The organism is Paenibacillus sp. B2(2019) (assembly GCF_008370385.1).
GTDB lineage: Bacteria > Bacillota > Bacilli > Paenibacillales > Paenibacillaceae > Paenibacillus_AQ.
Map to the genome: position 1 here is coordinate 173,014 of NZ_VTZR01000019.1, position 57,671 is coordinate 230,684.

Sequence of the window (57,671 nt, forward strand, 5' to 3'; positions counted from 1 at the left end):
GTACAACTTCCACTTGCATATGAGTGGATTCTCCCAGTTTCATGATCGAACCTTTACCAAATTGTTTTTCTATTTGACGAAGCGCCATATCAAGCGCTGCACGACGATCTGACAATCAGACCACTTCCTTCACTGTTTATAATAATATAATAACGTGTTTTTGAGGTCTTGCCAAGCTTTTTTTCGAACATACATTCGTTTTTTTTGTCTCAAGCGTTAATTATCCCTTTTATTGTAAGCCTCCCTCCGGACATAGAAGTTAACTGATTTCTCTACTTCACCGGACATCAACGACTTATGATCAAAATCAAAACAGCGATCAAAATCTCCGCAGATATACAAAAAACCGCAGCAAAGAAATCTCAGTGCCACGGTTCTTCCGTATGTCTCAATTATAACTGGGCTAATCTCCCATTACAAGTCTGAGCCTTCAAGAGGTGTCTCCACCTTCCGTTCCTCAAGTCTGCGCCATAGACGATACAACAGAGCTTTAACAGTACGCAGTCGTATATTTTCACGTGTACCTTTAAGATTAAGCTCATACACCTCTGTCTTACGCCCGCGTTCAGCTAAACCAATAAATACAAGTCCGACTGGCTTACGTTCAGAATAGCCTGGTCCTGCTACACCAGTTACAGATAAACCGAAATCACTATCTGCGATCATTCTCACCTGATCAGCTAACACCTCGGCAACTTCACGACTAACTGCCCCTGGAGCATCTGGCCCCTCCAAATAAGCACTTGGCACATTCAGAAGTTTTTTCTTCAGGTCGTTGGAATAACAGACGATTCCTCCCGCAAACATCGAAGCACTGCCTGGAATGTTAGTTATACTCTCCATCAGCAAGCCTCCAGTGCAACTCTCTGCCGCACTTAAAGTCAGACCTGCATCCGCCATCCAATCCACAATCAATTGCTCCAGTGGCACGTCAATATTTGCATATAAATGTTCTGGCAAAATCTCTTTGATCTGTTTCTCCAGAATCTCCAGCTTCTTGTAAGCTTCATGCTCGGAAGGCGCCTTTGTCGAAATACGAACGGTTACCTCTCCCTCTTTAGCGTAAGGAGCTATGGTTGGGTCTGTCTGGCTGTGAATAAGATCAATGAGCTTATCCTCAAGCAGTGATTCTCCGATACCGGCAAATTTAAGCATTTTAGAATAAAGTGGCATTTCTGTCGTTAGAGCGTGCTGCTGGAGCCACGGTACAGCTTTATCTACGAACATCGGCTTCATCTCGCGAGGCGGACCAGGAAGCACAATATAATATTTCTTTTCATGCTCAAAAGCAATGCCAACAGCAAGACCAATCTCATTTGGCAACGGTGTAGTTCCTTCAATTATAAGTGCCTGTTTACGATTATTCTCCGTCATTACAATCTTTCGATCATCAAAGAAACGTTGTACATGATCCATTGCCAAGCGATCTATATGAAGTGTGCGACCTAAGGAAGCAGCCAGCGCGTCTTTCGTTAGATCATCTTCTGTAGGACCAATACCACCGGTAAATATGATAACATCCGCTCTGCTTTGAGCGATCTCAATGGCTTGCTGCAAGCGACTGCTGTTATCCCCAACTACGGTTTGAAAATATACATCAATCCCAATAGCAGCTAGCTCAATAGACAAAAACTGGGCATTACTATTTACGATTTGACCGAGCAAAAGCTCCGTGCCTACTGCAATAATCTCCGCTTTCATACCTGGCTTTCGCCTCCTCGTTATAATGTAGATACACTGCTTTTAGGGTTTAAAAAAGGTAATAGGTGCTTTACCTATTACCTCTCCTATATGTAGCTGCCTAAAATGCTTAAGCATTATGCAGCTGTAATAGATCCTTATTCTTCACAAAATAATCAATTCCAGAGTAAATAGTGATCAAGGCTGCAGCCCAGATGGCAATATCATCTACAGGAATGCTGACGAATTGAAATGGGAAATTATTTAACAACAGCAGTGAGATCGCTACAATTTGTACAACCGTCTTTATCTTACCCCATTTGCTGGCGGCAACCACTTTTCCCTCTAACAATGCTATCTGGCGAAGCCCGGTTACTGCGAACTCACGACTAATGATAACAATTGCGATCCATGAATCACATCTGCCCAATTCCACAAGTGAAATCAGAACTGCAGAAACTAACAGCTTGTCCGCTAACGGATCAAGGAGCTTACCGAGATTGGTGACCATATTATATTTCCTTGCTATGTAGCCATCTATTCCATCTGTGCTCGCTGCAAGCAAAAAGATTACAGCTGCCACCAAATGATTAACAGATAGCTGAAAAGAGCCCCAATGTATCGGTTCTGGATAAAAACTGAAATCCACCAGTAAGAAAAACATCATAATCGGGATCAGGCAAATACGTGCTAGCGTGATGCGGTTGGGCAAATTCACTGAAGTTCCTCCCCTAAATCGTTCATACAAATTGCCTGAGTCAGGCTCATCTATTTCTACTTAAGCAAGTATATTATAGCTATAAATAGGTGTCAAAAAAAATACAAAGCACCCCGCATAATGGCGCTGATAAGCACTGCGGGGTACAAAATGCTATTTTAAGTTGTTGAACTGCAGGTCCAGCGGCAAATCAGCTTTACGCAAAATCTGGATAATTTGTTGTAAATCATCGCGACTCTTACCAGTTACGCGGATCTGATCTCCTTGAATCTGGCTTTTCACCTTTAATTTCGAATCACGAATCAGGATGTTAATTTTTTTTGCGTTCTCCTGATCAATCCCTTGCTTAAGACCTAAACGCTGACGAACACTACCCAGAGAAGCGGGCTCCACTTTGCCGAAATCCAAGTTTTTCAGCGTGATACCTCTCTTCACCATCTTCGATTGTAAAATATCAATAACAGCGTTTAACTTATATTCGTCCTCAGAGGCGATAATAAGTGCGTCTTTCTCCAGCTTCAGACTACTCTTGCTGTTCTTAAAGTCAAAGCGGTTGTCAATTTCTTTCTCTGTTTGGTGGATCGCATTGGTTAATTCCTGCATATCCATTTTAGATACGATATCAAATGAACTTTCTGAACTCATAACTACACGTCCTTTGTACTTTTTAGTCTGCTACTATTATAAAAGAATGATACCCTTAAGTCTAATATTGGATAATATGTACCTCACCCGACACAGAAAACAGCCCCACATAGTGGAGCTTTTCCTTCGAAATGAGTTGTGTTTCAGGTAGAAATACGTCTCCAAAGGAAAATATCCTCGGAGACGCACATTCTAAATTCTCTATCTGCTTCGAAGCGGGCTTCGAAACATATCCAGAATTCCAAGCACGATATGTGCAAGACCGAACCCGAGAATTCCATAACCCCAAGCACTTGGTGTCATATAGTATCCGATAAGACTGACAATAACCCCAAGTCCAGCTACAACCCAGCTAACAATCATGAATGTACACCCCACTTTGGCTAAGAACTAGAAACAGTCTTATGTTCCCCGCAAAGCCAAAGTCTATGCATCATTTTTCTTATTGGCCTGTTTCATTAGTCTGGTCAGTAGTATCGGTGGTACCTTCATTCTGGGTCGTTTCACTTCCAGTACCATCATCCAGATTAAGTAGCAGACGAGATGAGGTCTTTTCATCCGTAATCACTTGTCCATTGACAGTAATCTCAGTAGCTGGTGAATAACCAGATTTAATATACATTCCTTCACTTCCAAGTACAAAGCTCATACGATCTCCTGCCGCTGTGTTACCAAATGAGAGCTTTTCACCTTTAGAGTTCTCACCTTTATACACCTCAAGCCAGCTTACCCCAGTAGCAGAAATCTCAACCTTCACTTCACTTCCAGCCGGAGCTGAAACCTTGAATTTTGTTGTTTTTCCTGCTTTCCCATCCGGTGTAACTGTAATGGATTGCGGGGAAGGCGTAGGTGTTGGTAATGGCGTTGGCTCTGCAGTAGGTTCAGTTGTTGCTTCTGTTCCTGCCGAAGAAGTTGGCGCCACAACTCCACCTCCTGAAGCCGGTGGAGATGTTTGAGCAGTCGTAGGATCCTGCTGTTCATTCGTCAGATTCGTCTGATCAATCTGATCAGGGTCCGGTTTGTTCAAACTAGATGCATAAATGTAAATCACAACAATAATTAATATTGGAAATGTCCACATTAGCACTGTTGGCAGCCATTTTGCATTCCGTTCGGTTTCAGGTCTACGGCTGCGTTTTTGAATGACCGTTTCCATGGCTGTGTCTTCGGGAGGGGCAGGTACATTCCCATGCTCCTCTAGCAGTTCGTCAGGACTCATCCCTACTGCCTCTGCGTACGTTTTGATAAACGCCCTAACATAAAAACTTCCTGGAAGCACCTTATAGTCTCCAGACTCGATGGCTTCCAAATACTTTTTGCGAATTTTCGTTACTTCCTGGACATCGTCAAGACTCATCCCTTTTTGCAGACGCGCCTCTTTCAATTGCCGGCCCAGTTCCGACATACCATCACCTCCTGTAAATTTCAATGAATATCATTGTTCATTCTTGTTCTATAAATCATCACTGTAGCTAGTCGTAAACGACTCGTACAATATTTCTTCATTTGGATTATTGCGAAGCTCGATAATAATATCAAAATCATCAAAGGTGTACTCAGATTCCCGCACAAAAATATCTGGATGCTCGATCACTTTCGTACTTGGCATACTCATAACATTTTGTAATAAATTATAATGCTTCTCATTAGAGCGGATCGTACTAACAATACCATCAATAATAAATACATTATGTGGGTTCATCTCATCTTCTGCTAATTGACTTCGAACCGTTTGACGTAAAAGTGTCGAGGAGACAAATGTCCAACGCTTCATCGCGCAGACACTGCCAGCAATGATTGATTCCGTCTTTCCTACACGGGGCATACCTCGAAGTCCTATTACCTGATTTCCATCTTTTTTAAACAGTTCCCCGAGAAAATCGACCAATAGACCAAGCTCATCCCGAGTAAAACGAAACGTCTTCCGATCATCTGAATCCCGTTCAATATATCGCCCATGGCGCACAGCCAGCTTGTCTACGAGTCTTGGAGACCGCAGAGCTGAAACTGTAATATTATCAACTTTCTTGAGCATTTCGCCCATCAGCATTATTTTGTCATCGTCATTGGTCTCCAGCAACATTCCTCGAGTCTTTCCTTCAACGCCATTAATCGTCAGAATGTTGACTTCTAGCATCCCTAACATTGAAGCGATATCACCAAGCAGACCGGGTCTGTTCTTGTGAATCTTGTATTCCATATACCATTGTTTATATTCCACTTGTACACCTCATAGATTCCTTTTCCCGCACTTTGATATACATCAAAAAAATGCCGTTCAGACAAAGCGATCTGAAACACGGGTCATGTTAATGATATATAAAATAAAAATGAAAGGCAAGGTCAGTCCTGTAATAATTGCAGAAAAGCTCCCACAAGGGGAGCTTTTCCGCAAGCTTAGGCGTGATTTTTCGCCAACTTGACCATGAGTTTAGCAATCGTCTGCTTTTCTTCATCGTTGCCGACGTCCCATAGCTCTTTGATTGCACGGTTTTGAGTGTTTGCTGGATCCACTTTTTCATCGAGGAATTCCCCAATTTCAAAAGCCAGCTTTGAGATTGTGTCTTCACTCATCCCAAGTTTCTCCGCCTGTACAACTCGTTTTCCCAGAAATTTCTTCCAGGTGTCAAAATTTTTGATTACGCTATCTTCTTGTGTCATCTTAAATCCTCCTTCATGTTTACGGTCAAACACCTGCATACAGGCTGTAAGCCGCCTTACGTGAGATTTAAAAACAACACTTATAATATGTCTTAGAAGCTAAGTTATTATGCTGGAGCTTTTCTCCAACTGAAGATCAGGTAATCCATCCACCATTTGGACTAATAATCTGACCAGTGATATACCCGGACTCAGGCAAAGCCAAAAAATAAATTAGTGAAGATATTTCATTAGGCGTAGCCAAACGCCCTACTGGAATCTCATCCTCCAGCATACGGACTTCATCCTCCTGTAAATTGGACAGCATGTTCGTATTAACCGCTCCTGGAGCTACCGCGTTAACCGTTACACCAGATGGAGCCAGTTCTTTAGCTAAAGCCTTTGTAAAGGCATTCACTCCACCTTTGCTAGCCGAATAAGCTACTTCGCAAGAAGCTCCAGTGATTCCCCATACGGAAGAAACGTTGATAATACGACCATAACGTTGCGACACCATGTACGGCATAAAGATCTGACTGCACATAAAGGTTCCCTTCAAGTTAATGGACATAATGTCATCCCATTCCTCTTCGGTCACATCAGCTAGCATTCCGTAATGCGATTTACCGGCATTATTGACGAGAATATCCGGCTGCATCCCATTACTCTCAAGCTTTTCAGCCATACGTACAATCTGACTACGATCCTTCATATCCGCGTTTACTGTCATTACCTTTGCGCCAAGGGCCATACAACGCCGAGCGACATCATTCGCAGCTTCATGTGAGTGTTTGTAATGAATAACTATATTCATCCCCACAGAAGCAAATCGTTCCGCAATGGCGCCGCCGATCCCTCCGCTTCCCCCTGTAATGAGCACTGTCATTTCCCCTAGTGGTTTGCTGCTCTCTCCCAAAACGCTCACCTAAGGACTCACCACCAATGAAACGGCAAGCTGTTCCCAGTTTACATGGGCTTGCAGACGCTCATTTACTTCTGCCAAAGTAATCGATTCATACATAGGCAGAACTTCAAACAGGTCACCACCACGGAACTGGTAGCGTGTAAATTCATGTGCGATACTTTCAGGGGAGTTCAGCATGCGCAAATAACCACCAATTTTCTTTTTCCGTGCCCGCTCGAAATCCTTCTCCGCAAAGCCAGACTTTAAGATTAGATCTACTTCTTCTTTAATTCGTTTTAAAAGCAAATCCGGATCCTTTGTATCCCCACCCATTGCAGAAAAAGCATACTGCGGAGAACTATTAAATTCATGTCCAAAGCTGTCCGAGATCAATTCCTCATCATAAAGCTTTTGATACAATGCTGTGCTACTACCTACCAACAAATCGAGCATTAGCTTCGTTATCAGGTCGCGTTTCAGAGAAGCTTCACCTGTTAGATCTTCTACTTTTTCCTTGAAACCAAACATGATTTTCGGCATCGAAACAGCAAGCTTGCTTTCTAGCCGTTTTGTAGCGACTTGTTCGGGTTCATCTTCAAAAATACGCTTGATTTCACCCTGCTTGCCGTAGGTTTTACCCTTTTGGTTAGCGCGAATCAAGGAAAATACTTTCTCCGGGTCCACACCCCCAACCACGAACAACAACATATTGCTAGGGTGATAAAAAGCGTTATAACATGTGTACAGCGTTTCTTTCGTGATCGTACTAATCGATTCTACCGTACCTGCAATGTCAATCCGAACCGGATGCTTCGAATACATCGCTTCAATAAGGCCAAAATACACGCGCCAGTCCGGATTATCAGCATACATATTGATTTCTTGACCAATAATTCCCTTTTCCTTTTCTACATTCTCATCTGTAAAATAAGGTCGCTGAACAAAATCAACGAGCGTACTAAGATTGGTCTCTATATTTTCTGTTGCTGAGAAAAGATAAACTGTCTGATCAAAGCTTGTAAAAGCATTGGCCGAGGCTCCATTTGAAGCAAAGGTAGCAAAAATATCGCCTTCTGGCTCTTCGAACATTTTGTGCTCTAAAAAGTGAGCTATACCATCAGGAACAGTGGTCTCTTCTCCACCTGCGACATGAAAATGATTGTCAACGGAACCGTATTTAGTTGCAAATGTAGCATAGGTCTTTTTGAAGGTTGGTTTCGGCAACACATATACCTGAAGTCCGTTTTCCATGACCTCATGATAAATGGTCTCTTGAAGTCTGTCGTAATGAATTTGTTCCATCGTTATTCCTCCTTTCCTGTCAAGAAATATATCGTATCCAGCTGAAAGGTTTCGGCGGCAGCTTTTACATCTTCAGCACCGATTTGTTCCACCTGCTCCAATAGCTGATCCGCTGTCCGTTCTTTTCCTGACAGCTGGCGGTTGAAGTCGTAAGAGATCATTTCAAAAGCAGAATCCGGAATCTCGGAAAGCTGATTGCGGATCATAGCTTTGGTCTGACTCAGTTCTAGATCACTGATATTGCCTGCTTTCATCTCTTCCAATTGCTTCTCTATAATGTCCACGGCTTTGCCGTAATTTTGCGTTTCGATACCTGATTGAATCGTTCCAATGCCCTTGTGGCCGTCATAACGAGACGAAGCATAATATGCAAGGCTTGCCTTCTCACGTACGTTAACGAAGAGTTTAGAGTGGGGATACCCTCCTAATATTCCGTTGTACATAAGTGCGGACGCGTAATTATCATCCTTATAAGTAATAGAGGTGCGTAGACCCAGGTTCAACTTGCCCTGACTGACATCCAGCTTCTCTTCTACAGTCCGCACCTCATTAACTGATACAGGTACGAACTTAGAGCTATATAAGCCCACCTCGGACTGAACCCGACCGAAATGACGCTGTACAAGCTTTTCTACTTCCTCAGCTGTAGTGTCACCCACTACATAGAGATCAAGGATGGCATCATCCAGCCAGGAATTATACGATTCATACAAACTTTTCGGAGTGATTTGATCCAGATCCGCTCTTTGCCCCAGAGGGTGAAGACGATATGGCTCGTTACGGCACATTTCCTCAATACAGCGCTCAGCAGCGTAACGTATCTTGTCATTTACGATGGACTCCAGCTTCTTGCGAACGGTTTCACGCTCCGTTGCAACATACGAAGGTCGGAAGCTGCCGTCTTCAACTAATGGACGAGTCAGTACTTCACCTAAGAAAGCGAAGGATTGTTCAAGTAAGCTCTCCTGGCTTTGCACAAAAGAGTCATTAATAGTATCCATGCGGAACTGAACGATTTGATAATCGCCTCTTTTATAAATATCAAACCCGAATCCAGCGCCATACAGTTCCTCCAAACGCTCGCGGAATTGTGTGGTCTCCGGATAAGTCGCGGTACCTCTGCGAAGCACGAATGGAGCTAGTGCAGTAGAGGTTACTGTATTCTCATCAAGTGGGATCCCAGCATAAAGTGAGATCGCGTAGGTCTTAAATGCCTTGGTTGGCATAACGTGAATGCGCAAGCCTCCTACGGTGCCATGCTGAAATACATTATTAGTCAAGTCCAAAACTCCTTTACGGCGTGGATAGTTGCTCTACATCATGTTTATGAATTATTAACCATTCTAAACCATTCCAAAGTAAGGAAGCAACCGGAAGCCTCTTCCCGGTTGCTCTCTGAATTCTCTATCCTTCTTTTTACATACAGAAAATATGCTGACCAATCGTCTTCACCTGAGGACGGGTCCAAATCCATTTAGAGGTCGCTGTTTTAGGGTTGAAGTAATACAAACATCCACCTGAAGGGTCCCAACCATTGAGTGCTTGCTGCACTGCTTTACGTGCTTGCTCATTGGGCTCCAAATAGATCTGACCATCGGCCACAGCTGTAAATGCTCCCGGTTGAAAAATAACGCCAGACGGCGTATTCGGGAAACTAGGTGAGTTCACACGGTTTAAAATGACCGCAGCAACAGCAACCTGACCTTCGAAAGGCTCACCTCTGGCTTCTCCATACACGGCATTAGCCATGATTTTCAGATCATTCTCCGATAAGCCCAAAGAATTACCTGAAGACAATCCTGGAGAATTCGTTTTATTGGACGTATTTGTTTTATTGCCAGTGTTATTCTGAGCTGTCTTATTTCCCGTTGCCGTAGAAGGCTCAGTCGGCTTCCAGTTCTTCGTGGCGTTATACAGCTTCAGCTTAGTTTTGGCACCTACAATGCCGTCAGACTTCATTCCGAATTTCCATTGAAACCAAGTTACTGCATTCTTCGTTTTTGGCCCAAAATGACTGTCTATTTTTCCGGCATAATAACCTAAGTGCTTTAATCTTCCCTGCAATTCATAGACATCCTGACCCGTGGACCCAAGTTTAATGGGTGTTGTACTGAAAGCCGGCAAGGCTTCTTCGTCAGGATTATTTAACTCGTGGACAAATGACGCAGCAGCACTTTGCTTGGTCTGAACAATGCCATTCCCCTTGAAAAACGTTCCTGCAAACGGCGCGGCAGCAAGTGCAAGAGTTAAAGCAGCAAATATCCACATCTTTTGTTTCTTCATAGGGTTCGCTCTACCTTTCTTTTGTAAGTTCTGCATGGATGGCTAAAGTTATTATGACGACTGTCAGCGCATCCTATGCATTACTAAAAAAGAAGAAATAGCTTTTCATTATAATTGAGAATAATTATCAACTATAATACGAAATAAGAAAAACATGAAGTTGATATGAATCCTGAATTTAAAGGACCACATTTTACTGTGGAACCACGCATTAATTGAAATTATAGATATACGTCATACTTTTCAACATTTTAGTGATATGAATTCACAATAGTCCAAGTAACAGGTTCGCACTTTTAGGGAATTCCTCCCTGAAAATAGTGGATATTCTCTGATAATGAATGGAATTAGGGAATTCCTCCCTAAAAACCAGGCCAATTCCTTTATTTCTTACCAAAATTAATAAATTATAGGGAGCTTTTCCCTAATTATAAGTCTGAGAACCAATAATCTCAGAATTTCAGGGAGAAATTCCCTAATTATTTTAATGAAGCTTCACTCGGAGCCTCATTCGTAGCTTCACTAAAGCCATTATTTGAAGTGTCATTTACACTTCTTCAATGAGTAAGGGGCCGTCCCCAAGTAGTACAAACTACTTGGGGACGGCCCCTTTTTACTGTCTATTTAAGGTTTAAACTGACTTGTTCAGCTTAAGAACTGATCTTGTTATGCTGATACTGCTCAAGTGATACAAGCACCTCACGCGGCTTGCTGCCCTCATAAGGCCCTATTACCCCACGAGCCTCCATAGAGTCAATCAAACGGGCTGCACGGGTGTAACCAACCCTCATCCGGCGCTGTAGTAGCGAGACTGAAGCCTGCTTCGCTTCAAGCACGATCGTTACGGCCTGCTCATATAACTCATCCTGTGGCTCCTGGTCTTCAGCGATTGTGTCATCAACCTCTGGAACAATTGACTCGTCATATTCTGCTTCACCTTGACTGCTGACATATTGAACGATCGTCTCAACCTCTTGATCGCTCATAAAGGCACCCTGCACACGAATCGGTTTAGAAGCCCCCATCGGTAAGAACAGCATGTCTCCTCGACCTAACAGCTTCTCCGCACCTGGCATATCCAGAATGGTACGTGAGTCTACATTGGAAGATACGCCGAAAGCGATACGAGATGGAATATTCGCCTTAATCAAACCTGTAATGACATCCACGGAAGGACGCTGAGTGGCGATAATTAGATGTATACCAGCTGCACGCGCCATCTGTGCAAGCCGACAGATAGCATCCTCTACATCGTTAGCGGCAACCATCATCAAATCCGCAAGCTCGTCCACAATAACAACGATATACGGAAGTATAGCAGCTGGGTTCTCAGCCATCAGCTTATTATAGCCTTCCATGTTGCGTGTACCTGATTTGGAGAAGAGTTCATACCTTTTCTCCATTTCCACAACAATCTTCTTTAAAGCTAAGCTCGCCCGCTTCGGATCAGTAACGACTGGAGCCAGAAGATGCGGAATCCCATTATAGACATTCAGCTCTACCATCTTCGGGTCCACCATCAGGAATTTGACTTCATCGGGTTTAGCTTTGTATAAAATACTCGTAATAATCCCGTTAATACAAACCGATTTACCAGAACCCGTTGCACCAGCCACCAATAAATGGGGCATCTTCGCTAAATTACCGATAATCGTCTGACCCGAAATATCACGTCCAAAAGCAATCGATAATCTGGATTCAGCTTCCTGAAAGATCTGTGTCTCCATAACTTCACGCATGGTCACAATAGACACTTCGGAATTCGGTACCTCTATCCCAATGGCTGATTTACCCGGAATTGGCGCCTCCATACGTATATCTTTGGCTGCAAGAGCAAGCGCAATGTCATCCGTCAGATTAACAATGCGGCTAACTTTGACACCGATATCCGGCTGAATCTCATACCGTGTAACCGCTGGACCTCTAACTACTTCGAGAACCTTTGCTCTAACACCGAAACTCTCTAGGGTAGCTTCTAGCTTACGGGCGGTCTGCATATAATCATTCTGATCTCCCGCTTTGCCGCTGTTGTTAGGTTTGGCTAGAAGTCGGAAAGATGGCAGCTTATAAGGTTTTGGTGGAGGTGGTGCCGGTGGAGCAGGAATAATCTGTCCATCAGGAGTAGCGCTTAACAATCCATCCAAGTCTATAGTCACATTCTCCTCAGGCTCATCTGAAGGCTGTTGACTAACTGGATTAACCCCGGCAACAGGAGCTTTGACGGTAACACCACGAGCTGCTGGAGAGAATTCACTCCATTCCTCCCGATCTTCCTCATTCAGCCCTTCTGAGCGGATATGCTCAAAGAAGTCGCGAATAATTGGAGTCACAGGTTCCATATCCATATCTGCATCATCAAAATCATGATGGATATCCTCAAGTGGAGTCACACGACTATCTACTGAAAGCCCAGAAATGATCGGACCGTGCGAAGCACTTGTTACAATTGGACCTTGATCATCATCCTCAGAATCGGCTTCCGCCTCTGAACGGGTGGAGCCTGTGAACCAACCGGATATTTTTTTCAATAGAACAGGTTGCTTACGATTAGGTAAATATCGATCGTCTTCTTCCTCTTCGTCATCTTCGTCATAGACAGGCTGCTTCACCGGCCGAGTCTTTGCGGGTGCGGCTGCTTTGGAAGGTCTAGTAGCTACTGGGACTGCCTTCGGACGGTTTGCCGCATGGAGACGAATCCCCTCCACAAACTTAACCGTACGAACTCGCAAAAGAGTAATAATCTCTACATAGGAGAGATTTGTAATTAACATAAAGCTGATGGCAAGCATAACGATCATGAGCAACTTAGCTCCCAGACTACCAAAGAGCCACAGCAGTGCAGCATACTCCAATCCGCCGATATATCCACCACTTATATCCTTACCCAGCATATAGACATTACTATTGTTAACACCGGGCGAAAGAGATCCCGAAAGATCATTATGTATTTGTGTCATCACGTTGCCAGGATGGAGCAAGGACAACGGGCCAAGCTTCTGCTCCATTGCAGAAATAGTGCTCATAAGGCACATGGATAGCAGAAGCATAAGCACGCCTGTATGTCGACTGTTCCAAGAAGAAGGCCATCTTCGATGGATCATAACCATAAGCCCATAAAAAATACCAATAAGCGGCAACACAAAATAAAATCTCCCTAATAAATAACCCGCCATACTTGAAAGTGACCGTCCTACCGCCGCTTCACCAGACAGAGCAATAACGGATATCGTTATTAGTAAAATTCCGTAAATTTCATATTTTAAAACGCTGCCGAGCAGCGCTTTTTTCTTTTTCTTTTTTCGTTTAGCCACGCCAGCCACCCCCGGAACAACATTATACCATATAATGGCGTGGCGTACCTATGTTCTCTTTTGTCAAAAAATGAATCTTTATGTTAACGTAATTATAGCTCCAGGAGAGAACGACGGATCTAAATATCGCTCCAAAGGACAATCCAGCAATCTTACTATGCGCGCGCGTCCTTCCTCCATCGGCTCAACCTGCATGAGCATCCCCTGAACGCTTACTTCTCGCGTTGTAGCGTAATTATTAAATGCCCCCTCCCACACCTGTTCCATCGACATTATCGTATAGAGTGTCATTGCGTAAGCCCTCCCGAAATCGCTGCTGTAGGCGCTGCAGAGAAATCTCCACCAATCATGCGATTAAGATGCGCTAAGGCAGCTCCGATCCCGCCCACCTCATCCATGAGACCATATTTAACAGCGTCCAACCCCCCAACGGCTGTTCCAATATCACGATTGAGCTCACCTGTCTTAAACATGAGGTCACGGAACTGTTCTTCAGAAATCCGAGAATGGGAAGTAACGAATTTCACTACACGCTCCTGCATTTTTTCCATGTATTCGAACGTCTGTGGCACTCCAATTACTAAGCCATTCATACGAATCGGATGTATCGTCATTGTTGCACTTTCCGCAATAATTGAATACGTAGAGGATACAGCGATCGGAACGCCAATACTATGGCCCCCTCCAATGACTACTGTTACCGTTGGTTTAGAGAGCGAAGAAATCATTTCGGCAATCGCTAGACCAGCTTCTACATCTCCACCAACAGTATTTAAAATAATAAGCAGACCTTTAATATTCTTATTCTGTTCAGCTGCCACCAGCTGGGGAATGATATGTTCGTATTTCGTCGTTTTGTTCTGAGGAGGCATTACAATATGGCCTTCAATCTGACCGATGATCGTTATGCAAAAGATATCCGGTTCACCCGTAGGAACCGCTGTTTGTCCAAGCTCTTTAAGTGCACCCATTGTAGTGGGCGGCATGTTTTCATTTGTACTTGGATTTCCCTCTTGTGGTATAACTTCCTCATTCTTTGCTCCATTTGATCCATTCATGTAGTTCATTTTCGCAGCTCTCCCTTTTCTTATGCAGCTCTGGTCTGCTATAGCCTTACTAACTTTCATTAGTATGACATTTCAGGGCCCCGCATTATGCAAACCTCTCCTCATGATGTGAATATAAACAATACAAAAACCCCTTTTCCCGTAGAAACCGTCCAATATTTCCGGGGAAAAGGGGCCAATGCCCAAGCTATATATTTATTTAAGGAGAATTCTCCTTACACTTCCATGATAATTGGCAAAATCATCGGTCTACGACGCGTTTGCTCGTATAAGAAACGACCGAGTGAATCTTTTACGCTTGTTTTAAGCGATGCCCACTCATTTACTTTCTCACTCATCAGGCGCTGCAGTGTACTGGAAACAATTCTGTTCGCTTCGTCAAGCAGTCCTTCGGACTCACGAACATAAACGAAACCACGAGAAATGATGTCAGGTCCGGAGACAATTGCACCATTCTGTTTGCTTAGTGTAACCACGACAACCAAAATACCATCTTGAGACAGCAACTTACGGTCACGCAATACAATATTACCTACATCACCTACACCCAGACCGTCAATCAATACGTTACCAGCCGTTACTTTACCAGCTTTACGAGCGGCACCGCCTTGAATTTCCACAATCTCACCGATTTCAGTGATGAAAATGTTCTGAGACTCTACGCCAACGGATTCTGCCAAAAGCGCATGTTTGCGTTGCATACGGTATTCACCGTGAATTGGAATGAAATATTTTGGTTTCATCAGGTTGAGCATAAGCTTAAGCTCTTCCTGGCTACCGTGACCGGATACGTGAACGCCAGAATTGGAACCGCTATAAATTACGTTAGCGCCAAGACGGAACAATTCATCAATGGTACGACCTACATATTTCTCGTTACCTGGTACCGGTGTTGCTGCAATAATAACAGTATCACCTGGCAAGATATCTACTTTACGATGACTGGAACGTGCCATACGGGTCAATGCGGACATTGGCTCGCCTTGGGATCCTGTGCAAAGAACAACGACACGGTTCGCTGCCATTCTGTTCATTTCTTCAGGCTCGATCAGCATACCGTCAGGTACGTTCAGATATCCAAGCTCAGAAGCGATGGATACAACGTTTACCATACTGCGGCCAATAACTGTAATCTTACGACCTGTGGATTCTGCTGCATTAACCACTTGTTGAATGCGGTGCACATTGGAAGCAAAAGTTGCTACAACGACACGTTGTTCAGCTTTGCGGAAAATGTCTTCCAGAACGATACCGACATTTTTCTCAGATGGGGTAAAGCCTGGTTTCTCAGCATTTGTACTATCCGACAAAAGAGCAAGCACGCCCTTCTGACCAATTTCAGCCATCCGATGCAGATTTGCAAATTGACCGTTGACTGGAGTGTGGTCAAATTTGAAATCTCCCGTATGAACTACGTTACCTTCCGGTGTTTCTATGCATACACCGACGGAATCAGGAATACTGTGATTGGTTCTGAAGAAAGTAACTTTGAGCGAGCTTCCCAGTTGAATTTCTGAATCTTCATTGATCAGAATTCGTTTGGTGTCACCCAACAAGTTTGCTTCCTTCAATTTGTTTTCTACAAGGCCTAATGTAAGTCTTGTTCCGTAAACCGGAACATTCAAATTCTTCAGGACATATGGGAGACCACCGATGTGATCCTCGTGTCCGTGGGTAAGTACAATTCCTCTTACCTTGTCACGGTTCTCTGTCAAATAAGATATATCAGGAATTACAATATCAATACCGAGCATATCTTCTTCCGGGAACTTAAGTCCCGAATCCACGACTACAATGTCAGCTCCATATTGAATGACATACATGTTTTTCCCGATTTCTCCGACTCCGCCCAATGCGAAAATCATCAATTTATCGTTGTTGTTTTTTTTGGACAAATGAATCTAACCCTCCTATGATGTTGGACGTCATACTTTTATTGGTAAATATTGAACTTCGATTATTTCAGCGGCGCTGAACACATTCTTCAAACAGCTGATAGCTTCCTTAATTAACAAGGATATTCCTGATATCTGTAAAATGCGCAATGCGAAAGCTCCCGATTCCGGGCAGTAAAGTTCATATTGAAGCGGACAAATGCCGTCAAAATTCACCGTCGCGCCCCTCGCGCGAAGACATTTCAATCATTTACACAGACTCATCTTGGGACCTATCCTGTCTCACAATGTATACCATTGACGGAAGATTACCGCATATTTAATTTTAACCGCACCCAGTCACTTAAGATCATTATACATGATTTTTTTGGCAAAAGACAAGTCACCCTATCTCGTATCCAAATTCTTTCCTTAAATGTGACCCATTATTTTAGCAAAATATAATAAATATAAAAACCGGCTCTCCACAGGAGAAGCCGGTTTAAAGACTAGAATATCATTGTTCAGCACTTAGTGAAATAGTGCCTCGATAAAGGCCGCCTCAGCTTCAGTAGGTGAAATAAGCGGCAATCTGACGCCTCCAACAGGCAGACCTTTCAGACTTAAAGCGTATTTGACAGCTGAAGGATTCGGTAACGGTTGTGGACATTCGAACAACCCCTTGAAAATAGGGAACAATTGCCGATGGATCTCTCCCGCTCGCTGAACATTTCCTGAGGTGTATGCATAGATCATTTCTGACATCTGTGCACCAACCACATGACTAGCTACACTGATAATTCCGTATCCTCCTACGGCTAGACTAGCTAAGCCCGCAGAATCATCACCAGTATATACACGGAAGTCATCGGAACACGCAGAAGCGATAAGTGTTACTTGATCGACAGATGCACATTCTTTTGTCGCAACAATATTCGATATTTCAGCAAGTCGAAGGGTTGTGTCCACGCTCATACTTACACCCGTGCGACCGGGAACATTATACAGCATGACTGGCAATGAAGTCTCCGTAGCAATCGCAGAAAAATGCTGATAGAGCCCTTCCTGATTAGGCTTATTGTAATAAGGAACGACCAAAAGTACGCCATCCACACCTATTTTCTCCGCTTCCTTCGTGAGGTGAATAGAGTGCTTCGTGTTATTACTGCCTGTTCCAGCAATAATTTTACAACGACCATTCGCCTTCTCTAGTACAAAAGAAAACAGCTGCAGTTTCTCCTCATCACTTAACGTTGGGGATTCCCCAGTTGTACCACAGACAACCAATGCCTCTGATTTCTGTTCCTCAATTAAATAATCGACAAGCTGTGAAGTTACATCCCAGTTGATTTCTCCATCCCCGTCAAAGGGGGTTACCATGGCTGTTATTAATCTTCCGAAATCCACTTTGAATTCCTCCTTAGCGGTGCAATTCAAACATAGCGTGCAGCGAACGCAGGGACTGCACCATATCCTCTTTCTTCACCAGCACCCAAATCGTTGTATTCGAATCTGCAGATTGGAGAATCTGAATATTTTGTGAGCTAAGTGCCTCAACGATACGCGCCATAATACCAGGTACACCATTAATTCCGCCCCCGATAACGGAAACTTTTGCACAACCTGATAAACTCTTAGGACGCAAGCCCAATTGCTGAAGAACTGAGATGGCCTTTTCTGATTTGTCATCGAACACAGTATAAAGAGCTTCAGTAGGTGTTACATTAATAAAATCAACGCTTATTCCGTTGTCGGCCATACTTTTAAAAATTTGCAGTTGAACGCCCGTACCATTTCCATCTGGACACTCCACAGAAATCTGTGTGACGTTGCTGACATAAGCAATCCCTGTTACGAAGCGATCTACAATGCCGCCAGACTGAATGTCGTTGAATCCTTCAGGATTCGTAACCAGCGTACCTTCATTCTCAGAAAATGTTGAACGAACGCGTACTGGAATTTGTGCCTGCATAGCAATCTCAACCGCACGTGGATGGATCACTTTTGCTCCTTGATGAGCCATATTACAAATTTCTGTATAACTAACATACGTTAGCGGTTTTGCATCTTCAACGATCCGCGGATCTGCTGTAAGAATCCCGTTAACATCTGTATAGATATCAACCATATCTGCATGAAGGGCAGCACCCAGTGCAGTCGCAGAGGTGTCACTTCCTCCACGGCCCAAAGTCGTCAAATCACCAGCTTCAGTCTGTCCTTGGAACCCGGTCACTATAACTACTTTATCTTCACGCAGTTCGCGAAGAATACGTTCAGGACGTACATCTAGAATTCTTGCATTGCCATAGTTGCTATCTGTCATAAAACCAGCCTGAGCTCCCGTTAGTACCGTAGAAGCAATCCCTTCATTCTCCAGCAGGCCACAAAGTGTAGTAGCAGAGATAATCTCACCACAGCACATCAAGAGATCCTTCTCACGCTCTGGGAGTGAATCTCCATTCTGAACAGCCCAATCCAGCAGAGTATCTGTTGCATAAGGTTCTCCGCGTCTGCCCATTGCCGAAACGACAATGACCAAACTATAGCCGCTAGCGAGCTCCCGTTTGACATTACGAATGACGTGCTCTCTAGCTTGTGGTGTTGAAAGTGATGTTCCTCCGAATTTTTGTACCAGAATACCCATGTATAATTCCTCCATTATTGTCAAAGCAAACACACTAATCGTTCGTAAATAGAACTCATTTCGTCTCTAATGAGAAATTCCTTTACAGTACGTAAGCTTATTTCTTAAGTAATTTTCTTTTATTTTGAAAAATGGTTGTACCGCCCTCGAAATGAGGACGGTAGCAGTAAAGCTTATATTTTTTGGTGGCAATGATCTCAGCAATGGGTTTAGCAGATCTTGGCTTTGAATGTTTACGACCGTATCTATTGATTAAGAAGTAACTCCGACCAAGGCGGCATTTAACTTCTCATTGCTCATTTAGTGCATCTCCCCTTTTTATGTCCGCAACTAGCTCCACCGATTCCGCCCTATTCTAGACGGAATGAAACTTTTCAATAATCATCGGCTGTAGTTGTTTACCTTGCAAAGCGGCATAGCAAGCTTCTGGGATAAGATCCATACGCGCTACTAACGAATTAGGTTTGCCCTCAGGGTTATCCTGTCCGAATGGCACAAAATAAATATGTTTAGCCACTAGAAGCTTTGCAATATTTGCGGCATTAAGACCTAAGCCATCATTGGTAGATATCGCGAGAACAAGTGGACGTCCATTGCGCATCTGCGATTTTGCAGCCATGAGCACTGGACTATCGGTCATAGCATTTGCCAATTTACTCGTTGTATTTCCAGTGCAAGGTGCTATCGTCAGCACATCCAGCAGCTTGGAAGGACCCAGCGGTTCCGCTTCAACAATTGTAGAAATGATATCATTACCTGTTATATCTTTCAACTGTTTTAGCCAATTTTGCGATGTTCCAAAGCGGGTGTCGGTGCCTAGTACGGATGCTGAAACTATGGGCACAACGTTTGCTCCTCCATCTACGAAGCGTTGAATTTGCGGCATTACCTCCGCAAATGTGCAGTGAGATCCGGTAATCGCATACCCTACTGTTTTTCCGTGCCAATCCATTTTATTCGTCCCCCTTGATTAAAGCCTCGTCCGATATCGACTGAACCAGCGCATTTGCCATAATAATCCCAGCGCTTTTAGGAGCTACAATGCCAGGGAGTCCAGGTGCCAGCATCGCTTTAATTCCTCTTTTCTCAGCATAACGAAAGTCACATCCACCTGGAGCGGAAGCCAGGTCGACAATTAAGCAATGCGGTGAGATACGTGAGAGTACTTGTGCGGTGATGATCATACTTGGAATCGTATTAAATATCAGATCAACATCCGGCACATGAAGCAACAGTTCACTGGTCATAAACGGCTTCCAGCCCATTTCCTCAGCACGTGCATAATGTTCCTGTTTTCTAACACCGGCTTTGACACTAGCACCCAATCCTTGTAGACTTCTTGCCATTGTAAAACCCGTTCTGCCCAAACCGAGTACCATCGATTTGGAACTGTGAATGGTAAAATCCGTGTTCTGTATGGCCATAACCAGTGCCCCTTCCGCTGTTGGGATGGAGTTGTAGATGGCTACATCGTCACGATTAAGCAATTCAATTAACTTTAACGAATGCTTGGCGCACATGCCGCGTAAGTAGCTTTTAGCCATACCGCTATACACCAAACAATGGGGTGGCAGAGCAGCAAAATGTTCCTCCAAGAGCATTAAGCGTTCAGAAGAAAATAGAGCACTGATATTCCCTTCATCATCACAACCAACCGTAGGCAACACTAATACATCTGCATTACTAAGCAGCTCTACCGTCATCTGTTCCAGGCTCACCCCTGGGCAAGGGGCATCCCACTTATCGAACCCGGCAGCGCTTACCGTCGCATCCAATTCCACACATTTCCGAATCACTTCAAGCTGTCTCGCGTCCCCGCCCAGGAACACGATCCTGACGCCAGTAAGCATAGGGATGACGCTCCTTTCAACATACACTATCGACTATAGAGCATCTTATGCTGGGCATTCTTAATGGGTGAAAAGCGGAGAAGAATTACCATGCAGCTTAAATGTGAAACTTATAAATCGCCATATTTAAACGAAAAAAAAGCTCGCGAATCACGCCGACTAGGCATAAATTCGCAAGCTTTTTAATAAGTCATATTATTTGCCAGTGTGACCGAAGCCTCCGGCTCCACGTTCTGTTTCGGATAAAGCATCTACTTCAACCAAAGTGACCACTGGAACCGCTTGAAATACCATTTGGGCAATGCGCTCATTACGAGCGATAGCAAACGGCTCTTGCCCTAGATTGATCAACAACACTTTGATCTCTCCACGATAATCAGCATCAATCGTTCCAGGTGTGTTCAAACACGTAATCCCATGCTTCAAGGCTAGTCCACTTCGTGGACGAATCTGAGCTTCTAATCCGTCTGGCATAGCTAATGATATGCCTGTTGGAATTAATGCACGTTCTCCAGGTGCAAGCACGACTTCGCTATCAACTGCGGCATATAGATCATACCCGGAAGCCTGTTCTGACATTTTACAAGGAAGATTAACATCCTCGTTTCCAGCTAGTTTATTGATTTGTACGTAATAAGACAAGATCATCTCTCCTAACATTTGCAATAGCTTTATCTGTTGAACCTACCATCGCTAAAGAAAGCGGCTCAGCAAACATATTATCAAGCACACTGTTGATATTGTCCATCGTTACTAACTGAATCTTGGCGATCATATCGTCTAATGTGTTATGTTTTCCGAGCATAAGTTCATTTTTTCCGATTCGATTCATCCGGCTACTAGTACTCTCCAGGCTAAGAATAAGGCTACCTTTAAGCTGCTCCTTGCCTTTTCTCAGTTCATCTTCACTAAGACCCTCAGTAGCAAGTTCGTACATCATTTCCTTAATTAGCTCCGTTACATCCTTAGTTTGCTTCGGTGCTGTTCCAGCATAGACCGTGAACAAACCAGAATCCGCTTGAGAACTGTGGTATGAATATACAGAATAGGCTAGACCACGTTTTTCGCGAATCTCTTGGAACATCCGTGAGCTCATACCGCCGCCAATGGCATTATTAATAAGCACCATAGCATATTGCAATGGGTCGCCAGAGCGGACCCCTGGTAGGGAAAGACAGATATGATTCTGTTCTGTTTTTTTGCGGTGAAACAACAAGTCCCCATAATAATCCGGTGGAGTCAACGGCGCAGATGTGCCATGATTAGCAAAAGAACCAAAATGCTGCTCCAGCAGCTCAATCAATCCATCGCTGATGTTCCCAGCTACACTAATTACCGTATTCTCAATCGTATACTGCTCCTTCATGTAGGCACGAAGATCATCCGGCTTCATCTCCATCAGCCGTTCCTTTAAGCCAAGGATAGAATACGCAAGCGGATGATCCTTGTAAGCAGCAGCACACATCAAATCATGCACAAGATCGTCTGGTGTATCTTCGCACATAGAAATTTCCTCAAGGATGACGTTCTTTTCTTTCTCCAGCTCTTCAGCATCCATACGTGAACGGAAGAACATATCTGCTAACACATCTACTGCGATAGGCAGATGTTCATCCAGTACTTTTGCATAATAGCAAGTATATTCCTTAGAAGTAAACGCATTTACATTGCCGCCAATAGCATCGAACTGTTCGGCAATATCTTTAGCACTATATCGGTCCGTACCTTTAAAAAGCATATGCTCTACAAAATGGGATATCCCGTTGTTTCCAGGGTGTTCATTCCGCGAACCTGTCTTCACCCATATTCCAAATGAAACGGACCGGCCGGTCGGAATTTTTTCCATCACTACTCGTAATCCATTGGATAATACTATTTTTTCCACTTCATGTCCTCCTGGCAATAGCCATGTTCTATCTAAATTAATACACGTGCCTATAATCCTACCAGAAATAGATCACTCACTCAACATCAGAGGGGATTAGACGCTCCGCTGACAGCGTTTGGCTAACTGTTCCTAGCTGTAACCCTTTTGCCTTTATCCCGCGTATCATGGCCTTCAGCGCCTTGGAGGATGAGGCAGTAGGATGCATTAGAACAAGCGTGCCGGGTTCAGCTTTGCTTGTGATTTTAGCAACTATAGATTCAGGAGAAGGATTGCGCCAATCCACCGTATCTACAGTCCAGAGTACAGTCTTTAAGCCCAAGCTGCTAGCGATTTCTACTGTCTCTTGATCGAAATCACCAGATGGAGGCGCGAACCATTTATTAGTGACTCCAAGCGATTCCTTTAGCAGCTTTTGCGTCTTCTCAATCTCAACGGTAGCCCGCGCTCGACTTAAAGTACTCATATTGGGGTGGGTATAGGCGTGATTCTCCATCTCATGACCACGCTTTAACATTTCTGTAGCAAGCTCTGGATTCTTACTCAGCCAGCTTCCATCCAGAAAAAACGTAACTTTCACGTTCTCTTCATCCAAAATATCCAGCATTGGCACGATATACTGATTCCCCCAAGCCACATTAATCATCAGTGATACCATCGGTTTCGCCGGATTTCCTCGATATATAGGTTCTGCTCCCAGTTCATTTAACGATACTTTTGGTTCGATCTGCCGATACACTAACTTTATGGGTTCTTTTGGTGCCAAAAGAGCATTCCGATAGGTACTCTCTACATCAATCTCAAGTCCGTTATAACCCGGAATGGCTTTCCACACCCGGTCAACCACTGCATCCACTGGAGGTGCATTTAGCTTGGCCGCGGCGGTCTCAATCCTCAGACGAAGATCGTTGTTCGCCGCCTTAGGGATATCCATCCACACCGCAAGATCATCCTGCGGCTTCAATTGCGCAAGCATGTCCTTGACTGGTCCCTGTGTGCTACCAATTCCTATCACGATTGCTACACAAGCAACCACTAATGCCACTTTTTCCGTCTTCATGACGACTTCCTCCCCGGTAGAGACGAATTTCAGGTTCGTTCCACACGATTACAAAGACACTTTGTCCCAATCTATGAGACAAGGAAGGAATTTATGTCATGAACAGATACAAGACTAATATACAGTTTTCCAGCTTCGTTCATATAAAAAAAGAGCCAGAACGCAAATCGCTTCTGTCTCTTTTAATAATGAAATTAGATCCCTTTAGTAAAGGTTATTACTAAGATCAATCTTACGCTTTAGCTCCAGTTTCCGAAGTCAACACTGCTTTACGAGACAGGTTAACCCGGCCTTGTGGATCGATCTCGGTAACTTTAACGGTAATGGTGTCACCAATAGCAACAACATCTTCTACCTTAGCCACACGCTCAGTAGACAATTGGGAAATGTGTACCAATCCGTCTTTGCCCGGAATAAGTTCAACAAATGCACCAAATTTCTCAATACGTCTAACTGTACCCACATAGATTTCTCCGACTTGTACTTCACGCACAAGACCTTCGATAATCGAACGAGCCTTTTGGATCATTTCTTCATCTGAAGAACCGATAAAGACACGGCCATCTTGTTCGATGTCGATTTTCACGCCGGTTTCTTCAATAATTTTATTGATAATCTTACCACCAGCACCGATAACATCACGGATTTTGTCCGGATTGATGTTGATAATAATGATTTTTGGAGCATATTTGGACAGATTAGGTCTTGGCGCAGAGATCGCTTCATTCATTTTGTCCAAGATGAACAGACGGCCTTCTTTAGCCTGTTGAAGTGCATCTTGAAGAATGTTGCGGTCGATACCTGCAATCTTAATGTCCATTTGAATAGCTGTAACACCTTCTGCTGTACCAGCTACCTTGAAGTCCATATCTCCGAGATGATCTTCCATACCTTGAATATCCGTCAGGATGGAGACATGATCTCCGTCTTTGATCAGACCCATTGCTACTCCGGCTACTGGTGCTTTGATTGGCACACCAGCGTCCATCATAGCCAGAATGCTGGCACAGATACTTGCCTGGGAAGTAGAACCGTTAGATTCAATCGCTTCTGATACTAGACGAATCGTGTACGGGAATTCAGTTTCACTAGGAATTACCTTGGATAATGCACGTTCTCCAAGTGCTCCGTGACCGATTTCACGTCGTCCTGGTGCTCTAAGCGGACGAGCTTCCCCTACGCTGAACGGCGGGAAGTTGTAATGGTGCATGAAACGTTTCGTTTCAGTAGGATCGATTCCGTCGAGGATTTGTACATCACCTAGAGCTCCAAGGGTACAAACGCTAAGGATTTGTGTTTGTCCACGTGTGAACAGACCGGAACCGTGTGTACGCGGCAACAGGCTTGTATCACATTCAATCGGACGGATTTCATCAAGTTTACGTCCATCTGGACGAACCTTATCATGCGTGATTAGACGTCTTACTTCATCCTTCACGATATCATGTAGGACTTCTTTAACATCTTTCAGAAGCTCCGGTGCTTCTATGTACTTCTCTACGAAATACGCAACCGCTTCATTATTAACGACATCAATCGCTTCCTGACGAGCATGTTTTTCAGCAATTTTAACGGCTTCCACCAGACGAGCCTCAGCAAATGCACGGACCTCAGTATTCACGTCAGCATTCACTGCATGCAGCTTCACAGCCATTTTTTCTTTACCAGCCACTTTGACCAGTTCTTCAATGGTTGCAACGATCTTTCGGATTTCATCATGACCGAACATAATCGCTTCGAGCATCACATCTTCCGTCACTTCGTTCGCTTCTGCTTCAACCATCATGATTGCTTCCTTCGTTCCAGCAACCACTACATAGATATCACTGATTGCTTGCTGAGCCATATCCGGATTGATCACAAACTCTCCATTAATCCGACCTACAGCAACGCCGCCAATTGGTCCATCAAAAGGCACATCTGAAATACTAAGTGCAGCTGAAGTACCGATCATAGCAGCAATATCTGGTGCGCAGTCCTGATCCACACTCATTACCATGTTCAATACCTGAACATCGTTACGGAAACCTTCAGGGAACAGTGGTCTGATTGGACGGTCAGTCAAACGGCTGGACAGAATCGCTTTCTCACTCGGTCTGCCTTCCCGTTTAATAAATCCGCCCGGAATTTTACCTACCGCATATAATCTTTCCTCATAGTTAACTGTAAGCGGGAAAAAATCCAGATCCTTCGGCTCTTTCGAAGCCGTAACGGTACATAATACCGAAGTATCCCCATAACGCACCATAACGGCTGCGTTTGCTTGTTTAGCTAGTCGGCCCGTTTCCAGCACAAGGCGTCTTCCGCCTAGCTGCATTTCTACACGTTTTTCCATAAATACCTCCTTGAATAGTAGTAGACCCGCAGTCAAATATTGCAGGTTCACATATCGATCTAATGAATCGGAAAGGCTTGTCCCCAAGCTAAAAACGCCTTCGGCGTCCTTATAAGGACGGTAGCGTTTATGCGAGAATTATAAGGATAAAGTATAGCATGAAACTTATACTTTCTTATAATTTAAGGTATGTAGCCTGTTCTGTATACATATAAGAAGAAACGGCTAAGTCTTACAGATGATGTAAAGTGGCCGTTTTTACGAATAATCTCATCAGTCTTGCTATAAAGTTTTCCCTAAATTTTCAAAAAGCAACCCAGCTGTCCCGCTGTCGCTCCGAGAAGGACATACGGTATACAACCAGGCTGCTTTAAGGGTTATCTTATGGAAAATTAACGACGCAATCCCAGTCTTTCGATCAGGGCGCTGTAACGTCTGATGTCTTTGTTTTTCAAATACGCCAGAAGTTTACGACGTTGTCCAACCATTTTCAACAATCCGCGACGGGAGTGATGATCTTTCTTGTGCGTACGCAAGTGGTCAGTCAAATTAACGATGTTCTCCGTTAGGATAGCAACTTGCACCTCAGGGGATCCAGTATCGGATTCGTGAGTTTTGTGCTCGTCGATCAATTGATGTTTACGTTCTTGAGTTAATGCCATCCTGTTCACCTCCTTCAATATAATCGCCATTAGCCTCGTCACCGTCGGTGAGAACGTGCAACCAAGCTAAGGTTATGGTGCTGTAAGCCAGCAACGTTTATTAGTATAGCATCTCCATTAACAAAAGTAAACGGCTTGTCCGGGATGACTATAGATTATACCCCAAAATCTTCTTCGCGGTTTCTGCATCCTCACCGATTTGAGTAATCAATGCACCAATAGATTCGAATTTTCGTTCAGGACGAATGTAAGATACTAACTCTACCTTGAGCTCTTGATCATACAAATCACCTTCGAAGTCAAACAGATGGACCTCAAAGCTTGGCGTCAATACACCCTCATGAAAGGTAGGTTTAACGCCCACATTCATAACCCCGTACAAAACTTTATCCTTATAAAAGACTCGGACCGCATATACACCTTTAGTCGGAATGACAAAATGAGCACTGAGCTTCAAATTCGCCGTTGGAAAACCAATGGTGCGACCTCTCTTCTCACCATGACCCACTTCACCGCGCAGATAGTAGCAACGTCCGAACCAGGAGTTTGCCAGCTCTAAATCCCCGTTTTGGAGACTTTTACGAATGCCGGAGCTGCTGACCTTCTCACCATCTAGCAGAAAAGGGGGAGCAACCTCTACATTCATAACACCTTCACCCAGCTTGCGAAGCATCTCAACATCGCCTTCACCTTGATAACCAAAACGAAAGTCAAAGCCGACAACTGCAGTTACAATATGTAGCGGTAAAAGCATAACAGAGACAAAATTCTGTGGACTTACACGGGAAAGCTGCTCGTTAAATTCAATAACATATAAGATATCGACACCCAAACTAGCAAGAATCTCCTGCTTTTCTACGGGTGGCGTCAAATACCCTTCATAATCACCCTTACCCATAACATCTTTAGGATGGGGATGAAATGTAAGGACTGCGGCCGGCACACCTTGTTTACGGGCTAGGGCCACAGCGGATGTAATGACGCTAGCATGTCCACGATGCAATCCGTCAAACTGCCCTAGAGCAGCCACTTGAGGCTGAGCCCACTCTGCAGCAGTCTCCGGAGACATCGGATAGGTTAACGTTACGGTTCTCACGCTGTTTCTCACCTACAATTCACTTGGTAAAATTGATTTAAGCTTGTGCAAATACCTTCACTGGAGCAATTGCACCTGTATCTTCCAATTCATAAATGCCAAGAAATCCACCTTGAAGATCGTATAGCCGAAATTGACTGTTCGTCTTCACCTCTGGAGCGATAAATCGTGAGGACAAACGCTGCCCCTGCAAAGCTGCCTTCTTTTTCTCATCCATTACAGTGTGCTTTGGCATATGAGAAATGGCTTCGTCTGCAGCGATTAAATGATCTTCCAATGTTCCGGCTTCTTTGTGAATCGCAATATCCTCTAGCGTAAGACAATGACTGGCAGAAATCCCTGCCGACATCGTTCTCTCTAGTTTCACCATCACACCCGGCAGTCCAAGTGCTCGTCCGATATCGACACAGAGCGTACGAATGTACGTCCCCTTGGAGCAAAGCACCCGGAATGTGATATCGGGATGATTGCCTTCCCAAGTCATGTCCGTCATTTCAATTTCATAAATCTCTACTTCACGGCTTTTACGTTCAACGGTTTTACCTTCTCTTGCTAACTCATAAAGACGTTTGCCGTCAACTTTAACCGCAGAATACATCGGTGGAACCTGAGATATAACCCCTTTAAATGAAGCAAGCACTGATAGAATCTCTTCTTCAGTTACATGCACCTCATCTACAGTTTCTATAATAGTCCCAGTTAAGTCCTCAGTATCACTGGACATCCCTAGTCTCAGTGTTGCCACATATTCTTTAGGCAACTCCTGAATATACTCCACGACACGAGTAGCACGGCCCAGACAAAGTGGCAGCACACCTGTTACCTGTGGATCAAGCGTTCCCGTATGTCCGATCCGTTTCATGCCGAGAATACGACGTGCCTTGGCCACAACATCATGTGAAGTGAACCCGGCTGGCTTGTAAACCGCCAGTACACCTTCTAATTCACTCATAAATGACGTCTTACCTCCTCAAGCACCTGCGCTATTGCCGTTTCGAGTGTAGCTTCTATACGCGCACCTGCAGCACGGGTATGACCGCCACCTCCAAACGTTTGCGCGAGATCAGCCACGTCGACCTTACCCGCAGAACGCAAACTAACTTTAACCGCATGTTCATGAATGACTTTGAACAGAATCCCTACTTCCACACCTCGAATATTGCGAGGGTAGTTCACGAGACCTTCTAAATCTTCATTAGCAGCAGCACATTCAATCATATCCTCCGGTGTAACATAGAGCCAGGCAATATCCCCTTCGGGTGATAATTGAAGAGTATTTAACGCTTTATTTAAAATTTTAATCTGCGGCAATGTCATTTCTTCAAGTAATGTCTCAGCCAGTTCAGGACCGTTAACGCCATAAGAAAGCAGTTCAGATACGGCTGCCATTACTTTTGGTGATGTATTGGTATATCGAAATCCACCAGTATCTGTCAAAAGACCTGTGTATAAAGCTGTGGCGATATCAATGTCCCATTGAATCTCGAACGTCTTCAGCAGATCGAACAAAATTTCCGCAGTCGCAGCAGCATCCGGTTTTATTAAATTCACAAGTCCATAACCGTTGTTAGTGGGATGATGGTCAATGTTCAGGATTAGAGCATCCTTCGCAAAATAGCGATGAGTCAGTCCTACTCGCTGAAAATCAGCACAATCCACACAGATCACATTGCTGTATTGACGGGGCGGCTCACTAGAGGCCATATTGATGATCTCATCCGAATGCCATAAATATTCCATCCGCTTCGGTATCGGTCCTTCATTCAGCATAGTGTATTTTTTGCCCAGACATGAGAGAAGCCAGCCCACCGCTAGGGTGGAGCTGACTGCATCTCCGTCCGGCTGAACATGCGACACTACAAGGTAATCGTCGTGTTCCAGCAGAAACTCACGGGTCTGCTGGAGACTTTGTTCATAGCTCTGCATTCGCCGTCTCCTTTATAAAGGTTGTTCAAAATAGCCTTGAGCTATTTTGAACTCCTTTTATTACCTATTTCTAATCGTTCTTATGAAGCTCTCCAAGAAGTTTCTCAATGTGACTGCCATAAGCGACAGATTCATCGATCTTGAAGATCAGTTCCGGTGTATGCCGAAGGCGAATCGCCTTGCCAAGCTCGGAGCGAAGAAAACCATTAGCTTTCTCAATCGCTTTAAGGGAGCCTGACTTCTGCTCTTCATCCCCGAACACGCTTAGGTATACTTTCGCTTGCGACAGATCGTTAGTCACGTCTACGCCAGTTACAGTTACAAAACCGATTCGAGGATCTTTCAGTCCGCTTTGGATAAGTTGACTAAGCTCTTTCTTGATCTGCTCGCCCACTCGTCCTGCTCTAATTTTAGACATCTATATTCACCTCTTCGCTTAGCGCTCTACAGTTTCCATAAGAAACGCTTCGATAATGTCGCCCTCTTGGACGTCATTATAGCGTTCCAAAGTTATGCCGCATTCATAACCTTGCGCCACTTCTTTGGCATCATCTTTAAAGCGTTTCAAGGTATCAACTTTACCTGTAAATACAACGATTCCGCTACGGATCAAGCGCATTTCAGCATTACGGGTAATTTTACCATCAATTACCATACAACCTGCAATGGTACCCACTTTACTGATTTTGAAGACGCTACGTACTTCAGCGTGACCGATAACGTTCTCTTTATAGATAGGATCAAGCATACCCTTCATTGCACTTTCGATTTCCTCGATTACATTGTAGATGATGTTATGGAGACGAACGTCTACTTTTTCTTGTTCAGCAGCTGCCTTGGTTTGAGCGTCCGGACGAACGTTAAAGCCAATAACAATAGCATTAGATGCTGCTGCAAGTGTAATATCGGATTCCGTAATGGCACCAGCACCGCTGTGAATGATCTTCACGCGGACGCCTTCCACTTCGATCTTAGCCAGGGAACCTTTAAGTGCCTCGACTGAACCTTGTACGTCAGCTTTAATGATAACGTTAAGGTCTTTGATCTCGCCGTCTTTAATGTGCTGGAACAAATCATCCAATGTTACACGGGTGTTCGTATTCAGCTCAGATTGACGTTGGGATGTGGAACGTCTATCAGCAATCGCACGAGCTTTACGCTCGTCTTCGAAAGCCATAAACGGATCGCCAGCTTGTGGTACCTCAGTCAAACCAGTAATTTCTACTGGAGTGGAAGGTCCAGCTTCCTTGATCTTACGTCCTTTATCATTAACCATCGCACGTACACGTCCGAAGCAGTTACCTGCTACAAATGCATCGCCGACTTTCAATGTACCGTTCTGTACCAGAACACGTGCAACTGGTCCACGATTCTTATCAAGCTCAGCTTCTATAACCGTACCGCGTGCCCGTTTGTCAGGGTTCGCTTTGTACTCATTTACTTCAGCAACGAGCAGAATCATTTCCAGCAGTTCTTCCAAGTTAATACGTTGTTTTGCAGAAAGGTTAACGAAGATGGTATCTCCGCCCCACTCTTCAGGAACGAGTTCATAGCTTGTAAGCTCTTGCTTCACTTTGTCAGGATCTGCACCCGGCTTGTCGATTTTATTAACAGCGACAATAATCGGAAGTCCAGCAGCCTTAGCGTGTGCAATAGCTTCAACGGTCTGAGGCATAACACCGTCATCAGCAGCAACTACGATAATAGTCATATCTGTTACCTGTGCACCACGAGCACGCATAGCAGTAAATGCTTCGTGACCAGGTGTATCTAGGAACGTGATTTTCTTCTGGTTGATTTCAACTTGATAAGCACCGATATGCTGTGTGATTCCGCCTGCTTCGCCTAGAGATACACTCGTCGAACGAATGGCATCCAGCAAAGTAGTTTTACCGTGGTCAACGTGACCCATGATCGTAACTACTGGAGGACGTGACTGAAGTTCTTCTTCAGCATCATTCTCTTCCACAGTTTCAAAGCTATCCTCATCAACAGGAATCTTCACTTCTACTTCTACGCCGAATTCAGCAGCGAGTAGCAGGATGGTGTCGATATCCAGCTCTTGGTTGATGGTTGCCATAACACCCATAGAGATCAGTTTCTTAATCACTTCAGAAGCGTCTTTGTGAAGCAATTTTGCTGTTTCACCAACAGTCATGCTACCACGAACGATAATCTTCTTAGGTGTGTTATCGATCTTCTCACGGTGAACCATTGGCTGATTCTTGCCGCGGCCATTCTTACCACCACGACCGCGGTAGTTACCGCCTTTGCCATCATCAAACCGTCTATTGTTCGTATTTGGTCTACCACCAGTTGCGTTCTTCTTAGGACCTCTGTCGTCACCGCGTGTGAAGCCACCGCCAGTGCCAGATTGACCTTGTGGGCGGCTGTCAGTGCGAGGTGCACTGCTTTGTCCTTGCGGACGGCTGCCAGTATTGCTTCCTTGTGGACGGCTACCACCGGTATTACTACCTTGCGGACGGCTGCCACCAGTGCTGCTACCTTGCGGACGGCTACCACCGGTACTGCTACCTTGTGGACGGCTGCCAGTATTACTACCTTGCGGACGGCTGCCACCAGTGTTGCTACCTTGTGGACGATTGCCGCCTGTGCTACTTCCTTGCGGACGGCTTCCGCTAGTACTGTTAGTACGTGGAGCTCCGCTTTGTTGCGGACGTGCATTCTGCGTTGAACCTGTTGTTGTTCTGCGGGAATCTTGTCCGCTTTGGGGCCTTGGGGACGTCGTCGATTGGTTGTTGTTTTGGTTACTGTTCATACCTACCTGCTTTTCCTGTTGATTTTTGTTGGCATTCTGAGCACTTTGGGGTTCGGCAGTTACCGCACCGGTTGTCACCGGACGGCTGCTAGAGCTGGTATCCCGTTTGGCTGCAGCGTTCGACTTGATATCCTTGAAGAATTGCTCTACTTTGTTCACGGAACCGTTCTCCATGACACTCATATGATTATTCACAGGGACATTCAAACGCTTCAGAATTGTAATAATTTCTTTACTGCTCATGTTTAGTGACTTGGCGTATTCGTACACGCGCAATTTATCTTTGTTCTCTTCTTTAGTCAATAAATCCACCTCCGACAGTATCTCCGAGTTGCTTGGAGATCATTTCCGCGAATCCTTTATCCGTAATGGCCAGTACTACACGCTGGTCTTTACCAATACTTGCACCGAGGCTGTCTCGGTGAAATGCGATTACTAGTGGAATATCGTAGGTTCCGCATTTATCACGGAACTTTTTTTGGGTATTATCTGAAGCGTCACCTGCCAGAACGACCAGCTTCGCCTCTGAAGACCGTACAGCTTTGAGTACAGCCTCATCGCCGGTGACTATCTTGCCTGCTCTCATGGCAAGCCCTAAATAAGAAAGCGCCTTACTCATTATCCTCACTATCCTTTGCTGCTAGAAACTGCTCTTCCACGGAAGTAAACTCCCGGGCAAGCTGGTCATAGATTTCAGGACTCACTTGACATTTCAAAGCGCGGTCAAGTGCTTTATTCTTCTGTGCCAGCTTAAAGCATTCAAGCTTGCCGCATATGTAAGCACCACGGCCTGACTTCTTACCTGTCAGATCAATCAGTACTTCGCCCTCGGGCGTTCTAACCACTCGAATCAGCTCTTTTTTCGGCATCATCTCTTGGGTAGCAACGCATTTGCGCAGCGGCACCTTTCTTTGTTTCATACATACGCCTCCCGTCAAGCAGGTTAATTAATCAATGGAGACGGAATCCTGATGCATTTCATCAATAGAAGTTCTCGGTCTACCGTATTCCTGCTCCGCTTGACTTTCACTCTTGATATCAATTTTCCAGCCGGTAAGCTTAGCGGCAAGACGTGCATTTTGCCCTTTAATACCGATAGCCAGTGATAATTGATAATCAGGAACGATCACCCGTGCCATTTTCTCTGCTTCAAAGACTTGAACTTCAAGCACCTTAGAAGGGCTGAGTGCATTAGCGACATACTCCTGCACCAGATCAGAGTAACGGACGATATCGATCTTCTCGCCACGAAGCTCAGTAACGATGGTTTGAACGCGTGTTCCTCTTGGGCCTACGCAAGAACCAACTGGATCCACTTCCGGATTGCGGGAATACACAGCAATCTTCGAACGGAAGCCAGCTTCACGAGCTACGGAACGAATTTCAACTACACCATCAAAAATTTCCGGAACTTCTAGTTCGAACAGACGCTTCAGCAATCCGGGATGACTGCGGGACAGCATAATTTGCGGTCCTTTAGTGGTGTTCTCAACTTTAGTGATATAAGCCTTGATACGCTCGCTTTGTTTAAACTTCTCACCTGGCATCAATTCACTAAGCGGCAAGACCGCTTCGATTTTACCAAGATCAATGTAAATGTTCCGCATATCTTGACGTTGTACAAGTCCTGTTACAATATCATCTTCTTTGTCAATAAAGGCATTATAGATGAGTCCACGCTCTGCTTCGCGAATCCGTTGTGTTACAACCTGCTTTGCAGTCTGTGCAGCAATACGCCCGAAATCACGTGGTGTTACTTCAAGCTCAGCAATGTCTTCAAGCTGGAAATGCGGGTTAATTTCTCTGGCTGCCGGCAATGAGATTTCAGTCCTTGTATCCAGGACCTCTTCAACAATTAGCTTGCGGGCAAACACTTTAATGACACCTGTGTTGCGGTTCATGTCAACACGCACGTTCTGTGCTGCATTGAAATTACGTTTATAACTAGAGATCAGCGCCGCTTCGATCGCTTCGAACAGCACATCTTTACTGATGCCTCTCTCCCTTTCCAGCTCATTCATTGCTTCAATAAACTCCATACTCATGAATTTCCGGCCCCCCTTTCAAGACGTTAAAAAATAATGGCCAATCTCGCGCTTGCGACTTTGGCGTACGGTACTACATGTTCTTTTTTGCCCGCGGAGATGAGCAGTTCCTCGTTCTCGAACGAGAGCAAACGACCTTCAAATTCTTTGAGTCCTTGAATCGGCTCATAAACAGTCACATACACGTCCTTACCTACCGCTTTAGCTACATCCGCAGCCTTTTTGAGAGGACGCTCTGCTCCCGGTGAGGAAACCTCAAGGAAATATGCCTCAGGGATAGGATCATTCTCATCCAACTGCTGACTGAAATATTCGCTAATGCTTCCGCAGTCATCAATATCAATGCCGCCTTCTTTATCTACGAATATACGCAGAAACCAATTGGAGCCTTCCTTCACGTATTCAACGTCCACCAGTTCGAAACCATTGTCGTCGAGATAGGGCCCGAGCATCTGCTCTACCGTTTGTTTAATTTTAGATTTGGGTGTGCTCAAAAGAAAATTACCTCCACGAACTTGTCTTTTGCTATATACCAAAGATAAAGAGTGGGTTTCCCCACTCTTTACACAACGGACTTATCTCATTATTACCAAAGAAATTATACCATAGTGAGTCTGGACTGACAAGTGCTAGCCCTTGACTCCCCCTTTGGAGCTCTCTTTTCTAGCCATGAAATAAGTGTTGTTAAAGCCTTTAAAATAGGGAAAGTTGATTGCTCTCCGGTAAGCCGCGGAAGCAGCCCATATTGGTTAGCAGCTCAATAACTGTCTTACTCGCCTTGGATTTTTGCTGGAAATCCTCAATAGAAAGGAACTCCCCGGCATCTTTCGCAGCGGCAATGTTGATAGCAGCATTCTCACCAATTCCCGCTAATGCGGAAAACGGAGGAATCAAACTCTTGTCATCAACAATAAACTTATTCGCTTCCGAACGGTAAAGATCAATGTTTTTGAATGTAAACCCACGTGCCGTCATCTCCAAAGCCATCTCAAGGACAGGCAACATAGCCTTTTCCTTAGGCAAAGCTTGAAATCCTTTTTGCTCAATTTCTACGATCTGACGGTTGATCGCTTCATATCCCTTACAGCACAATTCAATATCAAAATCTGCTGCACGTACAGAGAAATAAGTCGCATAATATTCAATAGGATGATACAGCTTGAAGTAGGCGGTACGCACTGCAGAAATTACGTATGCAGCAGCATGCGCCTTCGGGAACATGTATTGAATCTTCAGACAAGAATCAATATACCATTGTGGAACCTTGCACTTTTTCATTTCCTCGATCCATTCGTCAGATAAACCTTTACCTTTACGAACACTCTCGGTAATTTTAAAGGCCAAGCTCGCATCCATTCCCGCTTTATAAATTAAGAAGAGCATGATGTCATCCCGACAACCGATAACGGTCTTAATGTTACAAGTGTTATTCTTTATAAGCTCTTGCGCGTTACCAAGCCAAACTCCAGTACCATGAGACAAACCTGATATTTGCAGTAAGTCAGCAAAGCTGGACGGTTTCGACTCAATAAGCATTTGACGTACGAACTTGGTACCCATTTCGGGCACACCATATGTCGCAACCGGTGATCTGATTTCATCAGGTCTCACTCCAAGTGCATCTGTAGAGTTAAACATGCTCATTACTTTCGGATCATTCATCGGGATAGAAGTTGGATCAACACCTGTCAAATCCTGCAGCATCCGCATCATCGTCGGATCATCATGACCCAGAATATCAAGCTTCAGCAAGTTAGCATCAAAAGCGTGATAATCAAAGTGTGTGGTCTTCCATTCGGCATTGACATCATCCGCCGGGAATTGTACTGGCGTAATATCTTCTACCTCCATATAGTCTGGAACAACGACTATACCACCCGGATGCTGTCCCGTACTACGTTTAACGCCTGTACAGCCGGCCGCCAGACGGCCAACTTCAGCTCCTCGCCAACGTTTCTGGTGAAGTTCTTCGTATTTTTTTGCAAATCCGAAGGCTGTCTTCTCAGCCACGGTACCAATCGTTCCGGCACGGAATACATTTTTCTCACCAAACATTTCTTTGGTAAAGTTATGTGCATTCGGCTGATATTCCCCTGAGAAGTTCAAGTCGATATCGGGAACTTTATCCCCTTTAAATCCAAGGAAGGTCTCGAACGGAATATCCTGGCCTTCACCTTTGAGCTTCTGACCGCAATCCGGGCAGACTTTATCTGGTAAATCGAATCCGCTACGCACACTACCGTCCAGGAACCATTCACTATGGCGACACTCGGGGTTTAGGCAAATATAATGCGCAGGCAAAGGATTAACTTCTGAAATTCCAAGAAATGTAGCTACTACAGAAGAGCCTACAGAACCCCGCGAGCCTACGAGATATCCATCTCGATTTGATTTTTTAACGAGACGTTCAGAAATCAAATAGTTGGCAGAGAACCCGAATTTAATAATCGGTGCAAGCTCTTTCTCCAAACGGGCAATAACTACTTCAGGTAGTTCTTCGCCATAAATGGATTTGGCAGTGTTATAACAGGTCTCGCGAATTTCTTCGTCCGCCCCTTCAAGAATTGGTGTAAATAGCTTATCTGGAAATAGCTCCAGCTCTTCAAAACGTTCTGCCAGCTCAACTGTATTTGAAACCACGACTTCCATCGCTTTTTCAGCACCGAGAAATTCGAATTCAGACAGCATTTCATCCGTTGTGCGGAAGTGTGCATCCGGTTTGCGTTGGTCTTTAAGCGGACTAAAGCCTGTGATCCCATTAATCGTAATATCACGATACAGCTTGTCCCGGGGTTCAAGATAATGCACATTCCCCGTTGCGATAACAGGTTTATTCAACTGTTCCCCTATTTCGCAAACCTTGCGGACTACATCGCGAAGCTCATCAGGGCCTGCTACAAAGCCCTTGTCCACTAAGTGCATGTACATGGTCAATGGCTGAATCTCCAGCACATCATAAAAATGAGCAACCTCCATGGCTTCCTCAGTCGTTTTGTTGAGTACTGCTTCAAAAAACTCTCCACGTTCACAACCGGAAATCACGAGCAGTCCATCTCTATGCTCTTCCAGCTTGGATTTCGGAATACAAGGTACACGTTTGAAATATTCCGTATGTGACATGGAAATGAGCTTATAGAGATTTTTTTTGCCTACTTGATTAAGTGCATAAATATTACAGTGGAACGGTCTTGTGTTCGAAAGATCATTACCCACATAATCGTTTAGTCGATCAAGGCGGGTCATGCCCTTCATCTTTTCAGCATCTGCGAGCAATCCTGTTAATATACCGCCGAGCGCTATGGTATCATCAATCGCACGGTGATGGCTTTCCAGAAGAACTTTATATTTATCGGCTAATGTGTTCAGCCTGTGATTCTTCATGCTTGGATATAGTAACCGAGCGAGCTCAAGCGTATCAAGAGATGGATTCGGAAGCACAGGTTCACCTATTTTACGTAACGAGGCCTGAATAAAACCCATATCAAATCTGGCGTTATGAGCAACAAGGATACTATCACCCACAAATTCAACAAACTTACGCAGCACTGGTTCAAGATCAGGAGCATCCTTAACCATTTCATCCGTAATATTGGTCAATTGCTGAATATGATAAGGGATCTTCTCATGCGGATTAACAAAAGTAGAATAACGGTCTACTTCTTTGCCTTCGCACATTTTAATGGCCGCCAGCTCCGTAATATTATTGCGGGTAATCGATAACCCCGTGGTCTCTATATCAAACACTACATAGGTAGCTGTCTTCAAGTCCAAAGGCTGAGCATTCTCGACAATATTCACAGAGTCATTCACAACATTGGCTTCCACGCCATAAATCATTTTTATCTTATGCTTATGAGCTGCATGGTTCGCATCAGGAAAAGCCTGAACTCCGCCATGATCAGAAATAGCAATCGCAGGATGCCCCCACTGGGAAGCTGTTTTGACATAGGTAGTGATCGGAGTGACCGCATCCATCGTACTCATCGTAGTGTGAAGGTGGAATTCCACCCGTTTCTTAGGAGCCGTATCTTTACGCGCAGGCGGTGCCTTAACTTCCGTTAAATCCGAAGGGATCATCACCAGCTCAGGAATCTGCATAAAACGGTCATATTCAACTTTTCCGCGTGCTCTTACCCATTTACCGTTTGCTAGCTGACTCATAACCTTCAGATCATCTTTAGTCTTCGCGAACATCTTCATTTGTAGAGAATCCGTGAAATCGGTCAAACTGAAGGTGAACAAAGTACTGCCATTGCGAAGTTCCTTACGATCCAGACCAAAAATGGTACCCTGAATTGTAATTTTCTTCTCTTCATCTTGAATTTCAAGAATCGGCACGGCCTGTTCCTTAATTTCATACCCCACTTGAAGCTTAATTACTTCATTAGGATCGCTATCATCAGCAGGAGCTTCTGTTTCTACAGCAGTCATCATCTGCTCAACGATCTCGCGTTGTTCTTGCTGAAGCTTTTGCTGAAATTCTTCGTATGCTTCAACATTATTATTTTCGTTCTCTGCCATTAGCACTTTAACTTTTAAGGAGAGACCGAAATACTTATTATAAAATTTAATAATTGCCCCATCGATGCCTTTTTTACGAGCCAGCTCCATAGAAGTGGAGTCACTCATCGTCAGCATTAAAGTGTCATCTTTAAGCTCTTGGGTAGAACGTGTCAGCCAGCCATTAACCGAAGGGATCTCGCGAGTCACCCACTCCAGAAACAATCCCCAATATTCTTGGACTAGCTCTGCTCTACTAACTTTTTGATCATATACGAATAAAAAGCTTACTTTGGCTATATGCTGTAGCTTCTCGCGCATTCTGAGGCAAAATGTCCGGTATACCTGCGCTGGAACCAGACTTTCTTTCGCAATCACAATTTGCCAGTCTCGGTTACCACGGCTGATCTCTACACGCTCTATATATCCATCTAAAAAGTAGGGATCCATAATTGCAGGTGGAATTTCACCTTGCTTCATCAAGAGCTCGAATCTTTTTCTTCTCTCCTGGTTTTGTTCCATGCTTTCCTCCCACCTTTGATAACTCCGTAAAACACAATCAATGATATTCAGTGAAAGTACAATATGACAAGCATAAACGCCTTCGGCGTCCTTATGAGGACGGTAAGTGTTTATGCGAGAAATAAAAGGATAATTTATTACGTAAGCCTATAAATTCTTATATTTTAAAAAGCTTCTGGATTCAAAAAGCATTGGGTTTTTTCGGCCCGCTGACTCCTCTCTCCAGAAGCTAGATTAAAATACTACAAGACTGTTGATCGGTACCAAAAGATTAATATGCCTTTGCAAAAACCACTGTATGCTCAGCTGGTTTGCCACAGCAAATGCAGACTTGCTTCTTCTCCGCCGGATCGAAAGGAATGTTGCGGCTACCCGCACCTGTCTCTTCCTTAACTTTGGACTCGCATTCTTCGGAACCACACCAGCCAGCTAGTGCAAAGCCGCGTTTTTCTTCCATTGAAGCTTTCATTTCTTCCAAGGAATCTACAGAATAGAAATGGTCCTCACGGAATTTCAGGGCACGTTCGAACATTTCATTATGAACCTGCTCGAGCATTGCTTGTACCTCTTCAACAAGGTTCTCCTGCTGAATTACCTTCTTCTCACCTGTGACACGGGATACGATAACGCAAACGCCATTCTCCATATCGCGTGGTCCAAGCTCCAAGCGCACAGGTATACCGCGCATTTCATATTCATTGAACTTCCAACCTGGCGTTACATCCGAACGATCATCCACACGTACACGAACACCTGCGTTCTTCAGCTCCTTGAACAGCTCGTCTGTCCGTCCAATCACGGCTTCACGAGTTTTAGGAGGTCCGATCGGAATCATAATCACTTGAGTTGGCGCTACCTTAGGTGGCAGAACAAGACCACGGTCATCGCCATGCACCATAATCAACGAACCAATCAAGCGTGTAGTGGATCCCCATGAGGTCGTATGCACATATTCTAAATTATTGTCGCGGCTCAAATACTGGATCTCAAATGCTGTTGCAAACTTGGTACCCAAGTAATGTGAGGTAGCAGCCTGAACAGCACGTCCATCTTTCATCATCGCTTCAATAGAATACGTATCTACTGCACCAGCAAAACGCTCGGAAGGTGTCTTTTGTCCAGTGATCACCGGAATGGCAAGGAATGTCTCGGCAAAATCACGGTAGTTATCCAACATCTTCATGGTTTCTTCACGAGCTTCGGCTTCATTCTCATGCGCAGTATGCCCTTCTTGCCAAAGAAACTCAGTAGTGCGGATAAATGGTAAAGTACGCTTCTCCCAACGAACCACGTTCGCCCATTGATTGATAAGTACAGGAAGGTCACGATAGGACTGAATCCATTTGGAATACATGTGCCCGAACATGGTCTCAGAAGTAGGACGGACAGCCAGACGTTCTTCAAGCACGTCTCCACCAGCCTCAGTTACCCATGGCAGTTCGGGATTAAAGCCTTCAATATGATCCTTTTCCTTTTGAAAGAAACTCTCTGGAATGAACACTGGAAAATAAGCATTACGATGCCCAGTTTCCTTGAGGCGACGGTTCATTTCCTCCTGAATATGCTCCCATATTTCATAGCCCTCTGGCTTAAATACGATACAGCCACGAACAGGAGAGTAGTCCATCAAGTCTCCTTTTTTTATAACATCAATATACCAGCGTGAGAAATCCTCGCTTTGCGGCGTGATTTCCGTAACGAATTGCTTATCTTTTGCCATGTAATGGAATGCCTCCCGAAGAAAATTAGCCGCTGATCAAACGTAAAATATCATTATACGTAACAGCAATCATTAATAAAAATAACAGTGCAAATCCGACAAAGTGAACCATACCTTCACGACTCGGATCTACAGGTTTACCGCGTAATGCCTCCACACCTAGGAACGCCAGACGGCTTCCATCGAGTGCTGGAATCGGTAATAGGTTGAAAATCCCCAGATACAAGCTTAGGATAGCAGCCCAATAGGTAAGATACTGAATGCCTTGTTGGGCAATTTGACCGGTTACTTCAAAGGTACGAACCGGACCTCCAATATCATCCATATTGAATTTATTGATCAATTGCTTAAAGCCCAGAAAGATAGCTTCCGTCGTATCGACCATAGCTTTACCTGAACCTGTCAACGTCTCTCCAACCCCTGCTTTGCGGGTAGGAAGCTCAGGTGTAATCCCGATTTTACCGCCTTCTTGTCCCTCCATGCTACGAGGAACGAGAGTCACATTAAGGGTCTCATCACCACGTTGCAGCATCCATTTCATTTCTTTCCCTTTGGACTCCGAGGTTAAGTCAATCATTTTTTGGTAATCGGCACCAATCTTCTCACCGTTGATGGAGACAATAATGTCACCCTTCTGCAATCCCGCCTCTTGTGCAGGCATTCCTTCAGAGACATCACCGATCTTTACATAAGTAGGATTCTCCACCGGAATCCCAACCATTTGCAAATGGATGGCAAACAGAACAAAGGCTAATAGGAAGTTCATCACCGGACCCGCAACAATAGCCAATGCACGCTGACCCACGGTTTTACTACCGAATTGACGATCTTTAGGCGCAATTTGAGTCTGTTGCGTCCCTTTAATCATCATCGCTTGAGGATGAACATCATAAGTAGTAACTTCGCCATCCACATCCAAGCGGATTTGCAGATCATTTTCAAGATCAGTATGCAAAGCCTCACCACGGATAACATTTTTACGTGTATCCAGTGCGTCCAGATAAATATTTTTCACTTTGTTATCCTGACCGAGTCTTACTGCAATGGTCTGTCCTGAGCCAATTTCAATAATTTCTGGATCTTCACCAGCCATCCGAGCATAACCGCCAAAAGGCAGTAAACGCAAAGTGAACTGTGTCTCATTCCGTTTATAAGAAAACAGTTTCGGACCGAAACCGATAGCAAATTCCCTCACGAGAATACCGGCGCGTTTGGCAAAATAATAGTGACCCCATTCATGTACAGTCACCAGGACAAAAAACATGAGCACCGTTAATAAAACGACTTGAACCATTTCCAAACGTATCATCCCCCTTTAGGTGTAAGACCGAAGTATGTCCTCTTAATTTATCATTATTCTCCGATCAGGCACAAGAGAATCAACTGTCCCAACCTATTTTTAGGGCAAAGTAAGTATTTCCAGTCAAGCATTAACGCCATCGGCGTCCCTTAAGGAGACGGTACGCGTTTACGCGAGAAATATAAGGATAATGTATAGTGAAACTTATACTTTCTTATATTTTTAAAAAGAGAACTTTCTACCTTCTACAGCGTTGCTGCCAGCTCACGAACACGCTTATCACAGGATTCAATTTGTTCCAAATTCGGATTGTCCTCGTTAATATGACGATGCAGCACTTCCCCGATGATCTCCTCAATGCGCAGGAATGGGATCTCATGACTCAAGAAACGAGCAACAGCAATTTCATTCGCGGCATTAAAAGCAGTAGTAGCTGTCCCTCCAGCTTTTCCACAATCCATGGCTAGCTTAAGCGCAGGGAATCGTTCATAGTCCATTTCTCGGAAAGTCAAACGTCCAACTTCAGCTAACGACAAACGCTGTGCCGGCGATTCCCAGCGTTCGGGATACGTGAGCGCATATTGAATCGGGACACGCATATCGGGATTACCAAGCTGAGCAATAATGCTGCTATCGCGGAACTCCACATATGAGTGAATGATACTCTCTGGATGCAAAAGTACATTTACTTGTTCATAAGGTAGACCAAATAGCCAATGCGCTTCAATCACCTCAAGCCCTTTATTCACCATTGTAGCAGAATCAATCGTGATTTTCGCGCCCATGCTCCAATTCGGATGACGAAGTGCATCTTCTACTGTTACATTCTTGAGTTGATCACGAGTGAAATCCCGGAAGGATCCACCAGAAGCCGTTAAAGTGATGCAAGCAATATCCGCGAGATTCTCACCATTTAAGCACTGAAAAATAGCAGAATGCTCGCTATCAATAGGTAACAACTTAACACCCTTACGGTTAGCTAGATCAGTGACGAGGTGTCCTGCCGTTACCAAAGTCTCTTTATTAGCTAGTCCAATATGTTTGCCTGCTTCGATCGCAGCTAACGTGGATTGGAGGCCTACACTACCCATAACAGCCGTTACGACCATTTCGGCATCTCCACCAGCTGCCACCTCAACAAGACCTTCATTCCCGCTGTATAGCTGTATGCCAGAAGGCAGACTGGATCTAATCTCATCTGCCAACTCCTTTGTTGCAACAGAAACACGACGAGGATTAAACCGACGAACTTGTTCCAGTAATAACGCTGTATTCGTTCCAGCTGCCAAGCCATCTACTTGAAAAGAGTCTGGGTGCATAGCGATGACATCTAGAGTCTGAGTGCCGATCGAACCTGTGGAACCAAGAACACTTATTTTTTTCATAGTTATACCCTCTCCTTCCGTTAATAGTAAGGCATGAGCGTTAGGATATGTACGAATGGAAATACGATAATCCAGCTGTCACATCGATCAAGAATACCACCGTGACCTGGCAGAAGTGTGCCTGAATCTTTGATACCATACGCACGTTTATAGGCAGATTGCACAAGATCACCAAGCTGACCCAAGACCGCACAAGAAAGCCCTATAAGTAGCGCTCGTCCTATCGCTAGATGTTCAGGAGCAAATATTGCAAATACGATCGCGATTAGCATCGAGATCAGTACCCCACCTACTGCACCTTCCACCGTTTTGTTGGGACTGATGGCAGGCCAAAGTTTGTTCTTCCCCATGCTTCTTCCAACAAAGTAAGCCCCGGCATCACTACCCCAAATGCAGAAAAGGAGTAAAAAAGTCCAGAACAAACCATGTCCGTCATCCGATGCACGAGCCATGGCCATATAAGAAAAACCCATTCCAATGTATACTATACCAGTAAACAGCAAGGCTGTTACTCGAATATCTAATTTGTTTTTAGTAAAAACTGTAACTAAAAGGAACAACAGCAGCAGAATCCAAATTCCTTGTTCCCACGATAAGGGTGCAGAGATCCCAAGCAAATTCCAAGGGATCATAAAACTTAGAATGGCTGCATAACCAAGAACGGTAGAACCGGAAAGCGCAGGTATCCCTATCATTTTCACAAATTCATAAAACCCGATAAAAGCCATGGCAGTAAGTAACAACTGGTATGGCCAGTTTCCCAACACGCATAAGCCTAAAAATAGTGCTCCGGCAACAATTCCGGTAATCAATCGCTGCTTCAAAGGTTTCCATCTCCTATCAAGCTACTTCAGTCCACCATAACGGCGTGTACGGCGTTGATATTCAGCAACTGCCTGATGCAAATGCTCCTTATCAAATTCAGGCCAATACACATCAGTAAACCACAGCTCACTATAAGCAAGCTGCCATAGCATGAAATTGCTAAGTCGCATTTCTCCGCTTGTACGTATAAGCAAATCCGGATCTGGTAACCCACCAGATAACATTCGGCTATCGATTAGATCAGTCGTAATATCTTCCGGTGACAAAGCCCCTGATTGGATGTCCTTACCAATGCTGCGCATGCAGTCCTCAATTTCTTTACGTCCCCCATAATTAAGAGCAAAATTCAATATAAGTCCAGTATTGCCCTGTGTTCGGGAAACCGCTTCTTCCATAGCCTTGCGTGTATATGAAGGTAATGCATCAGTATCCCCCATCATACGTACTTGGACATTCTTCTCAATCAGTTCATCAAGCTCAATGGCTAGAAACTCCACTGGCAAGCGCATCAGATAATCGACTTCTTCCTTTGGTCGTTTCCAATTTTCTGTCGAGAACGCATACATCGTCAAAAACTCAACACCCAGTTCGTCTGCAGCGATTGTAGCACGTTTAACAGCCTTCATGCCATTCTGATGACCCACAACGCGCGGCAACCCGCGACGCTTAGCCCAACGCCCATTGCCGTCCATAATAACAGCCACGTGCCGGGGAATGTTATCCGGTGAAATCTCGACTGGCTGTTGCCTGTCTTTACGGCTCAGCCACGCTTGAACCCGTTTGATCATTTCCGTTTCCTCCAAGCTCTTATCAGAAAGAGACAAACCCCACCATTAACGGAGGGGCCTTAAGTCTCTAGAATATCTTTATACTTCCATAATCTCTTTTTCTTTGGATACAAGCACTTTGTCGACCTCGGCTATGAACTTATCCGTTGTCTTTTGAATGTCTTCCTGATGGCCACGGGACTCATCTTCCGAGATACCGTTTTTCTCCATCTTCTTAATATCATCGTTGGCATCACGGCGAATGTTGCGGATCGCTACTTTCGCTTCTTCACCAAATTTCTTCGTCAATTTCACCAAATCCGTCCGACGTTCTTCAGTCAGCGGAGGGATAGAAAGACGAATGATTGTGCCGTCATTAGCAGGCGTCAAACCGATATCCGATTTCATAATCGCCCGTTCAATGTCAGACATCGATGTTTTGTCCCACGGCTGGATTAACAGTGTCCGGGAATCCGGAGTACTGATGTTCGCCAGCTGATTGATTGGAGTTGGGGAACCATAATATTCAACTTGAATGCGATCTAGCAGTGATGTTGTTGCACGTCCTGCACGCAATGTTGCCAAGTCACGTTTCAGCGATGAAATCGCTTTTTCCATACGCTCTTCGGCATTTTTTTTGACCGATTGTGGCATTAATCTACACTCCCTTTAACAATCGTTCCGATCTTCTCACCGAGAACGACACGTTTGATATTGCCTTGTTCAGTAATGGCAAATACAATGAGCGGTATATTATTATCCATGCATAGAGATGAAGCTGTGGAATCCATAACACCAAGGTTTTTGTTCAGAACATCCATGTAAGTGAGCTGTTCAAATTTCTCGGCTGTGCTGTCTTTAAACGGATCTGCTGAATATACACCATCAACCTTGTTCTTCGCCATCAGAATAACTTCTGCTTCGATTTCTGCTGCTCTAAGTGCTGCAGTAGTATCTGTAGAGAAGAAAGGGTTACCTGTGCCTGCTGCAAAAATAACAACACGGCCCTTCTCCAAGTGGCGAATCGCACGACGACGAATGTATGGTTCAGCAATTTGCTGCATCGAGATCGAAGTCTGCACTCTTGTTGGCACATCGATTTGTTCTAATGCATCCTGCAGAGCAAGTGAATTCATTACTGTTGCCAGCATGCCCATATAATCTGCAGTAGCGCGATCTATGCCACTTGCACTACCAGCGATCCCGCGCCAAATGTTACCTCCACCACAAACAATCGCAACCTGAACGCCAAGCTCTACAACTTCCTTGATCTGTTCAGCGATGGAAATAATCATGTCGGCATCAATACCATATCCGTTTTGTCCTGCCAAAGACTCTCCACTTACCTTAAGGACTACTCTCTTAAATACCGGCTGTTCCAAATGTATACCCTCACTTTCTGCAAAAGACGGAACACTACGTGTACGTGTTCCGCTCTTCTGATGCTTGCCTTTATTCAATTCTTCACATTTATGATGAAGCTGATATTAATTATTTACTTGTGCCATAACTTCTTCAACAAAGTTATCCACTTTCTTTTCCAAACCTTCGCCTAGTTCAAAACGAGCAAAACGACGGATCGAGATGTTTTCTCCGATTGTGCTGATTTTTTCGTTCAGCAATTGGGAGATCGTTTTGTCTGGGTCTTTAACGAAGGTTTGCTCAAGCAAGCAATATTCTTCGTAATATTTACCAATACGTCCTTCAACCATTTTTTCAATGATTTTCTCAGGCTTACCTTCATTCAAAGCTTGAGCTTTCAGGATTTCTTTTTCTTTTTCTACATCTTCTTGTGGAACTTCTTCACGACGAACATAACGTGGGTTTGCTGCAGCGATTTGCATAGCGATATCGCGAGCAAAATCTTTGAAGGAATCTGTTTTACCTACAAAGTCAGTTTCGCAGTTGATTTCTACAAGTACACCAATACGGCCGCCAGCGTGGATGTAAGATTCTACAACGCCTTCAGTAGCAATACGTCCTGCTTTGTTTGCTGCTGCGGACAAACCTTTTTCACGAAGCAATTCAGCCGCTTTAGTGATATCGTTATTAGCTTCTTCAAGCGCTTTTTTACAATCAAGCATACCAGCGCCTGTTCTTTCACGAAGTTCTTTTACTGCTTTTGCATCAACTGCCATTGTTTATTCCCTCCAGGTAATTGTCGTTTTCTTACATTATTCAAGGCTTTTATCCTAAAAAAAGGGCAGTGAGAGGTTATCCACCTGCCAACCACCCTTTTCATTTAAGTTCTTGTATGTGTTAGTCGCTACTTAAGCAGTAGTTGTGTCTTCGCCTTGGTGAGCTTCAACAACAGCGTCTGCCATTTTACCAGTCAACAATTTCACGGCGCGGATAGCGTCGTCGTTACCTGGAATTACGTAGTCGATTTCGTCTGGATCACAGTTAGTATCAACGATAGCTACGATTGGAATACCCAATTTGCGAGCTTCTGCAACTGCAATACGCTCTTTACGCGGGTCAATAATGAACAACGCGCTTGGTAGACCTTTCATGTTCTTGATACCGCCCAAGAATTTTTCAAGACGATCTTTCTCTTTGCGAAGAAGGATAACTTCTTTCTTAGGTAGAACTTCGAAAGTGCCGTCCTCTTCCCAAGATTCCAATTTCTTCAAACGATCAATACGTTTTTGGATAGTTTGGAAGTTAGTAAGAGTTCCGCCCAACCAACGTTGGTTAATGAAGAACATACCGGAACGTTCTGCTTCTTCTTTTACGGAATCTTGTGCTTGTTTCTTTGTTCCTACGAATAGGATTGTGCCGTTGTCACCAGCGACGCTTTTTACAAAGTTGTAAGCTTCTTCTACCTTCTTGACTGTTTTTTGCAAGTCAATAATGTAAATTCCGTTTCTTTCAGTGAAGATATAACGATCCATCTTTGGGTTCCAACGACGAGTCTGGTGACCGAAGTGTACCCCAGCTTCTAGAAGCTGTTTCATGGAGATTACTGCCATCTTCACACACCTCCTAAGTTTGGTTTATTGTGTGTCTCCTCCGCCGTGCGTCATCTTTCAGCAAGACTTTCTTCAGAAGAAAGCACCCCTTGTCGAAATCAACCGGCGTGTGTTTTAACACCGTCAATTACTATACCATATTTTATTAGTGTATGCAACGATCATTGAAAACTTATTAATTTTTCTAGTATAGAATCTAGACTCTCGTCTTTATTAAAGGTGTAAGAACCCGATTGAATCTTCGTATTGATCTGACGTTGATTGGCGGCTTTAAGAAAACTAGCCTTGTCCTTAATGACTTCAGCCTTCTCCAAAATATCTGCTGTTTTTGTCAGTGTGCTACCTGAAGGTATACGAACAACAACCCCTGCATTCGCAGTGGCTTTAGGCTTATCAGGCGCAACAGCAGATGGTGCAGTAGTGACCTCTGGCTTCTCAATAGTGCCTTCTTTAGGCGTTGAGGGCTCTTTAGGAGGGACAACCTTATTAGGGTTATCAGATACTGTAGGAGATACTACAGGAGCGGGAGAAGCCGCTACTGTAGGCTTAGAAGGTTCCACGTTACTTCCCTCATTAACGCCGTCTGTCTTCTGACCTTGAACAGCGTCCTCCAAAGCAGACTCATCAGAAGGTGGTTCAGTAGATTCGTCGATAACCTTCAAGTTCAATTTCTCAGCACCTTGTATTACCTGTTCCTTGGTGAGTGGAGCCGCTCCACCGGATATCATTAACTGAAGTAATAGTGCGCCTGCAATTAGCCCTGTGCCAAGACCGAACAAAAAAGAACGGTTCTTCATCATACCGATTCCTCCTGTTTGGCGAGTTGCAGAATCAGTTGCACTTCTCCCCGCTGAAGTCCAGCCGTCTTGGCAATGGAGTCTATCGATTTCCCCTGCTCATGTAGTTCAAATAATCGTGGATACCGCAATTTAATAGAACTAATGGGTTTCGCTTTCACTTCTGGTTGTATTGAACTCAATTCAGCTCCGGCAGACGGGTCTCCGATCGCCGCAACCTTAGCATACGAACCCTTCTCAACTGAAACTTCCAACTCTCTTAACCGCTTTTCTTCATTAGTTACTCGGCCCTCTAGTAATAAAGAGCTTTGCTGTAATTCTGTCAATTGATGCTGCAAATCACTAATCTGCCCATGCATTGCTACATGATTAGTTTGTGATTGCTGTTTAATACTGCTGACCAACTGTGCTAGCTCTTCATTCTCGCGCTCTATGTCAGCCATATATAGCTCAAGCGCTGCCTCCGTTTCTTTGAGGCTTTGCTGCTCTGCTTTTCCTTCCTTCATACGCGCCGGAAGTAAAAGGGCATAAAGAATAGCGGCGACACCTACTAGCACAATATACACCCATGGTTGCAAGTGCCTTATCTCCTTTAACATATCAAATATAATTACTTATTAAAGACTCAGATCAATGCGCTGTCCTTTGTAAGGATGTTCCGCATCACGAGTACCTGACTTCGAACGTTTCTCCGAGGAAGGATTCCCTCCGGAATTATGATTGCCTTTATCTCCGCCATCGCGTAAAGCAGACTCAGAAGATTCATCCACTTCAGCGCTTCGCATGGTCATTTCCTGACTTTGTTTCACATTTTGTCCGGCCAGTTGATGCTGATCAATAGCGGGGCGCTGCTGAGATTCATTCTGAACCTTACCCGCTTCCGTAGTCCGAGGTAGTGCAATTTGCAGTTCCACTGGTTTTAGGCTCATCATAACCCTCTTCTCATAAGAAGAAACGATGTTGTCGTCTTTATGAAGACGATAACCGTTTCTCGTAAAAATATAAGGATAATGTATAACGTGAAACTTATACTTTCTTATATTTCAAGAATGGCCGGCCGCTATTGCTGCCCGCCCGATTAATTGTATGGCGTTAAGGATATATCACCTTCACTATAAACAAACACAACTCGTTCTGTGGGGTCCTTTACAAATCGTGTATATCTACCGATCATAATTTTGGATCCGCCATAGATCGTTTTGATCACTTCAACTCTAGCTCTGCCTGTATCTTCTAGCATTCTTTCAATCTCTAGTACACGTTCTTTAATTCTTTTTTCCTCACGTTGATGAGACTGTTTAGTAGCATTCAATTTAACGCGAAGTGCCACTTTATCTGCAGGGAGTTGACCATTAGTTGCCAATTGATTTAATAGATACAACGCTTTAGAGGTTTTGTCCTCATTTTCAAGTAATTGACGCAGTGATTGACGCAGCTCGTTAATCTCATTTCTGAGCTCAGGTACTACACCTACCTCAATAGAAGTCGCTGTGGACATGGTATTGCCTATGGTACGTGCTACGACTCTTTCCCCAGACTGTACAGTTCCGCCAACTATCAATCCCTTAGCTCCGTTACAAAGAACGTCTCTGCCCGCACGTATATTGGAATGCATAATGCTCTGGGATACAATGACATCTTCACCAGCTGTTACATTACCATCTTGAATGAAAGAGACCTTAACATTTTTCCCAGCAGTTACATGTCCTTTGTTATAGCCGATAATTCCACCTGTAATTTCGATGGATCCCCCAGAGATTAATTCCGCTCCTTCAACTCCACCAACCACACGAATATCACCGGCGGACTTTACAGAAAATCCTGAAAGTACGTTTCCTCGAATAACAACGGTACCTACAAAATCAATGTTCCCAGTACTGTAGTCCACATCACCATTCACTTCATAGACAGGAAATACATTGATTTTACCGCTATCGGTTAAAGTAACAAGACCGTCAATTGCGGCATACATCGAGGTTCCATTGTTATCAACGAGTACGTTCTTGCCCACTTTAAAATGAGCTTCCCTTCCAGCTCTGAAAGCAAGCTCATCACCAGTTACAGTCTTACCATGCTTACCAGGCTGAGCAGGGATAATTCTAGCTATCAGCTTTCCTTTGAGGACGTTACGAAGCCGAACTAAATCCTTATAATCCACCTTACCATCCGCTTTTTCAAGCGGCTTGCGATCCTCTTCCAGATCAACAGTAAGCATAATACTTCCGTCGACTCCATTTACTGCAGGTTCGCCTGTAGCAATAGCGACTTTACTCCAAAAAAACTCCTCCGGATGACTACAAATACGTCCAACAATATCACGCTGGACCCCGTAGCGAATATTGTGACTGTGCAGGAAGCTTTCCAATTCTGTAGGAGAGCAGGAAAAATTCTCATCCTTTTTGGAGAACTGCAAATACGCGATCCCTTTGTCATCCGAAAAAGTAATACTTAAGTACTGATCCAAAGCATTTTGACCGATCAATTTTGCTCCCCCTTGTCACCACTAACGGTTAATCGTTCTGCATAAGTAGATCGCGATTCTTCTCAAGCGTTCCCCTCAGCCGCAAAATAGCCTTGGAATGAAGCTGCGAAATCCGTGAAGGAGATAGTGACATGACCTCTGCGATTTCGCTCAATGATAAATCTTCATAATATAAAAGGGACACAACGGTCCGTTCTTTCACCGTTAATTTTTCAATACCTTTGGTGAGGGCTTCGCGTAAGTAGAACTCATTTACCTTGCTATCCGGATTCTTAGCTTTATCGTCCACCAGTATGGACATTCGGGTCTCTGATTCCTCTTCACGAATCGGGTCTTCCAGTGAACATAGTGACATTACAGCCACATCCTGCAACATATTTTGAAATTCAGTTACACTAATATTCAGGTATAGACTCATTTCCTCATCACTAACGGATCTCAAATACTTCTGTTCCAACTGCTGATAAGCGTCCTCGATTTTTTTAGCTTTTTCTCGCACAGATCTAGGGACCCAATCACTTTGACGTAAGGAATCTAAAATCGCACCACGTACGCGCCAGGAAGCATAGGTCTGAAACTGCAATCCCCGTTTGTAGTCGAATTTTTCAATCGCATCAATTAATCCCATTACTCCATTGCTGGCTAAATCATCTTTAGATACATTTTTGGGCAATCCCACAGCCAAACGGCTGGATACATAATCAACAATATGGAGATAACTCTCTATCAGCTTCTTTTTGGCTTCAGGGTCACTGTGTTCTTTCCACTGCTCCCATAGCTCGTCAGTTTCCAATTGAGAAGCTTTACGCTCGTTCAATAGCTTTCACCCTTCCCAAAGTTTAGTCAGAGAGCTTGTCGCGGCGAAACCTGCCTAGTCACAAGCATAAACGCCTTCGGCATCCTTATGAGGACGGTAGCGTTTAAGCGAGAAATATAAGGATAATGTATAACGTGAAACTTATACTTTCTTATATTTAAGATAACCGATTCCGCCACAGCGCTCGCTTATTCTTCTTTCAGGTGACGAACGGCCTTGGCCAATTCTTCAGGATCTTTCATAGAGACTAGTTTTGGGGGTGTGAGCGGCTTGAACCCCTCACTGTTCCCACTCCCTTGTCCTGGCTTCGGTTTGAGTAGATTAATTAACTCTTCATCCTCATTAGGGGTACTGATGTCTAGCTTTGCACCAAGTTCTTCTCCCTCAACATCCTGTTCATCCGGAGGTGATGATTGATACACGATAAAACCCAATACCCATCTTAGGAGGAAAGCAAGCAGAAACCAGATGATAAATCCTAATAGGCTTCGTAATAAACTAGTACCGAGAACATTATTACTGTAGGTTACAAAAAAAGTGAATACAAAACCTATCAAACCAAACAGCAAGTTTATAAAAATGTTTCCTATCATCTTCATATTTATATTTCCTTAGCGCCTTTTTGCACACTGCGGATGAACAATACACCAGTGTTGCAGGCAATTTCTATCGTACGGCCATAATTACCGCCCGTGTCTTCCGCAATTAGCGGAATTTTCAAATGCTCAAGAGCAAGTTTACAAGATTCAACATTACGAGGCCCGATCCTCATGGTGTCGCTCCCCCCGGCAAAGGCAAACATTTGTGATCCTCCTGCCATCTTGGCTACGATCCGACTCCGAACCGCACCAAGCTCCAGCAAACGGGATAAGAGCTCCGGCACTGCAGTATCTGCAAACTTAGCGATGTTTAATTGCCCTTCCCTAGCAATCTCAGAAGTAGGGAGCATCACATGCGCCATTCCCGCGAGTTTTTTTCCAGGGTCAAACAATGTCAATCCCACGCAGGAGCCAAGACCCGTTGTACGAATCAAACTATCCTGGCTTCCAATGTTAAGATCTGCCATCCCTACTTTAATGATGCTTTGTTCTTCAATCATTTTCAAACGGAACTCCTAGCGATTTGAAGATTTTCGGGAATGATTCCGGATCGGGAATAAGGAAAAATTGCCCTTCAATTTCGTTTTTCCCCTCAAAAAAGGTAGTATCGATCAACAATGCATCGTCACCCATTTGCCCAAATTGCAGCAAACCGTAGCTTAGGATGGCTCCAGCCATATCCATAGCAAGTGCAGGAACTGTTGGATACATAGAAAGTGAGGTAAAGTCTGCAAGAGAAGATAGGTACGATCCTGCTAATATATTTCCAATTTCACTCAGCGCGGAAAGTTCCATTTCTCCAAGTTCTTGGTCACTCAAAATCTCGATGCCTGCAATGCGACTGAGTAAGTTCAAAGCGGCTTCCGGGGAAAGTATGAAAAACAGGTTGCCCGGAGCTTCTCCCTCCACACGTAAGAAAACTGCATATACTAGTTCTTCAGCTCCACCAACTTTGTCCGTAATCTCTTCAAAGTTGAGAAGCTGTACCTTGGGAACAGCCATATCAATCGGCTTATTCAAGAGCTGTGATAATGCGGTGGCTGCATTCCCAGCTCCAATATTCCCGACTTCCTTAAGCACATCCATTTTAAAATCCTTATAGTGCTTAAATAATTCCACAGGTTAGCCCTCTAGGCTTTCTAATTGAACGATTTCGCCTTTGTTAAGCACTTCTGACAGATTAAGCATAATCAGCAAGCGCTCTTCACCTATCTTGGCCACCCCATCTAAATACTTCGCTTTGATGCCGCCAACAACATCTGGAGGTGTATCGATAGAATCCCTGTTCAAATCTATTACATCATTTGCTGAATCTACAATGAAACCTACTTCCATTTCATTAACAGATACGATAATTACACGTGACTGATCTGTTTGCTCCGCCTCTTCGATCCCAAAGCGGCCTCGAAGGTCAATCACAGGGATAACAACACCACGTAAATTAATTACACCCTTGATAAACGAATACGTTTTAGGCACACGAGTTATTGGCATCATGCGCTCAATGGTTTGTACCTTCTCAACTTCGATACCGTATTCCTCTGAACCTAATTTGAACACTATCACTTTAATATCTTCAGCCATGGAACGAACCTCCCTGTTCTATCCTAGTTATTTAATAAAAGCGTTCGGATCAATAATAAGTGCGACTTGGCCATCTCCAAGTATCGTTGCGCCAGATATCCCTTGAATTTCAGGTAAATATTTACCCAGATTCTTGATAACGATCTCGTTCTGACCAATAAAATCCTGTACAGCTAAGGCTACAAGACGTTCTCCCTTACGTACAACTACGATCTCTGTCTCTTCTTCAGTACTCTCATCATAATCAGGTACCGAAAATAGACGACTTAGAGAAACTAGTGGAATATGAGAATTCCTGAACTCTATCATTTTGTTGCCATGAATCGTACGGATTTGAGTGTTCTGCACGATTCCAGTTTCCACAATAGAGGATAATGGAATGGCATACTTCTCAGAACCCAATCGAATAAGCATGGCTGCAATAATAGATAGAGTAAGTGGCAACTGAACTGAAAAATTCGTACCTTTGCCTGGTGAAGAATAGATCGTTACATTACCACCCAGGGAAGAAATCTTAGATTTTACTACATCCAGTCCTACGCCACGACCTGAGACATCAGAAATAACTTCTGCCGTGCTGAAACCTGGTGCAAATAGTAATTGATAAGCTTCATCATCCGTCATATTCTTCGCTTGCTCTTGCGTGATCACGCCTTTTTTCACAGCAGATTTCAAAACCTTCTCTGGATAAATGCCTGTTCCATCTTCCTCAATTTCAATGAAGACATGATTTCCGCTGTGGAAAGCACGTAGATGAACTGTCCCAGTCTCTGGTTTACCAGCAGCAATACGGTCAGCAATGGATTCAATTCCGTGATCAACCGCATTACGCAATAAATGTACAAGTGGATCACCAATTTCATCAATTACCGTCCGGTCAAGCTCTGTTTCGGCACCCGTTACAATTAGATCTACTTTCTTGTCCAGCGACTTAGCTAGATCACGAAGCATACGTGGGAACCGGTTAAATACGGTATCTACTGGAACCATACGAAGCTTCATCACAATATTCTGGAGATCTCCGCTTACTCTGCCCATATGCTCGACAGTTTCCGTAAGATCACCATTCTGAACCTCAGAAGCCAGCTGTTCTAAACGAACTCTGTCAATCAGAAGTTCACTAAATAGATTCATGAGCACATCTAAGCGTTCGATATCTACACGAATCGTACGTGAAGGCGCCCCTCCTGTTTTAGTTGCTCCCGGCTTATTAGCTTCATCTTTGGTAGGCAATGGTTTAGATGCTACTGAAGCAGCTGGAGCTGTTTCCTCTATAGTGGCTGTTGCGGCAACCTCTGACACGGCAGCTGCCGTTTCTTGACCAAGCATTTTCAAGGATTCTTGATCTAGTGCTACTGCTGTTACTTTATCAATCTCAGACAAATTCATAATCATTGCCTGAATCTGATCAGCGTTTTTTTGGGTTATGTAATAGAGTGAGAAGCTTTGGTCAAATTTCTCTTGTTCTATATCTTGAACGGATGGGAAGGATTTAACTACTTCCCCCGAACGTTCGAGCAGATCAAACACCATGTATGCACGTACAGCCTTAAGTTGACAATCCTTACGGATCGTTACGTCCACATACAATGCATGATGCCCTTCCTGAATCGATTGTTCTAGAACAGAAAATTGGAACTCATCTAAATGAATCGGAGTTTCAGCTGCTTGTGAAGCAGGCATATTAGCAGCAGATGCTGTACCGCCTTCAACAGGAATCTCACCCCGTACGATAGCCTGTAGGGATGAGACAATGGCTGATACATCTGCTTTACCTTCGCCACCGCTAGTAATATCCTCAACCATAGACTCTAAGGCATCCAAACTTTTGAATAACGTATCAAAAATGAAATCCTGCATGCGCAGCTTGTTATTACGTACAAGATCTAACACATTCTCCATTTGGTGTGTAAGTGAAGCCAAATCTTCAAAGCCCATAGTCGCTGCCATACCTTTTAAAGTGTGCGCAGAGCGGAATATAACCTGTACGATACTAAGATCCTCAGGATTCGCTTCCAGTCCCATCATGCTCTCGTTCAATGACTGCAGATGATCATTCGACTCATCAATAAACATGGATAAATATTGGTTCATGTCCATAGTAGAGCACCTCCCCTTCGAGTTCGCTTTTCCGTTATTTAACGGCTTGCACTAGCCTTGGAGCAATTTCTTGCAAAGGCAGTACATATTTGACGCACTGCAATTCCACCGCAGATCGCGGCATCCCGTAAACGACACAGGTCTCTTCACTTTCAGCAAATGTTGAGGTAACCCCTGAGTCATAGAGAGATTTCATCATCCTAGCACCATCACTACCCATCCCTGTCATCAACAACACGTGCCGATCTAGAGATGTGAGTGGAAGCAATGATTCGAATAAAACATCCACTGAAGGTCGGTGGCCATTTCGCGCCTCCTCCTTCGTGAGTACAACTGCATATTGCCCTTTAGATGTTGGGGTAACTTGTAAATGATAGCCTCCAGGCGCAATGTAGGCTGCTCCTTTTCGTAATATCATCCCCTGCTCTGCTTCTAACACTTCTAGCGGACTGAATGTATTCAGACGCTGGGCTAGTGATTTCGTAAAGTTAGGTGGCATATGCTGCACAATGACAATAGGAGCTGGAAAATCCGCTGGAATTTTCTCCAGGAGTACCTTCAGTGCACGAGGTCCGCCTGTAGAACAACCGACAGC

General features: G+C 44.2%; 54 protein-coding genes and 1 pseudogene (2 of these 55 only partly in view). All 55 read right to left on the reverse strand.

Translation table 11 applies throughout. The features are described 5' to 3' along the window. Nucleotides 1-115, reverse strand: the beginning of a protein-coding gene (gene recA / locus PAENI_RS17070; protein WP_042128809.1) for a recombinase RecA. 953 nt of this gene lie to the left of the window's left edge; the window shows 115 of its 1,068 coding nt (coding positions 1-115); its start codon is at nt 113-115; the stop codon falls past the left edge of the window. Between the two features lie 299 nt (nt 116-414). After that, on the reverse strand, nt 415-1,701 hold the full coding sequence (locus PAENI_RS17075) for a competence/damage-inducible protein A (RefSeq protein ID WP_042189391.1): 1,287 nt from the start codon (nt 1,699-1,701) through the stop codon (nt 415-417). Between the two features lie 109 nt (nt 1,702-1,810). Then, on the reverse strand, nt 1,811-2,398 hold the full coding sequence (gene pgsA / locus PAENI_RS17080; protein WP_036688397.1) for a CDP-diacylglycerol--glycerol-3-phosphate 3-phosphatidyltransferase: 588 nt from the start codon (nt 2,396-2,398) through the stop codon (nt 1,811-1,813). Between the two features lie 153 nt (nt 2,399-2,551). Next, complete coding sequence (locus tag PAENI_RS17085; protein WP_042128814.1) at nt 2,552-3,043, reverse strand: YajQ family cyclic di-GMP-binding protein; 492 nt, start codon at nt 3,041-3,043, stop codon at nt 2,552-2,554. 201 nt (nt 3,044-3,244) lie between these two features. Further along, nucleotides 3,245-3,406: a hypothetical protein gene (locus tag PAENI_RS31875; RefSeq protein WP_179085813.1), complete on the reverse strand. Its 162-nt coding sequence runs from the start codon at nt 3,404-3,406 to the stop codon at nt 3,245-3,247. Nucleotides 3,407-3,485: 79 nt separating this feature from the next. Beyond that, nucleotides 3,486-4,448: a helix-turn-helix domain-containing protein gene (locus tag PAENI_RS17090; protein WP_076285441.1), complete on the reverse strand. Its 963-nt coding sequence runs from the start codon at nt 4,446-4,448 to the stop codon at nt 3,486-3,488. Nucleotides 4,449-4,496: 48 nt separating this feature from the next. Further along, complete coding sequence (locus PAENI_RS17095) at nt 4,497-5,264, reverse strand: DUF3388 domain-containing protein (protein ID WP_042128818.1); 768 nt, start codon at nt 5,262-5,264, stop codon at nt 4,497-4,499. A gap of 176 nt (nt 5,265-5,440) precedes the next feature. Next, nucleotides 5,441-5,704, reverse strand: a complete 264-nt coding sequence (locus tag PAENI_RS17100; protein WP_042189396.1) for a DUF3243 domain-containing protein — start codon at nt 5,702-5,704, stop codon at nt 5,441-5,443. Nucleotides 5,705-5,840: 136 nt separating this feature from the next. Continuing rightward, entirely contained in the window at nt 5,841-6,569 is a 729-nt protein-coding gene (gene ymfI / locus PAENI_RS17105) for an elongation factor P 5-aminopentanone reductase (RefSeq protein ID WP_042194125.1), read from the reverse strand. Nucleotides 6,570-6,608: 39 nt separating this feature from the next. Beyond that, the gene (yfmH, locus tag PAENI_RS17110; protein WP_149646121.1) at nt 6,609-7,889 is read right to left on the reverse strand and encodes an EF-P 5-aminopentanol modification-associated protein YfmH; all 1,281 of its coding nucleotides are present in this window, start codon (nt 7,887-7,889) and stop codon (nt 6,609-6,611) included. Nucleotides 7,890-7,891: 2 nt separating this feature from the next. After that, nucleotides 7,892-9,169, reverse strand: a complete 1,278-nt coding sequence (yfmF, locus tag PAENI_RS17115; RefSeq protein ID WP_042189400.1) for an EF-P 5-aminopentanol modification-associated protein YfmF — start codon at nt 9,167-9,169, stop codon at nt 7,892-7,894. A 136-nt stretch (nt 9,170-9,305) separates the two neighbouring features. Beyond that, complete coding sequence (sleB, locus tag PAENI_RS17120; protein ID WP_149646122.1) at nt 9,306-10,172, reverse strand: spore cortex-lytic enzyme; 867 nt, start codon at nt 10,170-10,172, stop codon at nt 9,306-9,308. Nucleotides 10,173-10,822: 650 nt separating this feature from the next. Beyond that, nucleotides 10,823-13,483: an FtsK/SpoIIIE family DNA translocase gene (locus PAENI_RS17125; protein WP_149646123.1), complete on the reverse strand. Its 2,661-nt coding sequence runs from the start codon at nt 13,481-13,483 to the stop codon at nt 10,823-10,825. A 78-nt stretch (nt 13,484-13,561) separates the two neighbouring features. Next, entirely contained in the window at nt 13,562-13,774 is a 213-nt protein-coding gene (locus PAENI_RS17130; protein ID WP_042128829.1) for a YlzJ-like family protein, read from the reverse strand. Then, entirely contained in the window at nt 13,771-14,550 is a 780-nt protein-coding gene (locus tag PAENI_RS17135) for a ClpP family protease (protein WP_179281594.1), read from the reverse strand. The genes PAENI_RS17130 and PAENI_RS17135 overlap by 4 nt, the downstream gene beginning before the upstream one ends. A gap of 215 nt (nt 14,551-14,765) precedes the next feature. After that, nucleotides 14,766-16,445 (reverse strand): ribonuclease J, encoded by a 1,680-nt coding sequence (locus PAENI_RS17140; protein ID WP_042189403.1) that lies wholly within the window; start codon nt 16,443-16,445, stop codon nt 14,766-14,768. A gap of 510 nt (nt 16,446-16,955) precedes the next feature. Beyond that, a complete protein-coding gene (gene dapA / locus PAENI_RS17145; RefSeq protein WP_149646124.1) occupies nt 16,956-17,831 on the reverse strand; it encodes a 4-hydroxy-tetrahydrodipicolinate synthase in 876 nt (291 codons plus the stop codon). A gap of 13 nt (nt 17,832-17,844) precedes the next feature. After that, nucleotides 17,845-19,068, reverse strand: a complete 1,224-nt coding sequence (dapG, locus tag PAENI_RS17150) for an aspartate kinase (protein ID WP_042189405.1) — start codon at nt 19,066-19,068, stop codon at nt 17,845-17,847. Between the two features lie 355 nt (nt 19,069-19,423). Continuing rightward, nucleotides 19,424-20,020, reverse strand: coding sequence for a dipicolinate synthase subunit B (locus PAENI_RS17155; RefSeq protein WP_042189406.1), 597 nt, complete (start codon nt 20,018-20,020; stop codon nt 19,424-19,426). 1 nt (nt 20,021) lies between these two features. After that, the gene (gene dpsA, locus PAENI_RS17160; protein ID WP_149646125.1) at nt 20,022-20,918 is read right to left on the reverse strand and encodes a dipicolinate synthase subunit DpsA; all 897 of its coding nucleotides are present in this window, start codon (nt 20,916-20,918) and stop codon (nt 20,022-20,024) included. Nucleotides 20,919-21,113: 195 nt separating this feature from the next. Beyond that, nucleotides 21,114-21,560 (reverse strand): dUTP diphosphatase, encoded by a 447-nt coding sequence (gene dut, locus PAENI_RS17165; protein WP_188114606.1) that lies wholly within the window; start codon nt 21,558-21,560, stop codon nt 21,114-21,116. Continuing rightward, nucleotides 21,535-22,803: a M16 family metallopeptidase gene (locus PAENI_RS17170; RefSeq protein WP_042189409.1), complete on the reverse strand. Its 1,269-nt coding sequence runs from the start codon at nt 22,801-22,803 to the stop codon at nt 21,535-21,537. Before PAENI_RS17170 ends, dut begins: the two co-directional genes overlap by 26 nt. Before the next feature lie 76 nt (nt 22,804-22,879). Continuing rightward, nucleotides 22,880-23,863, reverse strand: a complete 984-nt coding sequence (locus PAENI_RS17175) for a polysaccharide deacetylase family protein (RefSeq protein WP_076285434.1) — start codon at nt 23,861-23,863, stop codon at nt 22,880-22,882. Between the two features lie 232 nt (nt 23,864-24,095). Beyond that, a complete protein-coding gene (gene pnp / locus PAENI_RS17180) occupies nt 24,096-26,198 on the reverse strand; it encodes a polyribonucleotide nucleotidyltransferase (protein ID WP_149646127.1) in 2,103 nt (700 codons plus the stop codon). Nucleotides 26,199-26,590: 392 nt separating this feature from the next. Then, nucleotides 26,591-26,860 (reverse strand): 30S ribosomal protein S15, encoded by a 270-nt coding sequence (gene rpsO, locus PAENI_RS17185; protein ID WP_036656390.1) that lies wholly within the window; start codon nt 26,858-26,860, stop codon nt 26,591-26,593. A gap of 148 nt (nt 26,861-27,008) precedes the next feature. Then, the gene (locus tag PAENI_RS17190) at nt 27,009-27,956 is read right to left on the reverse strand and encodes a bifunctional riboflavin kinase/FAD synthetase (protein ID WP_042189412.1); all 948 of its coding nucleotides are present in this window, start codon (nt 27,954-27,956) and stop codon (nt 27,009-27,011) included. 37 nt (nt 27,957-27,993) lie between these two features. Beyond that, nucleotides 27,994-28,908, reverse strand: a complete 915-nt coding sequence (gene truB, locus PAENI_RS17195; protein WP_149646128.1) for a tRNA pseudouridine(55) synthase TruB — start codon at nt 28,906-28,908, stop codon at nt 27,994-27,996. Next, the gene (locus PAENI_RS17200; RefSeq protein ID WP_149646129.1) at nt 28,905-29,882 is read right to left on the reverse strand and encodes a DHH family phosphoesterase; all 978 of its coding nucleotides are present in this window, start codon (nt 29,880-29,882) and stop codon (nt 28,905-28,907) included. Before PAENI_RS17200 ends, truB begins: the two co-directional genes overlap by 4 nt. Nucleotides 29,883-29,952: 70 nt before the next feature. Further along, nucleotides 29,953-30,300, reverse strand: coding sequence for a 30S ribosome-binding factor RbfA (rbfA, locus tag PAENI_RS17205; protein ID WP_042128856.1), 348 nt, complete (start codon nt 30,298-30,300; stop codon nt 29,953-29,955). Nucleotides 30,301-30,318: 18 nt separating this feature from the next. Beyond that, on the reverse strand, nt 30,319-32,964 hold the full coding sequence (gene infB / locus PAENI_RS17210) for a translation initiation factor IF-2 (protein WP_149646130.1): 2,646 nt from the start codon (nt 32,962-32,964) through the stop codon (nt 30,319-30,321). Further along, nucleotides 32,959-33,280, reverse strand: a pseudogene (locus PAENI_RS17215) (YlxQ family RNA-binding protein); the annotation flags it as partial. The gene infB and the pseudogene PAENI_RS17215, both read right to left, overlap by 6 nt. Beyond that, nucleotides 33,273-33,581: an RNase P modulator RnpM gene (gene rnpM / locus PAENI_RS17220; protein ID WP_042189416.1), complete on the reverse strand. Its 309-nt coding sequence runs from the start codon at nt 33,579-33,581 to the stop codon at nt 33,273-33,275. The pseudogene PAENI_RS17215 and the gene rnpM, both read right to left, overlap by 8 nt. Nucleotides 33,582-33,608: 27 nt before the next feature. Next, entirely contained in the window at nt 33,609-34,706 is a 1,098-nt protein-coding gene (gene nusA, locus PAENI_RS17225; RefSeq protein ID WP_042189417.1) for a transcription termination factor NusA, read from the reverse strand. Between the two features lie 26 nt (nt 34,707-34,732). Further along, the gene (gene rimP / locus PAENI_RS17230; protein ID WP_042128863.1) at nt 34,733-35,200 is read right to left on the reverse strand and encodes a ribosome maturation factor RimP; all 468 of its coding nucleotides are present in this window, start codon (nt 35,198-35,200) and stop codon (nt 34,733-34,735) included. 199 nt (nt 35,201-35,399) lie between these two features. Next, nucleotides 35,400-39,728, reverse strand: coding sequence for a PolC-type DNA polymerase III (locus tag PAENI_RS17235; RefSeq protein ID WP_149646131.1), 4,329 nt, complete (start codon nt 39,726-39,728; stop codon nt 35,400-35,402). Nucleotides 39,729-39,999: 271 nt separating this feature from the next. Further along, on the reverse strand, nt 40,000-41,448 hold the full coding sequence (proS, locus tag PAENI_RS17240; protein ID WP_042189419.1) for a proline--tRNA ligase: 1,449 nt from the start codon (nt 41,446-41,448) through the stop codon (nt 40,000-40,002). A gap of 25 nt (nt 41,449-41,473) precedes the next feature. Continuing rightward, the gene (gene rseP, locus PAENI_RS17245) at nt 41,474-42,748 is read right to left on the reverse strand and encodes an RIP metalloprotease RseP (protein WP_042189420.1); all 1,275 of its coding nucleotides are present in this window, start codon (nt 42,746-42,748) and stop codon (nt 41,474-41,476) included. A gap of 245 nt (nt 42,749-42,993) precedes the next feature. Next, the gene (locus PAENI_RS17250) at nt 42,994-44,133 is read right to left on the reverse strand and encodes a 1-deoxy-D-xylulose-5-phosphate reductoisomerase (RefSeq protein ID WP_042189421.1); all 1,140 of its coding nucleotides are present in this window, start codon (nt 44,131-44,133) and stop codon (nt 42,994-42,996) included. 20 nt (nt 44,134-44,153) lie between these two features. Further along, nucleotides 44,154-44,957: a phosphatidate cytidylyltransferase gene (locus PAENI_RS17255; protein ID WP_042189422.1), complete on the reverse strand. Its 804-nt coding sequence runs from the start codon at nt 44,955-44,957 to the stop codon at nt 44,154-44,156. 21 nt (nt 44,958-44,978) lie between these two features. After that, nucleotides 44,979-45,746 carry an undecaprenyl pyrophosphate synthase gene (gene uppS, locus PAENI_RS17260; protein WP_042189423.1) on the reverse strand — a complete coding sequence of 256 codons (768 nt, stop codon included), beginning with the start codon at nt 45,744-45,746 and terminating at the stop codon, nt 44,979-44,981. A 78-nt stretch (nt 45,747-45,824) separates the two neighbouring features. Next, a complete protein-coding gene (gene frr, locus PAENI_RS17265) occupies nt 45,825-46,379 on the reverse strand; it encodes a ribosome recycling factor (RefSeq protein ID WP_042189424.1) in 555 nt (184 codons plus the stop codon). Continuing rightward, nucleotides 46,379-47,107, reverse strand: coding sequence for a UMP kinase (pyrH, locus tag PAENI_RS17270; protein WP_036688491.1), 729 nt, complete (start codon nt 47,105-47,107; stop codon nt 46,379-46,381). Before pyrH ends, frr begins: the two co-directional genes overlap by 1 nt. Before the next feature lie 105 nt (nt 47,108-47,212). Further along, complete coding sequence (tsf, locus tag PAENI_RS17275; RefSeq protein WP_042189425.1) at nt 47,213-47,863, reverse strand: translation elongation factor Ts; 651 nt, start codon at nt 47,861-47,863, stop codon at nt 47,213-47,215. A 132-nt stretch (nt 47,864-47,995) separates the two neighbouring features. Then, the gene (gene rpsB / locus PAENI_RS17280; protein WP_036688493.1) at nt 47,996-48,697 is read right to left on the reverse strand and encodes a 30S ribosomal protein S2; all 702 of its coding nucleotides are present in this window, start codon (nt 48,695-48,697) and stop codon (nt 47,996-47,998) included. Nucleotides 48,698-48,858: 161 nt separating this feature from the next. After that, nucleotides 48,859-49,497, reverse strand: coding sequence for an endolytic transglycosylase MltG (locus PAENI_RS17285; RefSeq protein ID WP_149646132.1), 639 nt, complete (start codon nt 49,495-49,497; stop codon nt 48,859-48,861). Then, nucleotides 49,494-50,072, reverse strand: coding sequence for a hypothetical protein (locus PAENI_RS17290; RefSeq protein WP_149646133.1), 579 nt, complete (start codon nt 50,070-50,072; stop codon nt 49,494-49,496). The genes PAENI_RS17285 and PAENI_RS17290 overlap by 4 nt, the downstream gene beginning before the upstream one ends. Nucleotides 50,073-50,111: 39 nt before the next feature. After that, entirely contained in the window at nt 50,112-50,423 is a 312-nt protein-coding gene (locus tag PAENI_RS17295; protein ID WP_149646181.1) for a hypothetical protein, read from the reverse strand. 149 nt (nt 50,424-50,572) lie between these two features. Beyond that, nucleotides 50,573-51,976: a flagellar assembly protein A gene (locus tag PAENI_RS17300; protein ID WP_076299235.1), complete on the reverse strand. Its 1,404-nt coding sequence runs from the start codon at nt 51,974-51,976 to the stop codon at nt 50,573-50,575. A 28-nt stretch (nt 51,977-52,004) separates the two neighbouring features. Beyond that, complete coding sequence (locus PAENI_RS17305; protein ID WP_042189430.1) at nt 52,005-52,793, reverse strand: FliA/WhiG family RNA polymerase sigma factor; 789 nt, start codon at nt 52,791-52,793, stop codon at nt 52,005-52,007. Between the two features lie 188 nt (nt 52,794-52,981). Next, a complete protein-coding gene (locus PAENI_RS17310) occupies nt 52,982-53,392 on the reverse strand; it encodes a hypothetical protein (RefSeq protein ID WP_052404338.1) in 411 nt (136 codons plus the stop codon). A 2-nt stretch (nt 53,393-53,394) separates the two neighbouring features. Further along, complete coding sequence (locus PAENI_RS17315; protein ID WP_076285426.1) at nt 53,395-53,892, reverse strand: chemotaxis protein CheD; 498 nt, start codon at nt 53,890-53,892, stop codon at nt 53,395-53,397. After that, nucleotides 53,885-54,478, reverse strand: coding sequence for a chemotaxis protein CheC (locus tag PAENI_RS17320; RefSeq protein WP_371915738.1), 594 nt, complete (start codon nt 54,476-54,478; stop codon nt 53,885-53,887). Before PAENI_RS17320 ends, PAENI_RS17315 begins: the two co-directional genes overlap by 8 nt. 36 nt (nt 54,479-54,514) lie before the next feature. Then, nucleotides 54,515-54,976, reverse strand: a complete 462-nt coding sequence (locus PAENI_RS17325) for a chemotaxis protein CheW (protein ID WP_076285425.1) — start codon at nt 54,974-54,976, stop codon at nt 54,515-54,517. Between the two features lie 27 nt (nt 54,977-55,003). After that, nucleotides 55,004-57,076 (reverse strand): chemotaxis protein CheA, encoded by a 2,073-nt coding sequence (locus PAENI_RS17330; RefSeq protein ID WP_149646134.1) that lies wholly within the window; start codon nt 57,074-57,076, stop codon nt 55,004-55,006. A gap of 34 nt (nt 57,077-57,110) precedes the next feature. Continuing rightward, nucleotides 57,111-57,671: the end of a protein-glutamate methylesterase/protein-glutamine glutaminase gene (locus PAENI_RS17335; protein ID WP_149646135.1), read on the reverse strand. Its footprint extends 771 nt past the window's final position; only the last 561 of its 1,332 coding nucleotides appear in the window; its start codon lies beyond the right edge, outside the window; it ends in the stop codon at nt 57,111-57,113.

Coding starts and splice junctions, on each gene's coding strand:
- PAENI_RS17325 (WP_076285425.1), bottom strand. CDS start 54,976: ATGGCTGAAGATATTAAAGTGATAGTGTTCAAATTAGGTTCAGAGGAA.
- PAENI_RS17085 (WP_042128814.1), bottom strand. CDS start 3,043: ATGAGTTCAGAAAGTTCATTTGATATCGTATCTAAAATGGATATGCAG.
- PAENI_RS17075 (WP_042189391.1), bottom strand. CDS start 1,701: ATGAAAGCGGAGATTATTGCAGTAGGCACGGAGCTTTTGCTCGGTCAA.
- PAENI_RS17315 (WP_076285426.1), bottom strand. CDS start 53,892: ATGATTGAAGAACAAAGCATCATTAAAGTAGGGATGGCAGATCTTAAC.
- PAENI_RS17155 (WP_042189406.1), bottom strand. CDS start 20,020: ATGGATTGGCACGGAAAAACAGTAGGGTATGCGATTACCGGATCTCAC.
- PAENI_RS17200 (WP_149646129.1), bottom strand. CDS start 29,882: ATGCAGAGCTATGAACAAAGTCTCCAGCAGACCCGTGAGTTTCTGCTG.
- frr (WP_042189424.1), bottom strand. CDS start 46,379: ATGCCACAATCGGTCAAAAAAAATGCCGAAGAGCGTATGGAAAAAGCG.
- ymfI (WP_042194125.1), bottom strand. CDS start 6,569: ATGACAGTGCTCATTACAGGGGGAAGCGGAGGGATCGGCGGCGCCATT.
- PAENI_RS17100 (WP_042189396.1), bottom strand. CDS start 5,704: ATGACACAAGAAGATAGCGTAATCAAAAATTTTGACACCTGGAAGAAA.
- PAENI_RS17175 (WP_076285434.1), bottom strand. CDS start 23,863: ATGAAGACGGAAAAAGTGGCATTAGTGGTTGCTTGTGTAGCAATCGTG.
- dapG (WP_042189405.1), bottom strand. CDS start 19,068: ATGGGTATTCTGGTACAAAAATTCGGAGGAACATCACTTTCAACACCA.
- pnp (WP_149646127.1), bottom strand. CDS start 26,198: ATGGAAAAACGTGTAGAAATGCAGCTAGGCGGAAGACGCCTTGTGCTG.
- PAENI_RS17130 (WP_042128829.1), bottom strand. CDS start 13,774: ATGACACTCTATACGATAATGTCGATGGAACAGGTGTGGGAGGGGGCA.
- tsf (WP_042189425.1), bottom strand. CDS start 47,863: ATGGCAGTTGATGCAAAAGCAGTAAAAGAACTTCGTGAAAGAACAGGC.
- PAENI_RS17310 (WP_052404338.1), bottom strand. CDS start 53,392: ATGAAGATGATAGGAAACATTTTTATAAACTTGCTGTTTGGTTTGATA.
- PAENI_RS17320 (WP_371915738.1), bottom strand. CDS start 54,478: ATGGATGTGCTTAAGGAAGTCGGGAATATTGGAGCTGGGAATGCAGCC.
- PAENI_RS17135 (WP_179281594.1), bottom strand. CDS start 14,550: ATGAACTACATGAATGGATCAAATGGAGCAAAGAATGAGGAAGTTATA.
- PAENI_RS17330 (WP_149646134.1), bottom strand. CDS start 57,076: ATGGACATGAACCAATATTTATCCATGTTTATTGATGAGTCGAATGAT.
- PAENI_RS17090 (WP_076285441.1), bottom strand. CDS start 4,448: ATGTCGGAACTGGGCCGGCAATTGAAAGAGGCGCGTCTGCAAAAAGGG.
- PAENI_RS17285 (WP_149646132.1), bottom strand. CDS start 49,497: ATGATGAAGAACCGTTCTTTTTTGTTCGGTCTTGGCACAGGGCTAATT.
- uppS (WP_042189423.1), bottom strand. CDS start 45,746: ATGATCAAACGGGTTCAAGCGTGGCTGAGCCGTAAAGACAGGCAACAG.
- PAENI_RS17250 (WP_042189421.1), bottom strand. CDS start 44,133: ATGAAAAAAATAAGTGTTCTTGGTTCCACAGGTTCGATCGGCACTCAG.
- nusA (WP_042189417.1), bottom strand. CDS start 34,706: ATGAGTATGGAGTTTATTGAAGCAATGAATGAGCTGGAAAGGGAGAGA.
- rpsO (WP_036656390.1), bottom strand. CDS start 26,860: ATGGCATTAACTCAAGAACGTAAACATCAATTGATCGACGAGCACAAA.
- yfmH (WP_149646121.1), bottom strand. CDS start 7,889: ATGGAACAAATTCATTACGACAGACTTCAAGAGACCATTTATCATGAG.
- sleB (WP_149646122.1), bottom strand. CDS start 10,172: ATGAAGAAACAAAAGATGTGGATATTTGCTGCTTTAACTCTTGCACTT.
- PAENI_RS31875 (WP_179085813.1), bottom strand. CDS start 3,406: ATGATTGTTAGCTGGGTTGTAGCTGGACTTGGGGTTATTGTCAGTCTT.
- rpsB (WP_036688493.1), bottom strand. CDS start 48,697: ATGGCAGTAATCTCCATGAAACAGCTTCTAGAAGCTGGGGTACACTTC.
- PAENI_RS17295 (WP_149646181.1), bottom strand. CDS start 50,423: ATGAGCCTAAAACCAGTGGAACTGCAAATTGCACTACCTCGGACTACG.
- proS (WP_042189419.1), bottom strand. CDS start 41,448: ATGGCAAAAGATAAGCAATTCGTTACGGAAATCACGCCGCAAAGCGAG.
- PAENI_RS17235 (WP_149646131.1), bottom strand. CDS start 39,728: ATGGAACAAAACCAGGAGAGAAGAAAAAGATTCGAGCTCTTGATGAAG.
- dpsA (WP_149646125.1), bottom strand. CDS start 20,918: ATGCTTACTGGCGTCAGGATCGTGTTCCTGGGCGGGGACGCGAGACAG.
- truB (WP_149646128.1), bottom strand. CDS start 28,908: ATGAGTGAATTAGAAGGTGTACTGGCGGTTTACAAGCCAGCCGGGTTC.
- rbfA (WP_042128856.1), bottom strand. CDS start 30,300: ATGTCTAAAATTAGAGCAGGACGAGTGGGCGAGCAGATCAAGAAAGAG.
- rnpM (WP_042189416.1), bottom strand. CDS start 33,581: ATGAAACAAAGAAAGGTGCCGCTGCGCAAATGCGTTGCTACCCAAGAG.